The following is a 57,671-nucleotide window of genomic DNA, read 5'->3' on the forward strand; positions in this document are numbered from 1 at the left end:
AGCTTTAAGCCCAGACGGAACTCTACCTGTAAAACTGAAAAGGATGAGAGACAGTTTGAGTCACTTCATTCTTCCAGATAAAAGAAAGGACCGAACGTTTCCACGTTCAGTCCTCTTTGTCCCAGCCAAATATCCGTTCAGGTTCAAGCAATAATGCTTATCCGAACGGCATTAAGTCTTATGACTAGGCTTTCGTCGTTTCAGGGCTGTGAGTTTTTGTCTTCGATTACGATAATATCGCCACAGATTGAGAAGACTCGCTAGGAATAGTGAAGCTTTTTCACTTAAATATCAAAAGTCAGTAGATAACTCTCAAGCTACCCCAAAAATATCACTCTCGACATACACCTATTCCCTAATGACGACTAGTATAAAAACAGTGATCGTTTATTTGGAATTGTTATGAGGTTATTTTGTACATTGGCTCTTATCTTTTGTTCGTTTGTTGTATCAGCAACCTCGTGGGAAAAAGAGAAAAGCCCAACAAGAAATTCAACCTCATCCATAGGTAGTTACGCTAATGGTTGTCTTGATGGGGCGCAAGCTTTGCCAATTAATGGGCAAGGTTATCAGGTGATCCGCCCTCAGAGAGAGCGCTATTATGGCCACACAGAGTCAATTCAGTTTATTGAAAGGCTAGGTGTAACTACAAGCAAACAACTCAACACAAATCTATTGGTGGGTGATATTTCTCTGCCTCGTGGAGGGCGTTTTTCTTCGGGTCATTCAAGTCACCAGACTGGTTTGGATATTGATATATGGTTAAGGCTCACTGATAAAAAACTTTCAGAGAATGAACTTGCCGTACCTAAGCCATTGAGCGTTGTCGATCTCACTAACTACAAATTGCGTGAATCGAATTGGACCGATGATCATTTTCAAGTGATTCGCTATGCAGCCAAAGATGAAAAAGTGGTGCGTATTTTTGTTCACCCAGTTATTAAGCACACCCTTTGTGAACAAGAAAACTCTGATGCCAATGGGAGAGCTTGGTTAGGTAAAATCAGGCCTTGGTGGGGACATCATTCTCATTTTCATGTTCGTTTAAAATGCCCTAAAGGCAGCTCAAACTGTATAGCTCAAGCAAGCCCTCCTAAAGGTGATGGTTGTGGAGATGAACTTGCAAGTTGGGCTCCAAAGACCATTCCCGTTCCTCCACCTAAAAAAGTCGCTAAAAGTAAGAAAAAAAAGAGAGTTAAAGTGATGCCAAGTCAATGTTTGGCCTTGATATCAAATAAGTAATCCTGTTCATCGAGAATTTTTGCAGTGGTAATGCCACTGGTTTTCTCGACTCTAAAACTGGAGAAATATCACACTTTTGTCTAGAGTTTATAAACACGAGATTAAGAACATCGTTTGATATCAATAAAACCAATAACGATATCAGCAAGGGCGACGATGACGAATTTGACAAGGTTTGGTCAGGGATTGAGTGTTTTTTGGGGTGAAAGATGCGGCTTATACGCAGTATGCGAAATCAGAGTCTGATGCCCGTCGATAGATAATTCAAGGATAAGACTATGACTATGATTTGTGCAAAGGAATTTTCCGAATGGTTAAGACATAGGTTCAACGCTGAAAGCTCGGGTATTTCTATTTCAAGAGCTGATATCAATCAGCTAACAGGCAGACAACGTTTAGACCCTAGCTTCGTAAATGATGTTCACTATGAATTAATGCAGTATGGAATGGCATTTGTGACTGATACCAGTAGAGAAAACTTCTATCTTGTTCCGATAGCTCAATCAATAAACTGGCGAGAACGACTCGAATATCAATTTGAGAAAGAGATGTTCTGTAACATATATCCCATTGAAAAGTCGGGTTAAAAAAAAGGTTCAACTTGATGATTAAGTTGAACCTTTTATCTTTTAGGTCAAGCCTTGAATAATGACAAACTTTTCTAATAATTCGTCGTCAGTTTCAATATGGTTCGGGTCAGTAATGATACATTTTGTAATCGGACATACTGACTGACATGTTGGCTTCTCATAGTGACCTTTACACTCAGTACATAAATCAGGATCGATTTCGAAGATACTGTCCCCCATAGTGATTGCACCATTTGGGCATTCTGGGTCACACATATCGCAGTTTATGCACTTGTCAGTTATTAGTAGAGCCATTTATCTTTCCCAAGTAACCGTTATTTACCTGATGCGTTACGTGTATCTTGGCCTTCGCTCAAGTTACGCATTAGCAAGCCATACTCTAGATCGAGATCTGCTGGCACAGGAATAAATACGAAGTGACCGTTACCTTTTGCGTCGTCTACCGCTTCAGATTTACGGTTTTCCATCACTTCTAGTTTGAAGACAACGTTACCTTTCGGTGTCATCATTTCTAGGCTGTCACCAACTAGGAATTTGTTTTTCACTTCTACTTCAGCTAGGTCGCCACGGCGTTTACCTGTGAATTCACCAACAAACTGTTGAGTATCAGAGATAGAGTAACCGTATTCGTAGTTTTGGTATGAATCGTGAGTGTGACGACGTAGGAAGCCTTCAGTGTAGCCTCGGTGAGCTAGGCTCTCTAGCGTACCCATTAGGCTCTCATCAAATGGCTTACCTGCAACAGCATCATCGATAGCTTTACGGTAAACCTGTGCTGTACGTGCACAGTAGTAGAAAGACTTGGTACGGCCTTCAATCTTCAATGAATGAACACCCATCTTCGTTAGGCGCTCAACGTGTTGGATTGCGCGAAGGTCTTTAGAGTTCATGATGTAAGTACCATGCTCATCTTCAAACGCTGCCATTTTCTCTTCAGGTTTGTGTGATTCAGAAAGTAAAACGACTTCATCAGTTGGTTTACCAAGGCCTAATGTGTTGTCAGGGCGCTCGTCTTGAACTTCAATACCTTGAGTTTCTACTTCTTGAATAGCAACGCCGGTAGGGTTAGCTTCAACGATCTGACCGTTTTCGTCTTCTTTCGCAGCTTCGGTCTTGTATTCCCAACGACAAGCGTTAGTACAAGTACCTTGGTTTGGATCGCGTTTGTTCATGTAGCCAGAAAGTAGGCAACGACCAGAGTAAGCCATGCATAGAGCACCGTGAACAAAGATTTCTAGCTCTGTTTCTGGGCAGTGTTCGCGAATCTCTTCGATCTCTTCAAGAGATAGCTCACGAGATAGGATCACACGCTCAACGCCTTGAGTTGACCAGAACTTAACGGTCGCCCAGTTTACTGCATTTGCTTGAACTGAAAGGTGTATTGGCATTTCAGGGAATGCTTCACGTACCATCATGATAAGACCTGGATCTGACATGATAAGTGCGTCTGGGCCCATCTCAACAACTGGCTTAAGGTCGCGGATAAATGTTTTTAATTTAGAGTTGTGTGGCTGAATGTTACATACAACATATAACTTTTTGCCTTGAGCATGAGCTTCATCGATACCGATTTGTAGGTTTTCGTGATTGAACTCGTTGTTACGAACACGAAGGCTGTAACGTGGCTGGCCTGCGTATACTGCATCTGCGCCATAGGCGAATGCGTAACGCATGTTTTTAAGGCTTCCTGCCGGTGATAATAGTTCAGGTACAAATGGTTTTTGTGTAGTCATTGCTTCGTTCTCTAATCTGATCTCAAGTCAGGTTGATACCACCAAGTGATATCAAAGGGGCGCAAATTTTACGCTAAAATGAGTTTGGTTGATAGCCCTAAAGATAACAATGGTATTGTGAAGAGTGTTGTTAGGTGTTGATAAGCGGGGTGGAGAAGAAAACAAGCTCAGATATCGTCGATGCCTGAGCTTCAAATCGGAACAATTAAGCGTTAGGTTGAGTTAACCCGCCTAATGATTCGAATAGGTTTGGTAGGAAAACACTGAACTCACCACAAAGTAGAGAGAAGTCTGCATCAAAACGTGCAGCTTGATCTTCACGAGGAATATCGTCGTTCTCATCTTTTAGTTCATCACTGAATTTTAGACGCTTGATGCTGCCATCTTCAGCAAGAATGAACTCAATGCGATCTTGCCAGTTGATCAGAAGTTTAGTCACAACTTTATTGGCTTCGATGTGGTTCTTAATCTCATCAGCTTCTAGTTCTTGTTTCTTAACTCGAATAATACCGCCGTCTTCTTGGATTGATTTAAGCTCAGCTTCATCAAGCATGGTGATGCCTTTAGGCGTATCACCTGACTTAACCCATTCCGTTAACGTTGTTTCAATCGCTTGCTCTGGAATAGCTGGCACTACTGGCAAGCTACCCATTGTTTTACGTAGTAATGCTAGTACGTCTTCTGCTTTTTTGTAGCTGCTAGCATCAACAACAATAAAGCCTTCTTTCGGCATGATCAGCGCGTAAGTGAAGTTACTGCGGCTGAAAGCACGAGGAAGAAGATCGATGATGATGTCTTCTTTTAGGCTGTCTTTCTCTTTCTTTTTCAAAGGAGTACCAGACTCTGCCTCAAGCGTTTCTACTTTTGCATTCAATGAATCTTTGATCACTGAAGCTGGAAGCATTTTCTCTTCTTTCTTTGCACAGATGAGAATGCGGTTTTCTGATACGTGCGTCATCATATCGCCGTGTCTACCCATCGCGTTTACCCAACCAAACTTCTGTTTGTCTTGGCTGCCACAAGGGGTAAAACGGAACTCTTCAAGTTGTTTCTCTAGCTGATCTGCGTTGAAGTCTATATCACGATTAAAGCGATAGACGAGGCAATTCTTAAACCACATAAATATTTCTCATACCTTTATCTGAAGACGCTCATCATAGGAGATTTCGATCCATTTGTCTTATACCTGCAATAAAAATTAAAAGTGAAATGTTTGAGACAGTTATATGAAAATTTGTTTTCAAAGGTCACAAAAGTGTCATAATTAAACCAGATAATGCAATGCGTTGATTAAATACTAAGGCTATTCAATTATGTCGAGAAGGATTCTGGTCGTTGAAGATGAAGCACCTATTCGTGAGATGCTGTGTTTTGTACTTGAACAAAAAGGCTACCAAGCAGTAGAGGCTGAAGATTACGATACAGCGGTAAACAAGCTATGTGAACCTTTCCCAGATCTAGTATTACTAGATTGGATGCTACCTGGTGGTAGCGGGATAAACTTTATCAAGCACATGAAGCGTGAAGAGTTAACTCGCAACATCCCAGTGGTGATGCTGACGGCTCGTGGCGAAGAAGAAGATAAGGTGCGTGGTTTAGAAGTGGGCGCTGATGATTACATCACCAAGCCATTTTCACCAAAAGAGCTCGTTGCTCGCCTGAAAGCGGTTATCCGCCGTGTAACGCCTACTGCACTAGAAGATGTGATTGATGTACAAGGCCTTAAGCTAGACCCTGTATCTCACCGCGTTACCGCAAGTGAAGGTCCAGTTGATATGGGCCCAACCGAATTCAAAATGCTGCATTTTTTTATGACTCACCAAGAGCGAGTATACAGTCGAGAGCAACTGCTCAATAACGTTTGGGGTACCAACGTTTACGTTGAAGATCGTACGGTTGATGTTCATATTCGACGTTTACGCAAAGCACTTGAATCTGCTGGTCATGACAAATTAATTCAAACGGTTCGCGGCGCAGGCTACCGTTTTTCTACAAAGGCTTAACGTGGCTTCACTGCCCAGTTTATGGAGTCCTGAATGGTTGAGAAGTTAACCTGGAAAAAGCTGGCTTGGGAGCTGGCTTTTTTTTACGCACCTTGGATTATAGTCGGATGGATATTCGGTTATTTACCTTGGTTATTGCTGGCTGCAACAGTATTACAGTTAGCATGGCATCTACACTATCAAATGCGTTTGTCTGCTTGGTTGTGGGATGAAAAGCGGTTAACACCCCCTTCAGGTTCTGGAAACTGGGAGTCTCTGTTTAACGGTATCTATCGTATGCAGCAGAGGCAGCGTCGCAAACGCAAAGAATTGACCAACCTTATCCGCCGTTTCCGAAACGGTGCTGAATCCCTTCCCGATGCCGTTGTGGTGTTTCGCGGTGAAGGCAATATTGTTTGGTGTAACAAGCTTGCTCAGTATTTACTGGGTTTTCGCTGGCCAGACGATTCAGGTCAACCGATCTCTAACTTGATCCGCACGCCGGACTTCATCAAGTACCTTAACAAACAAGATTTCTCAGAGCCGTTAGAGATGCCTTCGCCACTTAACGTGGAGCGTATGCTTGAGCTGCGTATCGTACCTTATACTGAAGGTGAGCATTTGATGGTAGTACGTGATGTTACTCAGCTAAAACAGCTAGAAGGCATGCGTCGTAACTTTTTCGCTAACGTTTCTCACGAGCTACGCACTCCAATGACCGTACTTCAGGGCTATCTTGAAATGACGGAAGATCCAGACATGGTCGTTGGACCTATGTGGCCTAAGGCTCATGGTGTGATGACTGAGCAGTTAAATCGTATGAACAGTTTGGTCAATCAGCTTCTTACTCTTTCTAAGATAGAAGCGGCGCCAATGCATGAATTGGATGAAGTGGTGAATGTTCCGGCGATGTTGGAAGTTCTTGAAAAAGAAGCCGCTAGTCTCAGTGGAGAGCGAGAACACAAGCTGGAATTTGATATCGATAAGAGTTTACGCGTATTAGCGGATGAAGATCAGCTGAGAAGTGCAATATCGAATCTGGTTTACAATGCAGTGAAATACACGCCGCCTGGTGCGACCGTAAAGGTTCGTTGGTACCAAACCAGTCAAGGCGCGTGTTTGGATGTGTCAGACACTGGAGACGGTATCGAACCACAACACTTGCATCGACTTACGGAGCGTTTCTATCGTGTTGATAAAGCACGCTCACGCGATACTGGGGGCAGTGGCTTAGGGTTAGCGATTGTTAAACATGCGCTTAGTCACCATGATTCACATTTAGAAATTAAAAGTGAAGTGGGTGTTGGTAGCCGATTCCATTTCACGCTACCTAGCCGATTGACAGTGTCATGAGTTCCTTAATACGCCGGATGCGTTTCCCCATCAGTTCATTATTAGCATTAGCTTTGGTTACCCCTGTTCATGCCGAGCAAAGTGTCGATTCTCTTCCTGATTATTCTAAGGTTCCGGGTATTTCTGGCAGCTTGTTGTCTGTCGGTTCCGATACCTTAGCGGGAATGACAACGTTATGGGTTGAAGAGTTTAAGTCTTACTACCCGAACGTGAATGCTCAAGTTCAGGCTTCTGGTTCATCCACTGCACCTCCTGCATTAACGGAAGGTACTGCTCACCTTGGGCCTATGAGTCGTCCAATGCGCCTACGAGAAGTGGAAGCGTTCGAAAGGGAGCATGGCTATAAGCCGACGGCGCTTCGAGTTGCTATCGATGCGATTGGTCTTTTTGTGCATCGTGATAATCCTATCGAGGGGCTTAATTTTCGCGAAATTGACAGCATATTTTCGGAGACATTGCGCTGTGGCGCGACTAAGCCGCTAAACAATTGGCAAGATTTAGGTATCAGCCAGCCGTGGGCAAAACATAGATTCCAACTGTTCGGTCGTAATTCCGTTTCGGGAACCTACGGCTACTTCAAACAAAACGCATTATGCAGTGGCGACTTCAAGAACCGAGTCAATGAACAGCCAGGCTCAGCGTCGGTTGTACAGTCGGTCGCTTCATCAATCAGCGGGATAGGGTACTCAGGTATTGGTTATCGAGTGGCTGGTGTAAAGTTAATTCCTATTGCGGAGCATGGTTCTGATTACGTAGAGCCTACTCGAGCGAATATTTTAAGCGGAGATTACCCTCTATCGCGCTTTCTCTATGTGTATGTGAATAAACACCCAGATAAACCGCTTTCTCCTGTAGAGAGAGAGTTCCTCACTTTTGTATTCTCGAAGCAAGGGCAAGAACTGGTAGAGAAAGATGGCTATTTAGCGATACCGCCTGAGTTCGCGGAGCAAGAGTTGGCAAAAGTCGGGCTCTGATTGAGGCTAATACAAACTTAGAAAACGAACGTATGAACAGCTTGCTAAGTCGCAGGCTGTTTTTATTTTGACTGGTCGTTATTCTACCTTTAACGACCATCCAGCATTTTGCCAACGTTGTTGTTCTTCTTTGAGTTCATATTCAAGCAGTTGGTTTTGGGCCAACCAATAGCTGTTAGATCCTTTCAATCCCCAGTTATCCTGTTGTTCAATCGTTAGAGTCGTGTCTGGGACTAGTGCTTGATTTCTCTGACGATTGAGTAAGATAGCGAGTCTTAATATGCGAATTAGTAGCGTTATTTGTTGTGGAGAAAATAGAGACAGTTCCGGCAAGTCTTGTCGCTTAATCGCTTTTCTTTGGTGGCGAACCAATGTCGAGATAAGACGTTGTTGCTCAGTATTGAAACCGGGCATTGTCGTGTGCTTAAGCAGATAAGCCGAATGGCGGTGATAGCCTTGGAATGCGATGCTTTGCCCTACCTCATGAAGTAGTGCAGCCCAACCAACTAGATCATACAGCTCATTAGTGACCATAGTCGTTACTTGAGGCTGCACTTGTTTCAGTAATGCAAGGGCGAGTTCTTTGACTCTCTGGCCATGAGCTACGTCAACATGGTATCGAGAGACGAGCGTTTCGGCAGTTCTTGTTCGAACATCAATATCTTTAAACCTATCCTCCATGTCATAAAGAACGCCTTCTCTCAGGGCGCCATCAGAAAAATGTAACTCCTTTATGTCTAGCGTATCCATGGCTGCTGAAAGAATGATGACGCCAGCAGCGAACACCGGCTTTCTCTCATCACTTAAACCTGAAAGGTCTAAGGTTTTGGATGATGAAAACTCACATAAGTGATTTTTCAAATAGGACAGACGTTGCGGCGTAATGAGACCATCGGTAAAGCCTAAACCAATGAGTACCTCTTTTATTGACTTAGTCGTTCCTGATGAGCCAAAGGCGATTTCCCAAGGCGCCTTTGTATATTCTTCAATCAATGGCATCAATAGACGAGTAGCCGCGGTATAAGCATCTGAGAAGTGTTGTGAGGTTAGCTCTCCGTCAGCAAAGAAGTGTTGAGTGAAGCTGACGCATCCCATAGGTAAACTGCGCATAATTAGGGGCGTAAAGCCTTGCCCTGCGACGAGTTCCGTACTCCCTCCACCGATATCAATAACCAATTTAGATTCAGAAGCGGTTTGAGTGTGTTCTACACCGTTATAGATTATTCGAGCTTCTTCTTGACCTGAAATGATCTCTATTGGAAAAGGAAACAGTGGTTTGGCTTGCTCTAAGAAGTCTTGAGCGTTTTTGGCTTTTCTTAGGGTATGAGTCGCAACAACTCTTACATCATCAAGTTCAAAATCCGCTAGTCGTTCTGCGAACACTTTGAGGCACTCCAAGCCTCGCTCGATAGCACTTTCGGATAAGAAGTTAAACTCATCCAACCCATCACCTAATCTCACTTTCTGTTTGTGTCTGCTGACTAATTGCAGGTGTTGTTCGAATACTCGGGCAACCACCATATGAAAACTGTTCGAACCCAAGTCGATAGCGGCAATACATCGAGAATGTTTGTTATCAATTAGCGGCATGATTTCTTCTCTTGTTTGTACTTCTTGCGAGCAAGTTTCTCCATACGTTTAATATAGTGGTAAGTGGAGAGTTGTGACGTCGGGTAATCGAGTGGGTTTGTTGGAGCTTGTATGTAAGGATTGCTCATCGATTGGTCTAGCACTCGAGCTTTGTTGCTGTCATCGAAATGAAACTCGGTGATATCGATAATGGTTTGCTTGATCTTTGGATCTAAAATTGGAGTGGCGACTTCGATGCGGTGATCGAAGTTTCGTGTCATCCAGTCGGCAGAGGAGATATAGACTTTTGGATTACCAGCGTTACCAAAGATCATCACTCTTGGGTGTTCGAGAAAACGATCGACCACACTAACAATCTCAATCTGCTCACTGATATTGGAGACTCCCGGTACGAGAGAGCACATACCACGAATGACCATTCTCACTTTCACATTGGCTTGGCTGGCCTGATAGAGCTTCTCAATGATCTCTCGGTCGACCAAATTGTTGAGTTTTAGAGTGATACTTGCAGGCTTGTTCTCTATCGCGTTTTGTATTTCATTATCTATCAACTGATACAGGCGTTTTCTTGTATTCTTTGGTGACACAATCAGTTGCTTGAACTGTGATTTTTGATAAGGGTTTTCAATATACTTAAAGACTTGTCTCACCTCTTGAGTCAAATCTTCATTTGCAGTGAGCAGAGAAAAATCGGTATACACGCGCGCTGTTACTTCATGAAAGTTACCGGTGCCAATATGAGCGTAATGCGCCGTATGCTTGCCTTCTTTCCGTTTAATGAGCAACAGCTTGGAGTGGATTTTCAAACTTGGGATGCCATGGATGACTTTTATACCGGCTTCTTGAAGTTTCTTGGTCCATTGAATATTGGCTTGCTCATCAAAGCGAGCTTGAAGCTCAACGACGACAGTTACTTTCTTACCATTGTGCGCCGCATCGATGATCGAGCTAAGGAGCTTTGAACCTTCTGCAACACGGTAAACGTTTATTTTTATGGAAGTTACCTTCGGGTCAAAGGAAGCCTGCCTCACGAGTTCAGTAATGTGATTAAAGGTGTGATAAGGGTAATGCAACAAGATGTCACGAGCTTTGATCGCTTCGAAATAGTTTGGGTAATGACTGAAATGCGCGCACTTAATCGCGGGTAGTTGACGATTAACTAAATCACGTCGATTAAGGCGTGGGAACTCAGAGAAGTGTTTGAAGTTATGGTAGCGACCACCCGCAATGACACTGTCATAGTCAGACAGTTTAAGTCTGACTTGTAAGAAATTGAGCATTTCAGCGGGCATTTCTGACTCATAGATAAGGCGTATCGGTAGTGCCGTCAAACGCTGTTCTAAACCCAACGACATAGATTCTAGTAGAGTATTTTCATTGCTCTCTTGAAGGTCATAATCGGCATCACGAGTCATTTTTATAGCAAAGCAACGCACGGAGTCATACTCAAAGAATCCTTTAAGCAAGTCATCTAAACAAAATCGAACTATATTATCTAATAAGATCAAAGTCGTACGCTGTGAACCCGAAGTGTCTGGTAACTTAACAAATCGAGGGAGAGCTTCAGGTGGGATTTCGAGTAAGACATATTGAGAAGATGTCTCTTGCTCAATGTCGATCGCCAAGTAGCTTTGTTCATCTTTGATAATATTGAGTAACTGGCTATCTTCGTTCAAGAGAAACGGAGTTAAATGTGGAAGCACTTTTTTCTTAAAATACTTTTTGATCCACTCACTTTGCTCTTCGCTGATTTGCTGTTCGTTGACCAGAAAAATACGATTGCGCGCCAGTTCCAATAGTAATTCGCTATACAATTCATGGAATTGAGCATCGAGCTTACTTGCTTGGCTCTGCATTTGAGTTAGCAGGGTTTTCTGCGAGTTGGCAGGTAATTGAGGATCTTGAAGTAAGATCTTTCGTTTCACATCAGCAAATCGGACTTTGTAAAACTCATCGAGGTTTTTCGAGTAAATACCTAAAAAACGAACTCTTTCGATTAAGGGTACTGATTTGTCGGCTGCTTCTTGGAGCACTCTTTCGTTGAAGGATAACCAGCTAAGTTCTTTTGTGACATAGTCTTTTTCCATCGAGATGATAATCCTTGAGTGCTGGCTATAGAGCTGGTTACTTTAATTTAGAATGACAAGATTCACAAAATCTATGATCTTACTTTAAGAAATATGGTCAACAAACTTGTTATTAGTTTCAGTTGTTTAACGTAACTTGTAATATAATTGTCATCTAACGTACATATTATGTCAGTAGCTAAAAAAAGGTAGATAAACAGATGGCTTCAGCCCAATTTTCATTGAAAGAGCGCGACAAAAAAAGATGGTTGAAAGATCGTCTCGTCCGTTTTTCGGTGACATGTGGCGCGGTCAGTGTTCTAGCTGCTCTGGTGCTGATCTTTGTTTACTTGGCGATGGTCATTTTACCGGTATTTTCTGATACTGGTTTAGATACTGACCAAGCCGTGAAGACCGTAGCCATAGAAAAGCCTATCGCCTTATCCGTGGATGAATACGGTCAGCATGCGTTTACTATCGAAAAATCCGGTTTGGTGCAGTTTTGGGATTTAGAGTCTCAAAATACACATTCTTACTTTGAGCGTAATGTTTTAGCTAACCCCATCGCTTTTTCTCGAAATACCCCATCTGAAAACTGGTTTGCCTTTGCTGATAGCGCAAGCAACCTTACTTTTTTCTACCCTGAGTATAGTGCGCCTGTGCTGCAAAAGGGCAGTGAAGCCGAACCTAAAATTGAGCAAATCGATCTCCCGGAACCGTTTTTAAATGATGAATCATCAAACGGAACAACAATCGAAAAATTTGCGTTCTCTAAGAATGGACGTGGTATCACGGTTGCCGCTCAGCTAAGCGATCAACGAGTTTTGGTTAAGTGGTACCAGAGTGATCTTACTGGTCAGTATGTTTTTCAGAAGAGTCAATGGCTGTCGGATAAGTTGGGTTTACAGCAACAGTTGTTAGTCACGCCTGATGGCCAAACTTTATATCTTCGAGCACAATCGGATTTAGTTGTATTGAAGTTATCCGATAGCGGCTTCAATGTTCGTGAAGTGATTGATCTTAGCTTAAATGATGCGAAGCACTCGGTGAAAAGTATCGATTTACTGTCTGGAGCTTATTCACTGTTGGTTACGCATGAGGACGGACAGGTTTCTCAGTGGTTCGATGTACTCAAAGATGAAAAGCGTAGCCTGACCCATATTCGCGACTTCCAACTCGCCGAAGAGGTTCAGTTTATTCTGCCAGATACTTATAGAAAGGGTTTTTATAGTTTCTATCAGAATGGCACATTACAAAGCCACTATACGACCAGTGAAAAGCTGTCGCTGTTTGAGCGCGCATTTGATAAGTCACCACAATTAGCGGCTATGTCTGCTAACGAACTGCATTTGGCGACGCTGATTGATGGCACCATCAGCGTGGCTAAAGTTGATAACGAATATCCGCAAATATCATTCTCATCGCTTTGGCAAAAAGTCTGGTACGAAAGCTATCCTGAGCCACAATACGTTTGGCAATCAACGTCGGCGAACGATGACTTTGAAGAAAAATTCAGTTTAGTCCCTATCACATTCGGTACTATCAAAGCCGCTTTGTTTGCGATGATGTTTGCCGTGCCGGTTGCTGTGCTCGGAGCCATTTACACCGCATACTTCATGTCTCCACGAATGCGAAGAGTCGTGAAGCCGTCGATAGAACTGATGGAAGCTCTTCCGACCGTTATCATCGGATTCTTGGCTGGGCTTTGGTTTGCTCCCATTGTTGAAACGCATTTAACGGCCGTCTTCTCGTTAATGGTGCTATTACCACTGAGCACGCTACTGACTGGGCTTGTTTGGTTCTGTTTGCCAAAAATGGTGACGAGCCGTTTTACTAATGGTTGGCATGCTCTGATATTGATCCCGGTATTGGTGATTACTGTGATGGCAGTCTTTGCTGGTGAAAATGGTATGGAAGCCTTGTTGTTTGGTGGTGATATTCGTACCTTCTTGGCTAACTATGGCATCGACTTTGACCAACGGAATGCGCTGGTGGTTGGCTTCGCTATGGGCTTTGCTGTCATCCCGACAATTTTCACGATTGCAGAAGACGCTATTTTCTCTGTGCCAAAACATTTATCCGATGGCTCACTGGCGCTGGGCGCAACAGCGTGGCAGACCCTTATTTATGTGGTGTTATTGACGGCTAGCCCAGGTATCTTTTCAGCGGTCATGATGGGACTAGGGAGAGCCGTTGGCGAAACTATGATTGTCTTGATGGCTACAGGTAACACACCAATTCTTGACTGGAATATTTTGGAAGGGATGAGGACGCTATCCGCAACGATTGCTGTCGAACTACCAGAATCAGAGGTGGGTGGTTCTCACTTCCGCTTGTTGTTCTTAGCGGCACTCTTGCTGTTTATTTTCACGTTCGCGGTGAACTCAGTCGCAGAGTGGGTTAGACAAAGATTGAGAGATAAATATCGTGCGCTGTAGTTTTAAAGGTTCACCTCAATGTGTCTCAATGGCTTTTCGTTGCGTGACTAGCGTGACTAGCGTGATTAGCGTGACTAGCGTATCTCACGAACTTGGCTCTTTCTTGGGTTCAGCACGTCAGAGCAAGGTCGTTCATGATGAATAAACTGAAGTCATTATTGTCTTGGATTAAATCAGGCTCTCCGTGGATCTGGCTTACGGGCGGGGCGGTGAGCATCAGTATGCTTTCGGTTCTTGGCCTAATGCTGTTGATTGGCTGGAAGGGCTTGACTTATTTTTGGCCTGCTCCTTTGTACCAATGGCAAGTGGATTCTAAAGATGCATCGTTAGTTGTCGGCCTCGACGAAACGGTAGTAAAGCAAGATGTATTGATTGGCCAGTTATATGAACGAAAATACATCCCGATAGAGCAAGTCCCACAAGTACACGACCTCTTGTCGACTCAAAACCTGTCGACTGGGCTAATTCAGCGCTTAAGTATCAAAGTTGCCAACAGGGAGATTTATCCAGCGGACTTTGTTTCCATTTTGGATGTGAACTTACGTGAACCAACCACCCCACCTGACTGGGCTGTGATTGAGCGAAGTCGAGGTGGTTATTTCTTTGGTAAACCAGTGGGTTTTATAACCGCTTCTGGCACCTTTGATTCGAACATAGACCAAAAGCTCGAGCAAGGCTTGGCGTTCGCTGATACGTTACGTAAAGAAACGTCGCGTGTAGTGAACCAAGAAATCCGCAATATCAGCTGGCAATTGGAAAATTTGCGCTTAGAAAAACGTAAGCTTGAACTCAATGAGTCAGTGAGCGATGAATACCTTAAAACCTATACTCAAACTAAACTGGAATTAAATCGCCAGTTGGCTGAAGCCGAAGTAAAGCTTGAGCATCTTAGAACACAGCTCAATGTCGAAAGCTTGTTGGTAGAAGATATGACAGGAGAGCAGGTTGAAATTTCGCTCAGTCATATTTTGGATTATTGGTACCCGAATAATATGTCTTATCTTGAAAAGGTTGGACATTGGGGAAAACAAGTTTGGAAGTTCTTGTCGGAGAACCCACGAGACTCAAACTCTGAAGGCGGTGTGTTTCCTACGATTTTTGGCACGGTACTGTTGGTTATTCTTATGTCGATTGTAGTGATGCCTCTTGGTGTGGTTGCTGCGATATATCTTCATGAATATGCAAAAAACAACGCATTAACACGTTTGATTCGTATTGCCGTAATTAACTTAGCGGGTGTACCGTCGATTGTGTATGGTGTATTTGGCTTAGGATTCTTTGTGTATACCATAGGTGGCTCAATCGATTCTTTGTTTTACGCAGAACGATTACCCGCTCCGACATTTGGTACGCCGGGCCTATTATGGTCCGCACTCACCTTAGCGGTATTAACATTACCCGTTGTTATTGTAACAACGGAAGAGGGCTTAACGCGTATCCCTAGCTCCGTGAGGCACGGTTCATTAGCGCTTGGTGCTACTCAATTTGAGACGCTTTGGCGCATTGTTTTACCGATGGCAAGCCCTGCGATTATCACCGGTTTGATTTTGGCAATCGCGAGAGCTGCGGGGGAGGTTGCCCCATTAATGCTGGTGGGTGTGGTGAAACTCGCATCAAGCTTGCCTGTGGATGGTCAGTTCCCATACCTGCATTTAGACAGAAAGTTCATGCATTTAGGTTTTCATATCTATGATGTTGGGTTTCAAACCTCTAATATCGAAGCGGCACGACCTTTAGTGTATGCGACTTCATTTTTACTGGTTACTGTGATTGTTGGATTGAATTTAACAGCCATCAATATCCGTAATAACTTGCGTGAAAAATACCGAACCTTAGGACAAGATTAGATGTTCTCGATTAATGAAACCTTGGGTTACCAAGCACCACTTGATGTTCACAATTTGAAGGATGAGCAAATTGCTATCTCGATTGAAGGGCTGAATCTTTATTATAAAGAGAGCCAAGCACTTGATGATATTTCAATGCAAATCCCTAAGGGACAGGTGACCGCGTTTATTGGCCCATCAGGGTGTGGTAAGTCGACTCTACTGCGCTGCATTAATCGCATGAACGATCTTGTTGAAGGTTGTAAGGTTTCCGGAAAAGTGAAGCTTCATGGCAAGAACGTCTATCACCCTAAGGTGGATGTCGCGACCTTACGACGCCGAGTCGGCATGGTGTTTCAACGTCCGAACCCTTTTCCTAAATCTATCTATGAGAATGTGGTTTATGGATTGAGGTTGCAAGGTGTGAGCAACAGCCGAGATCTTGATGATGCAGTTGAGCGCTCTCTGCGCGCCGCTGCGCTATGGGATGAAGTGAAAGATCGTTTGCATGAGAACGCCTTTGGGTTATCGGGTGGTCAACAGCAGCGTTTAGTCATCGCTCGTGCGGTGGCAATTGAGCCGGAAGTACTTTTGCTGGATGAGCCAACATCAGCACTCGATCCGATTTCTACTCTGACGGTTGAAGAGTTGATCAACGATCTCAAAACGCAATACACAGTGGTGATTGTTACCCACAACATGCAACAAGCCGCGCGTGTAAGTGACCATACTGCCTTTATTCATATGGGAAAATTGATCGAGTACTCAGATACTGACTCAATTTTTACGTCTCCATTGAAAAACCAGACGGAAGACTACATTACTGGTAGATATGGCTAACCTCTACAAAGGTGTCATCTAGAGCTAAGTCACTCTACAAAAATGGCTTTCTTCATTTCTTTCAAGGAGCAAGTATGCATTTCGGTCGCCACATTTCAGGGCAATTCAATGTCGAGTTAGAATCGATCCGTACTCATGTATTGACCATGGGCGGGTTAGTGGAGCAGCAACTCTCGTTTGCAATGCAGGCGCTTCATAAAGACGATGTTGAATTGGCCAAAAAAGTGATTCGTGATGACCATAAAGTGAATGCGATGGAAGTGTCGATTGATGAGGCGTGTACTCGTATTATTGCGAAGCGTCAGCCGACTGCCAAAGATCTGCGTTTGATTATGGCGATCATCAAAACCATTACTGATCTAGAACGTATTGGCGATGTGGCCTCTAAAATCGCACAGGGTGCGATTGAGATCCCTTCGACCAAAGAACAAAAGTTTCACGTCTCGTTAGAACCATTGTGTCGTCAGGCTATCACTATGCTGCATCAAGTATTAGATGCTTTTGCTCGTATGGATGTCGATGCGGCGGCGGAAGTACATAAACTTGACGATAAGCTGGATGCGGAATATGAAGCTGTGATTCGTCAGTTGATGACGTACATGATGGAGGATCCTAAGAACATCCCCAATATCCTGCAAGTGATGTGGTCAGCTCGTGCGATTGAGCGAGTGGGAGATCGTTGCCAAAATATCTGTGAATATATTATTTACTTTGTGAAGGGTAAAGATGTACGCCACCTTGGTGATCAAAGCCTAGATGACGCACTGAAGTAGGTATTAACTTTAGAATCGAATAATTGCACCAAGGTTAAGGTTGATTGTTGTGTCGTAAGGCACGAAGGTCTTATTGTGATCAAAAATATTCATATCCACACCTGCACGTAGCCCAAGTATTGGTGTTGCTTGGTAAACGTAGGCTCCACCAAGACTTAATCCATGTGCTGTCTTCTCTTCAATTTCGCCGTTGCGCGTCTTTGTTCCGTCATAACTCGCTACACCAATCTCCGCCTGAAAGCCGTGGTTCTGGTTGCTTCCAAACATATTTTGAATACCAACGCGGTATGCATCGACAGTCTCATCGTATCGATCGCTGTCATACCATAGGTGAGAATAGCTCAGGTAAACCGCACCTAGATTCGCCACATCAGTAATGCCTGCTTGTATTCCAAAGCCATGATAAGAACCAATCTTTAGTTCAGGAGATAAGTGAAGACCATTTGAAAGTGCAGAGGTTGAGAATAAAGCTGAAGCTAAAAGCAGTGTTTTAAATTTCATGGTACCACCGAGGTAATTTTGCGCTCTCCTTAGCATTAGGTCGATCCATGCGTGAACCCAGTGAAATCACTGGCTAACGGTGATCATTATATGGGCTTTGAAAGAGCAGGCTAATTCGCATTGGTTATCTCTGTGATAATGCTTGCTTATCAGCAGGGGTGATCATTACACGTGATCTTTGGGTCTTACGTAGCCTTACAAAACGAGCTTGATAGAAGTGTCTAAACATAAGCTGATGTTCTGTAATGTATTTGTTTAAGGCACATGAGAAAAATAACGATAGTATCGATATAGCTCATTGATGCTCGCTATATTCTTACTTATCTTTAATTTATTCTTCTACTGAATTTTTCCCTTACATTTATTTTTAGGTAGATATCAGTATGAAGAAGTTTCTTTTCGTTGTGACTCCTCTTTTCGCGTTAACTGCGTGCGGCAGCGTTGCCATCATGGACAAATCAGATGCGGTTAATCAGCAGCCAGAACTCATGGTTAAAACTGATGGTGATTTTTGGGGGTTAGGACAAGAAGGGACGTTTGATATTGCAGGTATGTACCAAGGTAAATATAGCCGAGATTCATCAGGTTCAACATGGTTTGAGACTGTTTCATTCAAAGAGGGTGAGCTGGCTGCTGAAATCACTAGAGTCGATAATGGCCAAGTGTGGAACTTAGTCTGTTCTGGCGGTGGCACTTCAGTTAACTACATGGGTGTTGATTTTGGTGGCAATAAACCTTACCGCTGTTCTGTATCTCAAAGCAATGAGAATATAGGAGAGTTCGTTTTAGAGCCTCAATCTGGGATTATCAGTGTTAGCTTAGAAAAGAAAGAAGCTGGCTACATCCGAGTTGGGGCGAATAAATATGACGTAGAAACTGTCCATTCAAGTAAAGACCTTTTAATGTCGGTAGAAAAACCACTAGGGTATAGCTTTAAACACGCTTCGCAAGAAGTAGCGGCTGCACAGACAAATGGAATGATAACGCTACAGATGTTACCTGAACTTAATGACGCTGAAAAAGACACATTAGTTATCGGTACTATTGCTAGCGCACTGAGCTGGCGTCCGGAAGAGTAAAATACAATATATAACTTTTAATCGAACTTACTTTTGTACTTGTTCTGATAAAACTTGCTCTATGAGTTTTGAAAGCCAATTTGTTAAAGGTGAGTTTCGATTTTTAATGTGTATATAACTATAGACCGGAGTTTTCAGCGTTTTTCCGTCCACTGAGACATCTATCCCGCGTAATGTCGGATAGTTTTCTACTGGGAAAAGGTTGGAATGGGGCATGTACATATCAGTATGTTGAATGACATCGATTATAGCCATGACCAATTCGCTGCGAAAACCGATACGATGCTCGATGGAAAGGTCGGTTAGAATCTGAGACGCTAAGCTAAAATTGTCATTCCAACCTGGTGTTACTAAAGATGCGATTTCGTACCCTGCCATGTCATTTGGAGTCACGGTGTCTTGCTTTAAAGGGTGATCTTTCCTAACAAATATACGTCCTGTTAATTCAATGAGCTGCCTTGTATAGACTTCTTTACTTGTCTTTTCCCCTAAATAGCTTACTCCCATCAAAACCTCATCTTTTTGTATATCTGAGACAGACGAGTTTGACCATGGAACAAGCTTTAGTTTAGCGTTTGGTGCTTGCGCTTTTATATCTTTAAAAAGTGAGCCAGACAGACAAGAAAGCACCACTGGAGATAGGGCTATTTTCAACGTGTAATCGATCTCTTTCGGATCAAAAGTGTTTGATGTATTAACCGCGATAGATAGACCGTCCATGAACGGCTTGATTTGATTGGTGAGCTGCTCTGAAAATGCCGTAGGTTGTAAGCCTCCATGAACCTTTGCGAAAAGATCATCGTTGAAGTGGTGTCTTAGCTTTTGTAGGGCTTGGCTAACCGCTGGCTGAGAAACGAATAAACGTTCCGCAGCCTTTCTGGTGTTTTTTTCTTGATAAACAATCAGAAATGTTCGTAACAGGTTTAAATCAAGAGAGCTGAATAGGTCTTTAGCCATATCTATCCATGAAAATTTTCTGTGCTATTCACTCTAATATACGCCAGTCCGCTAGATTCGTCAGCGTGGTTCTCTGGATTTGTGTTAGTGACGATTACCCTAAGCGGTGAGGGCAGCTCTCACATTGGATATCTTATTCGCATCAGTTACTGGTATCTGATAATCATCAACATCATTACTGCCCATTTGAGCGCTTGAATTGCTTTCCATTAGACTCGGTCTTGTCGATTTACCTGAAAGGTGAAGTGCAGGTACTTGGGTGGTGCTTTGAATCATTTTGGCATTCGTTGCGTTGACGCCAGCACCAGCCATGATATCGATTCTGCCATCGGCTTGTTTGACCATATCTGCGAGCACATTGATGCCTTGCTCTGCATTAATAGCAAGTCCTGACGTCAGGATTCTTTCACATCCAAGCTCAATAATCTGCTCTAACGGTACTTTATAATCCTGAAGTTGGTCGATTGCACGGTGGAAGGTGATTGCTAGTTTGAGTTGGTGAGCCTTGCTTGAGAGAATTTGCATTGCAGACATATCAATCTCACCATCAGGTGTTAGTACACCCAGAACGACGCCATTCAACCCTGCTCTCGCACAAGCTTCAATATCTTCCAGCATACAGAGTATATCGTCATAATCGAATATGAAGTCACCTTGTCTCGGTCGTATCATGGCATAAACTGGTACGGACGAAATTTTTGCCGCTTGCTTCATCATTCCGAAGCTTGGAGTTAACCCGCCAAGTGCTAATGAAGAGCAAAGCTCAATTCGATTCGCGCCACCAGATAGTGCGTTATATAGAGATTCTAAGTTATCGATACAGACTTCAATTTCGGTGTTCATCGTATTTATCCGTTCAAAAAGATACGGACGAAATCATAACAACCTAGATACGGATATGAATAGGTGGTAGCAGAGGAAAATAGGGGTAAAGTTTGTTCTTGTAACTGCCTCTATTAAATGTTGCAGAGACGGTTTAGGTAGATAATTGTCGTCGGAGAGAGATGAAAAAAGCCCGAAGCGTTAACTTCGGGCTTTTAATAGGACTTTACTTCTTAACTGATTGGCGGTGCGCTTTGCGCTATTAGCTTATGCTTTATTTCTCTTTATAGAGAGTCTTCCAACCATTAACCCGCGTTGAGTTCGGGCTTAAGAGGTAATTACTTGCTTAGGTCGTCAGCGTGCTCAGATAGGAATGCAGCAACACCTTGTGGAGATGCGTCCATACCTGATTTACCTTCTTCCCATTGTGCAGGACATACTTCACCGTTCTTCTCGTGGAAGTTTAGTGCGTCTACCATGCGTAGCATTTCGTCGATGTTACGACCTAGTGGAAGATCGTTAACTACTTGGTGACGTACAAGGCCGTCTGCGTCGATTAGGAAAGAACCACGGAAAGCAACGCCTGCTTCTGGGTGCTCAACATCGTATGCTTTGCAGATTTCGTGCTTAACGTCAGCAATTAGAGGGTATTTAACTTGACCGATACCGCCATCAGCGATAGCAGTGTTACGCCATGCGTTGTGAGAGAATTGAGAATCGATAGAAACACCGATTACTTCAACGCCTTTAGCTTGGAAATCTTCTAGACGGTTGTCGAAAGCGATTAGCTCTGAAGGACAAACGAAAGTGAAGTCTAGTGGGTAGAAGAAAACTACCGCTTTCTTACCTTTAGTGAATTCTGCGAAGTTGAAGTTATCAACGATCTCACCGTTACCTAGAACAGCTGCTGCAGTAAAGTCAGGGGCTTGACGACCTACTAGTACCATTTGGAATCTCCTAAAAAATTAGTTGGCCCAACACATCTTTGTTTGGGCTCCGTTTCTACGGGACAAACTATAGTACAATCGGTACTATAGAAAAAAGCGAATTAAATAGATTAAGTTAATCGAAAAAAGCGATAAGCTTATTCTTTGTCCGTTCCTTAGGTCAAATGACCTTCACTTAAGTTATCCTACTCATATTACAAAGTAATTTTATGAATAAATGGCCAAGTCTTAAGCAACTTCACTATCTTGTTACTCTTCACGAAACTCGCCACTTTAGCGACGCTGCGGATCGCTGCTTCGTGAGTCAATCGACACTAAGTAAAGGCATTCAAAACCTGGAAGAACTCATTGGTTGTCCTCTCTATGAGAAGAAAGATAAGAAGAGCCCATTGGTTTTCACTCAAGCGGGTGAGCTGGTGGTTAAGCATGGTCGAGAGTTATTGGCGAAAGGGCAAGACTTGGTTGAGCTCGGAAATCTATGTAATGGAGACGCGATGCAAGGGCAGTTGCGAGTAGGGTGTATTCCAACTATTGCTCCATTCCTATTGTGCGATTTGGTACAAGAAGCGAACCAACGTTTTCCACAGTTGAACTTGTTGTTACGGGAAGACACGACCATTAACCTATTGGCTGCGTTGCGTCATGGTGAGTTGGATGTACTGATTCTGGCTTTGCCTGTCGATATCGACAACATGGAGAGCAAAGTTGTTGGGCAAGACCCTTTCAGAATGGTAATCAGCCGCAATCAAGCCGATGGTATTCGTGTTCCGATTAAATATGATGACCTGCCAGACGAATCTGTATTCTTGTTGGAGAACGAGCACTGCTTAACCGAGCACGCGGTATCAGCTTGTAAGCTAACCGACAAAGAGAAGATAAACCCGTTCACCGCCACAAGCCTACATACGTTGGTACAAATGGTGGCAAATGGTTTAGGAACCACCTTTATTCCACAAATGGCGATCGATCATGGTTTGTTGCAAAATCAGAATTTAGTGGTGATTGACCCTCCCGGTCAACAAGCTTATCGCGATATAGGCCTTGTATGGCGACCAAGCTCGTCACGTCTTGAAACCTTTCATCAGTTAGCTGATGTAGTCTCAGAATTGCTTTAAAAAACTAGAAAGTAAAATTCAAAAGAAAAAGAGCAGCTATTTGGCTGCTCTTTTTGTTTGTTTATTTGAGAAGAAAAACAAACAAATAGTGGCGTTAGAAGCTTATTTATCTATTTTACTATAACGTTAGATTTTGAAAAAACTCAGCAAGTCTTTTTGCTTAACAGCTAATGAAGAGAGTTCTTCACTTGCCTGTTTGCTCTGCTCAATTCCTGAAACATTTTGATGAACAATATCAAAGGTCAGAGAAACATTTTGTGAAATATCTTGTGTTACGCCAGATTGTTCTTCAGACGCTGTGGCTACTTGTGTGTTCATATCAGATATTAGTTGTACTGAGTCAGTGATAGAAGCGAATGCAGCACGAAGCTGTTCGCTATACTGTCTAGATTCTTCTGCTAACGAAAGATTGGATTGCATAAATTGGTTCGCATCTTTCGCTTGAGCCTGAAGGCGAGATATTATTTCTTGAATATCGACCGTTGATTGTTGTGTTTTAGCGGCAAGAGAACGAACTTCATCTGCTACCACCGCAAAGCCTCGGCCTTGCTCTCCCGCTCGAGCGGCTTCAATGGCTGCATTTAACGCAAGTAAGTTAGTTTGCTCAGAAATTGAATTGATCACTTCAATAACACTACCGATCTCTACCGAGTACTCTTGCAATTGATTAACGATGTTTGATGTTTCTTCGATCGAGTCTTCAACTTTTCGAGATATATCATCTGATGCATCGAGGGAAACACTGCCATCTTTGACATTTGTCGTTGCCCCAGTTGCAGCGCTCTCTGCGCTAGCTGCATTCTGGCTAACCTCACTCGCAGTACTAGAAAGTTCATTGATGGCTGTCGCGATTTGTTCCATTTGACTCAGTTCTTGTTGAGCATTTCCTTCTGTTTGGCTCATTACCGCGGTTAGCTCAACGGAGGCTGCTGAAACATTGTCTGAAATCTGGTGGAAACCATCGATGATTCGACGTAGTTCTTGGCGCATTTCTAAAATGTTTGCGTATATACCGGTCTCTTTACCCGTAATTGGAATCTGCTTTGAAAGATCACCAGCGGCGACTTCGGCAACAATTGTTTGGATGTCACTTGGCTCTCCTCCAACGACTTTCCATACACTGCGGTAAATCGAAACGGCAATGCTAAGAGAAGCAGCGACAACGAGAATTGAAAGAACGCCAAGCACAAATTGCGCGTTAGAGAATCGCTCGACCATATTAGGTCCGACAGAGTCTTGCTCTGACTTTGTTGATAGCTTTATCTCTTCAATTGTTTTTGCTGCATTAACACCAGCAAGATCAAGAGTCCCTGAAATGATGTCATTTCGCGTGTTTATAGTGTCAACGATCTTTGAAAATGTGTTGCGGTAAATTTTGAAGGCACTAGTGAAATCGTTTAAGTAGTTGATTTGTTCCATCGACATGAGTTGAGATTCGATTGTTTCTGCAAGTAGTGCGGCAGAGGCAAACTCTTTTTCAGCACGCTGAGCATCTTCTGTTTTATTGCTCGTCAGAAATTTAGAAGCGTACAATCTTGATAGCAATACATGCTGCTGAAGCTGTCCTGAACTGACAGCAACTTCTAAATCTTCTTCAGCTGAAGCTTGGGTCATTAGGTTGGTCACTGCCTCACGCATATTGACCCCTGATGGGTCTAAGGCCTCTTGAACTAGGTTGTTTCGAGTATTGACAAGTTGAACAACCTTGTTAAAGCCTTGGTTATATTGATCAAGCTGCTTCTTTATCGTTAGGAATTCATTTTTGTGTAGATCGTCAAGATGAGAGTCTAATATTTCATCTATCAATTGATTTGATGCGGTGATACGTCTATTCAGTTCAGAAGCATGTGACGGAATAGGGTTCTTAATATATTTAAGTGCAGATAAACGAGCTTCCAGTATATTGGCTTGGATTCGACCTGTTGAGACACTTGTTATTGCAAGAGAGCGGTAGGTGTTAAACCCATCACTCGATTGATAAAAGCGTAATGAAGCAACGACTGAAATAACCAAAATTAGCGCGAGAATCACGCCAAAACCTAAGGACAGCAATTTCTTTAAACTCATAAATATCATTCCTAGTAAGGCAGCTTGTTTTTATTCTTAACAAATTCTTACATGATTCTAACGATAAATATATCAATAAATAGTATGTATCCACTATATTTTGATGTCTAAGAGTGATGGATAAATAGGTTGTTGATATTATTGGGTTTTGTAACTTGCCTCTCGGCTTTTCATAAAAATAGATGAGATTTTAGACGTGTCAGAATTTAGATATGTTAAGAGCCTCAGGTTCAAAGGCTCTAAGGATTATCGTGAGTAATACAAACGGACTAACTTTCGACCTCTTCCGGTTCCGCTTCTTCTTGTAGCTCTAGCAGGTTAATGGCTATCGTAACGAAATCGCTGTCTGTAATGATGCCCACGAGTTCGTGGTTCTCTACGACAGGTAAACAGCCCACTTTGTGTTTCTGCATATAAACAGCAGACTCTTTTAGTCCTGCGCGCGGCTCTACAGACATAACACTCTTGTGCATGATGTCATTGAGTGGTGTTGCAAGAGTATAGGATTGAGCTTGTGGGATGTTTTGTAGGCTAGATTCTTGAGCGGCAAGAACGTCTCGCTGTGTGACGACGCCAAGTAGTTGTCTGTCGGCATCAACAACCGGAATATGGCGGATATCAAGCGCTTCCATCATGTGCTTTGCATCGGCCAGTGAGTGTGAGCGCAATAGGGTATGAGGGTTGCGAGTCATCATATCTTCAACCTTGATCATACAGACCTCCTTCTTTTTTATTTGTTGCTATTACTATAGTTTTTTATCCAAAAAATAACTGAGATCTAACGCATTTTTGGGTGAGTTTCATGCAACTAATTTTGGCTTTTTTATGAGGGCGAGTGGTCGTATTATTTTACGACTCTTTACAATAATCCAATGCTGTAAACCTTGCTATTGCGGCTCGTGTGCCTATACTAGCCCACTGCGAAATTTTTAGTCATGTTTACGATGTGTTTCTGGTAACGATTTACTTACCGAAACGATTGTTCGGCAACTTCGACTTAATATTCGTCAACGGCATAAATATCATCAACTAAGACAAGACTCGACACATGCAAGTTTCAGATTTTCACTTTGACCTACCAGATGAACTCATTGCTCGCTACCCTCAAGAGGAGCGCACAGCAAGCCGCCTACTTAAATTAGATGGCAACAATGGCAACCTAGCTGATGGTTCGTTTAAAGACGTTTTAGACTTGGTTGAGCCAGGCGATCTTGTTGTTTTTAATAACACTCGCGTGATTCCTGCTCGTGTATTCGGTCGCAAGGCATCAGGCGGTAAGCTTGAAGTGTTGGTTGAACGTATGCTGGATGAGAAAAGCATTCTTGCGCATGTTCGTTGTTCTAAATCACCGAAACCGGGTACCAAATTGTTCCTTGGTGAGAACGATGAGTATGAAGCTGAAATGGTGGCACGTCATGATGCGTTATTTGAAATCCATTTCACATCCGATCAAAGCGTTTTAGAGATTCTTAACAGTGTTGGTCACATGCCACTGCCTCCTTACATCGATCGTCCAGATGAAGACGCCGATAAAGAGCGCTACCAAACTGTCTATAATGAAAAGCCGGGTGCGGTTGCTGCGCCAACAGCAGGCCTTCACTTTGATGATAAGCTAATGGCTGACATGAAAGAAAAAGGTGTTGAGTTTGCTTACGTGACACTTCACGTTGGTGCTGGTACGTTCCAGCCAGTAAAAGTCGATAATATCAATGACCACCACATGCATGCTGAGTACGTTGAAGTACCGCAAGAAGTGGTGGATGCCGTAGCTGCTGCAAAAGCACGTGGCGGGCGTATTATTGCCGTTGGTACAACCTCTGTGCGTTCACTAGAAAGTGCGGCTCAAGATGCATTGAAAAATGGCACTGAGTTAGTTCCTTTCTTTGGTGACACAGAAATCTTCATCTTCCCTGGTTATGAATATCAGCTGGTGGATTGCTTGATTACCAACTTCCACTTACCAGAATCAACGCTGATTATGTTGGTGAGTGCATTTGCTGGCTACGACAATGTGATGGGCGCATACGATCACGCAGTGAAGAGCGAATACCGTTTCTTCAGCTACGGTGATGCGATGTTCATCAATAAGAAAACGAGCTAATTTTAGCTGGTTATAAACGATATAAGCAGAATTTACGGGTGCTAGCAGTAAGCTAGGAGTCGGGCAGGGTGTCTGTCTAATCTCTCGCAAGGAATACGCGACCGCTCCTCATAGAACCCACTAGACTGAACTTTTGTTTGGCCTAAGGTTCTGAATTAACAGTCAGATTGTTTCTCTGGCATATTGGAGGCTTCGTGAAATTAAAATACGAACTTAAAAAAACTAATAGCGGCGCACGTCGTGGTCAACTTCAGTTTGAACGCGGTACCGTTGAAACCCCAGCATTCATGCCTGTAGGTACTTACGGTACGGTTAAAGGCATGACACCTGAAGAAGTAAAAGACACAGGTGCTGAAATCCTATTAGGTAATACATTCCACCTATGGCTACGTCCTGGTCAAGAAATCATGAAACTGCACGGTGATTTGCACGATTTCATGAACTGGAAAGGTCCTATCTTGACTGATTCAGGTGGCTTCCAAGTATTCAGCCTAGGTGCAACGCGTAAAATCTCTGAAGAGGGTGTTCATTTCCGTAACCCTGTAAACGGTGACAAGATTTTCATGGACGCTGAGAAGTCGATGGAAATCCAAAAGGATCTAGGTTCAGACATTGTAATGATCTTTGACGAATGTACGCCTTATCCTGCAACGCACAAAGAAGCTAAAGACTCAATGGAGATGTCTCTTCGTTGGGCTCAGCGTTCACGTGATCATTTTGATAAGCAAGAAAACCCGAACTCACTGTTCGGTATTGTACAAGGTGGCGTATACGAAGACCTTCGTGATGTATCCGTTAAAGGCCTAACAGAAATTGGCTTTGACGGTTACGCAGTAGGTGGTCTAGCAGTAGGTGAACCAAAAGAAGATATGCACCGCATTCTTGAGCACACATGTCCTCAACTGCCTGAAGATAAGCCTCGTTACCTAATGGGTGTAGGCAAACCTGAAGACTTGGTTGAAGGTGTTCGTCGCGGTATCGATATGTTTGACTGTGTTATGCCAACGCGAAATGCACGTAATGGTCACCTGTTTGTAACGGAAGGTGTGATCAAGATCCGTAATGCGAAGCATAAAACCGATACAACACCACTAGATTCAGATTGTGACTGTTACACTTGTAAGAACTACAGCAAGTCGTACTTACACCATTTGGATCGTTGTAACGAAATCCTAGGTGCTCGACTGAACACGATTCACAACCTGCGTTTCTACCAACGAGTAATGTCAGACATTCGTCAGTCTATCGATGAAGATCGCTTTGAAGAGTTCGTTGCAGAGTTCTACGCAAGAATGGGGCGTGAAGTGCCACCACTAGGTAAAGAATCTTAGTATTTCTTTTTTGCGAGCCCTATCTCTCTTCCGAGTGATGGGGCTTGAAAATAAAGGGATACGACCCAATTAGACAAACAATTACGAAAATATAATAGAGGATGTTTTAAATGTTTATTTCTCAAGCTCACGCAGCAGCAGAAGGTGCACCAGCAGGCGGCGGTTTCGAAATGCTTATCATGCTAGGTATGTTCGCTGTGATCTTCTACTTCATGATCTACCGTCCACAAGCTAAGCGTGTTAAAGAGCACAAGAGCCTTATGTCTTCTATGGGCAAAGGCGATGAAGTTCTTACAAGCGGCGGCCTAATCGGCAAGATCACTAAGATTGCTGAAGACAGCGACTACGTTGCTATCGAACTGAACGCAAACAACGAAGTCGTTATCAAGAAGGACTTCGTTACAGCAGTGCTACCAAAAGGTACTCTGAAATCACTATAAACAGCTAGAGGATCCTCGCTGTGCTAAACCGTTATCCGTTATGGAAGTATTTGATGGTGATGTTTGCCATCGCTATCGCTGCGTTGTACGCACTTCCAAATATATACGGTGAAGATCCGGCAGTTCAAGTTACAGGGGCGCGTGGCGCCTCTGTAGATCTGTCTACGCTGGATGCTGTCACCAATGCTCTTGAAGCAGAAAACCTTTCTACTAAATCCGTTGCTCTCGAAAACGGTTCCATTCTTGTTCGATTTAACGATACAGATACGCAAATCAGTGCCCGTGATATCATCACAGAAGCACTCGGTGATGACGTTATCGTAGCTTTAAATCTAGCGGCTTCAACTCCTGATTGGCTTGAATCTATTGGTGCGGCACCAATGAAGCTGGGTCTTGATCTACGTGGTGGTGTTCACTTCTTAATGGAAGTGGATATGGACGCTGCGATGCAAAAACTGGTTGGCCAACAAGAAGAAGCGTTCCGCAGTGAACTTCGTGAAGAGAAAATCCGCTACCGTGCTATTCGCCCATCGGGTAAAGATGCGGTTGAAGTGATTCTGCGTAACGAAGAGCAGCTTGCTGAAGCGAAATCGCTTCTGCAATCTAAGCACCAAGATATGACGTTCGTAGATTCAGAATCTAACGGTCGTTTCTCTTTGATTGCTAACTTCACTGAAACTCGTCTTCAAGAAATCCGCAATTATGCGGTAGAGCAAAACATTACTATTCTACGTAACCGTGTTAACGAACTTGGTGTTGCTGAGCCTTTGGTTCAACGTCAAGGTGCTAGCCGTATCGTAGTGGAATTGCCAGGTGTTCAAGACACGGCTCGTGCTAAAGAAATTTTAGGCGCAACCGCGACTCTTGAATTCCGTGAAGTGGACAGCAGTGCCGATTTGGCCGCTGCAGCTTCTGGCCGTGCTCCTGCTGGTAGTGAAATTAAGCAAGACCGTGATGGTCGTCCTGTAGTACTTAAGAAACGCGTTATCTTAGGCGGTTCTAGCATTACAGATGCAAGCTCAAGTGTTGATGAATATGGTCGCCCACAAGTTAACATCTCGCTAGACAGCGAAGGTGGTAGCAAGATGTCTACATTCTCTCGTCAAAATATCGGTAAGCTAATGGCAACCGTATTTGCAGAGTATAAAGACAGCGGTCGTAAAACACCTGAAGGCCGAGTGATCCTAAGTAAGCACGAAGAAGTGATTAACCAAGCGACGATTCAATCTGCGCTTGGCCGTAACTTCCGTATTACAGGTATCGACTCAACGGCTGAAGCTCATAACTTGGCACTTCTACTACGTGCAGGTGCATTGATTGCGCCTATCTCGATTGTAGAAGAACGTACGATTGGTCCATCTATGGGTCAACAAAACATCGATATGGGTATCATGGCGATGGTTTGGGGTATGGCTGCAGTAATGCTGTTTACACTGCTTTACTACCGTACTTTCGGTTTGATTGCGAACGTCGCTCTGATGGCTAACTTAGTGTTGATTATTGGTGTGATGTCGATGATTCCTGGCGCGACAATGACGCTACCAGGCATTGCCGGTATCGTATTGACGGTCGGTATGGCAGTCGATGCCAACGTTCTTATCTTTGAGCGTATACGTGAAGAACTTCGAGATGGACGCAGTCCACAACAAGCGATTCACCAAGGTTATGCAAACGCATTTAGTACAATCGCCGATGCCAACATCACCACACTACTAACAGCAATCATTCTATTTGCTGTCGGGACAGGTGCGATTAAAGGCTTCGCGGTAACGTTATCAATCGGTATCTTGACTTCAATGTTTACAGCTATTATCGGAACACGTTGTATCGTGAACCTGATGTATGGCGGCAAACGCGTTAAGAAACTGTCGATCTAAGGCTAGGAATTAATATGTTTCAGATTCTAAAAGCAGACAAAATGATCGACTTCATGCGTTGGTCAAAGGTTGCCTTTTTATTCTCAATCTTGATGATTGGTACTGCTATCTTCACCCTAACAACGAAATCGTTGAATTGGGGTCTAGATTTTACCGGCGGTACTCTGATTGAAGTGGGCTTTGAGGAGCCAGCAAACCTACCTGACATTCGAAGCGCACTAGAAGCTGAAGGCTTTGGTGATGCTACGGTTCAGAACTTTGGTTCTGCGCGTGAGGTAATGGTTCGTCTACGTCCACGTGATGGTGTTGCGGGCGAAACGCTTGGTAACCAAATCCTGTCTGCAATTAAAGATGGTACTGGTGAGCAAGTTGAGATGCGTCGTATCGAGTTCGTTGGTCCAAACGTGGGCGATGAACTAACAGAAGCTGGTGGTCTTGCGATCTTAGTTTCTCTGATCTGTATCTTGATCTACGTATCCGTACGATTTGAATGGCGATTAGCTGCAGGTGCTGTATTAGCCCTAGCGCACGACGTTATCATCACACTAGGTGTGTTCTCTCTAATGCAAATTGAGGTCGACCTTACTATCGTGGCAGCCTTGCTAACGGTAGTCGGTTACTCCCTCAACGATACCATAGTGGTATTTGACCGTATTCGTGAGAACTTCCGTAAGATGCGTAAAGGCGAGGCACCTGAAGTGCTGAACAGCTCAATCACACAAACATTGAGCCGTACATTGATCACTTCTGGTACAACGTTATTCGTAGTTATCGCACTGTTCGTTCAGGGCGGTGCTATGATTCACGGCTTTGCGACTGCACTTCTACTGGGTATTACCGTTGGTACTTACTCTTCTATCTACGTTGCATCTGCACTAGCTATGAAGTTGGGTATTACGCGTGAACACCTAATGCCACCACAAGTGGACAAAGAAGGTGAAGAGTTTGACGAAATGCCTTAGGCCGCGGCTTAACAACTTTCGCTAAACCAAAAAAACCGCTGGGCAACTAGCGGTTTTTTTATGTCTGTATATTGTGGGTTAGCTTTTGTATCCGACTGAACATTGCCGTATTTACCAATACCAACACCAATACCAAGTGCCAAAGTAGCTAAGTCACTATCTAGTGGCGATCTAAATACAGCTTACAGAGCAGTGATTTGTGCTCACTGTAACTAACCGACATTTTGGTCGTATCTCGTATCGCGGATACAAAAAAGCCTCGCAATAGCGAGGCTTTGAAAATCTTCTGCTCTTAACTAAAGAGCATCAACGCAAGGTCTGAATTACTTCAGCATACCTTCGTTAGAGTTCTCACGAACGTGCTTAAGAATAGACTTAACACCACGTGCGCTTGAAGCAACAACATTACCAGAGGTCATGTAATCAGTGCCGCCAGCAAAGTCAGTCATGATAGCACCCGCTTCACGAGCGATTAGATCGCCAGCTGCTAGATCCCATGGCTTAAGGCCTAGTTCTAGGTAACCGTCAACACGGCCAGCCGCTAGGTAACATAGGTCAAGAGCTGGAGAACCAGTACGACGGAAATCAGCACAATCAACGAATAGACCAGAAATGATCTTCATGAAAGATTCAGAGTGTTGTTTTTGCTTGAATGGGAAACCAGTCGCTAGAACAGTACCTTGAAGGTCTTTTAGTTGAGTAACACGCATACGAGCGTTGTTAAGTTGAGCGCCAGCGCCACGTTGAGCTGTGAATAGCTCGTTTAGCATTGGGTCATAAACACAAGCAACTTCTGTACGACCGTTCATGCGAACAGCGATAGATACAGAGAAGTGAGGGAAACCTTTTACAAAGTTGTTGGTGCCATCTAGTGGGTCAACGATCCATTGTACGTCAGAATCTTTACCTTCAGTTAGGCCTGACTCTTCAGAAATAATGCTGTGCTCTGGGTAAGATGATTTGATTGTCTCAATGATCATGTACTCAGCTTCTTGAGCAATGTTAGTAACGTAATCGTTGTTACCTTTTAGAGACGATTCGATCTTATCAGTTGTTTCTAGAGATTTAGCAATATGGTTGCCAGCTTTACGCGCAGCGCGTATCGCAATGTTTAGCATTGGATGCATATGGTTTTTCCCACAAGATGTTAAAGAACAGTTTAAAGCGGCGGCGAGTATACCAAAGTTTCCCCAAAAGGGAAGTGGTTATTTTTTGAACTCTTGATTTCACATTCCGAGAAGGGTCTGACCATTTTACTTAGCTATGTGTTAATATCTCGCGATTATTTTTAAAGTGGTGTCATATAGCATGTTAGACAATGTAAAAGTCGTTCTGGTTGGTACGTCTCATTCGGGAAATATCGGATCAGCAGCTCGCGCAATGAAAGTGATGGGTTTGAGTCAGTTAGTTCTTGTAGACCCTCAATGTGAAGTTGACGAGCAGACCTTAGCACTGGCTGCGGGTGCAGGTGACATCGCAGAAAACGCGACCATCGTTTCTACATTAGACGAAGCCGTAAAAGACTGTGGTTTAGTGGTTGGTTCGAGTGCACGTTCACGTACGCTTGAATGGCCAATGCTTGAGCCTCGTGAGTGTGGACAAAAGTTTGCGATTGAAGGCCAAAAGCACCCAGTCGCATTAGTGTTCGGCCGTGAACGTACTGGCTTGACTAACGATGAGCTTCAGAAGTGCCACTTCCATGTATGTATCCCAGCTAACCCTGAATACAGCTCGCTAAACCTAGCAATGGCAGTGCAGACTCTGAGCTACGAAGTGCGTGTAGCTCACCTTGATATGGTGGCGAGCCAGTACCAGCCGCAGCAACAAGATGAGTACCCTCGTCACGAAGAACTAGAAATGTTCTATGAGCACCTTGAAAAAGTGATCATTGATACCCAATTTATCTCTAAGGATAAGCCGGGTCAGGTGATGAATAAGCTACGTCGTTTGTTCAGTCGAGCTCGTCCAGAGTTGCAAGAGATCAACACTCTACGCGGCATTTTGACTTCAATTGAGAAGAGCAAAAGCGACAAATAAAGCCCGCGCAAACAATAAGGGTGAATACCTGACTAAAATAGTCAACTAAATACTTGACCAATTTAGTCGGGTATGGGAAGATTCCAACCACATAAACAATGTGGATACGGTGTGATATGAAACTTACATCTAAAGGAAGATATGCGGTAACAGCTATGCTAGATGTAGCACTGCATTCGCAAAAAAGCCCAGTTCCTCTGGCTGATATTTCAGAGCGACAAGGCATCTCGTTATCTTACTTAGAACAGCTATTTTCTAAGTTACGTAAAGCTGGCTTAGTTGCTAGTGTTCGTGGTCCTGGCGGTGGTTACCGTTTAGGTGCTGAAGCGAGCGACATCGCTGTCGGAACTGTAATTGCTGCAGTAGACGAATCAGTTGATGCAACTAAGTGTCACGGTCGAGCAGATTGCCAAGGTGGCAGTCGTTGTTTAACTCACACTTTATGGCGTGATTTAAGCTCCCGAATCAGCAGCTTCTTAAACGACATTACGCTCGGTGAGCTAATGAAAGATAACGAAGTTTTAGAGATTTCTGATCGTCAAGATATCGATCTTGCGGTTAATAATGGTTTTGCACATAAAAATACGAGCACTACAACGATTAGTGCAGCACCTCACGGTGTTAATGCCCGCTCTTAGCGGTCAGTTTTTACATTGGAGTAGAAAATGAAACTGCCTATTTACTTTGACTATTCAGCTACATGCCCAGTCGATCCACGTGTTGCTGAAAAAATGGTTCAGTGCATGACGATGGACGGTAACTTCGGTAACCCTGCATCTCGTTCACACCGTTACGGCTGGCAGGCAGAAGAATCAGTAGATAATGCTCGTGAGCAAATTGCCGATCTACTAAATGCAGACCCACGTGAGATTGTTTTTACGTCAGGTGCTACAGAGTCAGATAACCTTGCTATCAAAGGTGCAGCGCACTTTTACGAGAAGAAAGGTAAGCACGTAATCACGTGCAAAACAGAACACAAAGCGGTTCTTGATCCATGTCGCCAACTAGAGCGTGAAGGTTTTGAGGTTACATACCTTGAGCCAGAAGCTAACGGCATCATCGATCTAGACAAGCTACAAGCTGCAATGCGTGAAGATACTGTTCTAGTTTCTATCATGCACGTAAACAACGAGATTGGTGTAATCCAAGATATCTCTGCAATCGGCGAATTATGTCGTGCACGTAAGATCATCTTCCACGTTGATGCGGCGCAGTCTGCGGGTAAAATCCCACTAGACGTAAAAGAGATGAAAGTAGACCTTATCTCTATGTCTGCACACAAAGCATACGGCCCTAAAGGCATCGGCGCTTTGTACGTTCGTCGTAAGCCACGTATTCGCCTTGAAGCGCAAATGCACGGTGGCGGTCATGAACGTGGTTTCCGTTCTGGTACGCTTGCTACTCACCAAATCGTGGGTATGGGCGAAGCTTTTGCCATCGCTAAACAAGACATGCAGAAAGATTACGATCACGCACTAGCACTTCGTGAGCGCCTATTGAAAGGTGTTCAAGATCTAGAAGCGGTAACCGTAAACGGCGACCTAGACCAACGTGTACCACACAACCTAAACGTGAGCTTCGCTTTCGTTGAAGGTGAGTCTCTGCTTATGTCTCTAAAAGACCTAGCAGTATCATCAGGTTCTGCATGTACATCAGCAAGCCTAGAGCCTTCATACGTTCTACGTGCTCTTGGTCTGAACGATGAACTGGCACACAGCTCAGTACGTTTCTCATTCGGCCGTTTCACAACGGAAGAAGAAATCGACTACGCGATTGCACAAATTCGTGTAGCGGTAAACAAATTACGCGACATGTCTCCTCTATGGGATATGTATAAAGAAGGGATTGATTTGAACACTGTTGAGTGGGCTCATCACTAATCTCACGGAAATAGAGGATTCGAGGTAACTATCATGGCATATAGCGAAAAAGTAATTGATCACTACGAAAACCCACGTAACGTAGGTTCGTTTGATAAAGAAGACCCAAGTGTAGGTAGCGGCATGGTTGGCGCACCAGCTTGTGGTGACGTAATGAAACTGCAAATCAAGGTAACGCCAGAAGGCATTATCGAAGATGCAAAATTCAAAACTTACGGTTGCGGTAGCGCAATCGCTTCTAGCTCACTAGTAACAGAGTGGGTTAAAGGTAAAAGTATTGATGAAGCAGCGGCTATCAAAAACTCTGAAATCGCAGAAGAACTAGAGTTGCCACCAGTGAAAGTTCACTGTTCAATTCTTGCTGAAGATGCAATCAAAGCAGCAGTTGCGGATTACAAAAAGAAGCGTTAATTGTTTCATTAAGTAATCACAAAAAATAAGCAATATTTGGGAGCATCCTTTGTGCTCCCCCTGAGTTCTCAATTTATATAAAACACAAGGTTGTAGTATGGCCATCACCATGACAGATACGGCAGCAAGCCGAGTTCAAGCTTTCCTAGATAACCGAGGTAAAGGTATCGGGTTGCGCTTAGCGGTAAAAACTACTGGCTGTTCGGGTATGGCGTATGTACTGGAATTCGTTGACGAGCTTAACGAAGAAGACGAAGTGTTTGAGCATTCAGGTGTTAAGGTCATCATTGATCCAAAGAGCCTAGTTTACCTAGACGGTACCGAGCTTGATTACGTGAAAGAAGGCCTAAACGAAGGTTTTGAATTCAACAACCCTAACGCGAAAGGCGAATGTGGTTGTGGTGAGAGCTTCAACGTATAAACGCCTCAATCGTTAAGCGTTTATAGTGAGCGAAGAATAAAATTAGGCTCTGATTGAAGAGCCTAAACTTAGGACCACCGTTACATGAATCATTTCGAATTATTTGGGCTACCACTTCAGTTTCAACTGGATGGTAGCCTTCTTTCTTCTCAGTTTAGAGATCTGCAACGCCAATTCCACCCTGATAAATTTGCCACTGCTTCTGAGCGTGATCGCCTATTAGCCGTGCAAAAAGCAGCGCAAATCAATGATGCGTATCAGGTATTGAAGAATCCAATCAGCCGAGCTGAATACCTGTTAGTGCAACATGGTGAGGATATTCGTGGTGAGCAGCAGACCCTGCAAGATCCTATGTTCCTGATGGAGCAAATGGAATTGCGTGAAGAGCTTGAAGACATCGCCGACAGTTCTGAACCTGAAGATGCTTTGTTTGCATTTGAAGGAAAGGTTAGCAAAATGTATAAACAACAATTAAGCGCTATCCAACAAGAACTCGACAGTGAGGCTTGGTTAGAAGCTGCAGACCGAGTAAGAAAGCTTAAGTTTATTGCAAAATTAAAGAATGAAATCGAGTTAGTTGAAGATCGTCTGATCGGCTAGTTCGTATAACAAGGACACATCCATGGCACTACTTCAGATTGCAGAACCAGGGCAAAGCGCCGCTCCTCACCAGCACAAGCTTGCTGTGGGTATTGATTTAGGTACAACAAACTCATTGGTTGCGGCAGTGCGCAGTGGTGAGGCGAGCACACTGGTTGATCAACAAGGTCGCAGTATTCTTCCTTCCGTTGTTCACTATACGTCAGAGTCGTACACGACTGGTGATGAAGCTCGTGCAAATGCACAGACTGATCCTAAAAATACCATTATCTCAGTTAAGCGACTAATCGGTCGTTCACTGTCAGATATTCAACAGCGATACCCATCTCTGCCATATCAATTTGAAGAAAGTGATAATGGTTTGCCTGTGATTCGCACAGAGCAAGGTAACAAGAACCCAATTCAAGTATCTGCAGACATTCTGCGAGCGCTAGGTCAACGTGCTGAGTCAACACTCGGTGGTGAGCTATCTGGTGCTGTTATTACCGTTCCTGCTTACTTTGATGATGCACAGCGTGCTGGTACGAAAGACGCGGCGCAACTTGCTGGTCTTCACGTGTTACGTCTTCTTAATGAACCGACTGCCGCTGCGATTGCTTACGGCCTGGATTCAGGTAAAGAAGGAGTAATTGCTGTTTATGACTTAGGTGGTGGTACATTTGATATCTCTATCCTACGCCTATCGAAAGGCGTCTTCGAAGTTTTAGCAACAGGTGGTGACTCTGCATTAGGTGGCGACGACTTTGACCATTTAGTTGCGGATCATTTCCAAGAACAAATGGGCTTATCAGAGCTAACAGCAGAGCAGAATCGTATTCTTCTAGACGCCGCAACAGAAGCGAAGATTGGCTTATCTGAAGCGGAAAGCGTTGATGTTGACGTACTAGGTTGGTCTGGTTCATTAACTCGTGAAGAGTTTGAAGAGATCATCAAACCGCTGGTTAAGAAAACACTGCTTTCATGCCGTCGTGCACTAAAAGATGCGGAAGTTGATGCAGATGAAGTTCTAGAAGTTGTGATGGTCGGCGGTTCAACTCGCACATTACTTGTACGTGAAATGGTCGGCGACTTCTTTGGTCGTCTGCCACTAACCAGCATTAACCCTGATGAAGTGGTTGCGATTGGTGCATCGATTCAAGCGGATATCCTAGTGGGTAATAAGCCTGACTCTGAAATGCTACTACTGGACGTTATCCCTCTGTCTCTTGGTATCGAAACCATGGGCGGCTTGGTCGAAAAGATCATTCCTCGTAACACCACGATCCCTGTTGCTCGCGCACAAGAATTTACCACGTTCAAAGACGGTCAAACTGCAATGACAGTACACACCGTGCAAGGCGAACGTGAGATGGTTGACGACTGTCGTTCACTGGCTAGATTTGCTCTGAAAGGCATCCCGCCGATGACTGCAGGTGCTGCTCATATTCGTGTTACTTACCAAGTGGATGCTGATGGCCTGCTATCGGTTACCGCAATGGAGAAGAGCACTGGCGTTCAAGCTGAAATCCAAGTTAAGCCTTCTTACGGTCTAAGCGACAACGAAGTGGCTAGCATGCTGAAAGATTCGATGACGTTTGCAAAAGAAGACATGCAAGCGCGTGCTCTTGCTGAGCAACGCGTAGAAGCGGATCGCGTTATCGAAGGCCTTATCGCTGCAATGCAAGCCGACGGTGACGAGCTACTTGATGAGCAAGGCAAACAACAACTTGTTCAAGCGATTGAAGCACTGATTGAAGTGCGTAATGGCGACAACGCTGATGCCATTGAACTAGAAATTAAGAATACCGACAAAGCGAGCCAAGACTTTGCTTCTCGTCGTATGGATAAATCAATTCGTGCTGCACTGTCAGGTCAGTCAGTCGATAATATTTAATAGTTAGAGAATAGATAAACATGCCAAAGATTATTGTTTTACCTCACGAAGATCTATGTCCAGAAGGCGCTGTTTTAGAAGCAAAAACTGGTGAGACGGTTCTTGATGTTGCATTGAAGGCCGGTATTGGTATTGAACACGCATGTGAGAAGTCGTGTGCATGTACTACATGTCACGTCGTGATTCGTGAAGGTTTCGACTCTTTAGAAGAGAGTGATGACCTAGAAGACGACATGCTAGATAAAGCATGGGGTTTAGAGATGGAATCTCGCCTTGGTTGCCAAGCTAAAGTAGCTGATTCGGATCTTGTTGTAGAGATTCCAAAGTACACGTTGAACCTGGCTTCTGAAGACCACTAAGAACCTGTTTTCAGTCATGGCTAATATAGTGATGACTGAGAGAGCTATTGCTTAGACAAACATACTAAGAAAACTGGCCTAGAATATAGATTATAAAGGTGACCAAGCGTCGCTGATAAATATAAGGAAGTGTTATGAGCTTGAAGTGGATTGATTCGCGAGACATCGCAATTGAGCTATGTGATTTGTACCCTGATACTGATCCTAAAACGGTACGTTTTACCGATCTGCATCAATGGGTGCTAGACCTTGAAGAGTTCGACGACGAGCCTAACCACTCGAATGAGAAAATCTTAGAGGCTATTATTTTGTGCTGGATGGATGAGATGGATTAATCCTCTTGTCTAATGATTTGGTCGCGGGTTGGTATCAGTCCAATATAAAACGCAGCCAAGTTAACAATTCTTACTAAAAAAAGCGGACCTTATGGTCCGTTTTTTTATCAAAATGACATTTTCCTCCTACATAATGCTAACATCAGTGCGCTAATAAAAAATAATCAGAATCACACACTCAAAGTGGTTCATGACAAGGAGAAATCATGTCTACACAGATGTCAGTATTTTTAAGTCAAGAAGCTGCCCAGCCTCAGTGGGGAGCAAGAGCTATTTTATCGTTCTCAGAAGCGGGAGCGACAATTCACATTGGTGAAGGCCACGATCTAGGCGCAGTTCAACGTGCGGGTCGTACGCTTGACGGACAAGGTATCGCATTCGTTTCACTTCGTGGTGAAGGTTGGGATCTAGAAAGTGTTTGGGCTTTCTACCAAGGCTACCGTGGACCAAAGAAAAAGAATGCATTGGAATGGGATGCACTTTCAGAAGCCGATCAAACAGAGCTTGAAGCTCGTATTCGCGCAACTGAGTGGACGCGTGACATTATCAATAAAACCGCTGAAGAAGTGGCACCTCGTCAACTTGCGACAATGGCTGCAGAATACATCAAGTCAGTGGCACCAGCGGGCACTGTTAAAGCGAAGATCGTTAAAGACAAAGATCTACTAACAGAAGGTTGGGAAGGCATCTACGCGGTCGGCCGCGGCTCTGAGCGTACATCAGCAATGCTGCAACTGGACTTCAACCCAACTGGCGACGAAAACGCACCTGTATTTGCTTGTTTAGTCGGTAAAGGTATTACGTTCGATTCGGGCGGTTACAGCATCAAACCAGGCCAATTCATGACAGCAATGAAAGCTGACATGGGTGGTGCAGCAACGATTACGGGTGGTTTAGGTCTTGCGATTGAACGTGGTCTGAACAAGCGCATCAAGCTTATCTTATGTTGTGCAGAGAACATGATCTCTGGTCGCGCATTGAAGCTTGGCGACATCATTACCTACAAAAACGGTAAAACAGTTGAGATCATGAACACCGATGCGGAAGGTCGCTTAGTGCTGGCTGATGGCCTGATGTACGCAAGTGCACAAAGCCCTGAGCTGATCATCGACTGTGCAACGCTAACAGGCGCGGCTAAAAACGCACTGGGTAACGACTACCACGCACTATTAAGCTTCGATGATGAGTTGTCTCACCAAGCGCTAACGGCGGCAAATCAAGAGAAAGAAGGCTTATGGCCACTGCCTCTTGCTGATTTCCACCGTGGTATGTTGCCTTCAAACTTTGCTGATCTTTCAAACATCAGCTCTGGTGATTACACACCGGGTGCAAGTACCGCTGCTGCGTTCCTTTCTTACTTTGTAGATGACTACAAAAAAGGTTGGATTCACATGGATTGCGCGGGTACTTACCGTAAGTCATCTAGTGATAAGTGGGCTGCAGGCGCGACCGGTATGGGTGTTCGTACACTGGCTCGTCTTCTTATCGATCAAGCAAAATAATAATAAGAGTGAGCGGTATTTCGATACCGCTTATTCATAAACTCAGATCGAATGATCTTAGTAATTTCAGTATTTAATAACAAAAAATGAAGTGAAGGAATCCCTATGGCTCTAGAAAGAACGTTCTCAATTGTTAAGCCGGATGCAGTTAAGCGTAACCTTGTTGGTGAAATCTACCACCGTATCGAAAAAGCAGGCCTAGAAATTATTGCTGCTAAAATGGTTCGTCTTACTGAAGAGCAAGCGAGTGGCTTCTACGCTGAACACGAAGGCAAAGAGTTCTTCCCTGCTCTTAAAGAGTTTATGACTTCTGGTCCTATCATGGTTCAAGTGCTTGAAGGCGAAAACGCTATCGCTCGTTACCGTGAACTTATGGGCAAAACAAACCCAGAAGAAGCGGCATGCGGTACTATCCGTGCTGACTACGCAATCAGCATGCGTTACAACTCAGTTCACGGCAGCGACAGTCCTGAGTCTGCAGCTCGCGAAATCGAATTCTTCTTCCCAGAATCTGAAATTTGCCCACGCCCAGCTCAATAATCGGCACAGCAAATTATTCTAAAGGCTTCACTTCGGTGAGGCCTTTTTTGTAAGTGGATTTTACGCTCTCGATAATCAATTTGGCCGTCATTCCCGAAAGCGACGAAGGAGTGTAATCGGGAATCTTTTGTTTAAATTGGGTAATCTCAGGCTAATAAACACAACTGTTCAAATTTTAATCGCTTAAGTTTGAATGTCTTAATAAACACAGGGTTTTACAATGCTTGTTGAAGTTGCGTAAAGCCTGTACAATTCGCGCCCTTAATTATTGTTCCGTCATTGAGAGGCATCATGACCACAGCTAAAGTCAATCTACTCGATTTTGATCGTAAAGGTCTTCGTAAATTTTTCACAGAAGAACTGAATGAGAAAGCGTTTCGAGCAGAGCAAGTGATGAAGTGGATTTATCACTTCGGTGTCGATGACTTCGAACAAATGAACAACATCAACAAAAAGTTACGTGAGAAACTTCAACGTCGCTGTGAGATTGTGGCACCTGTTGTTTCTGAAGCTCAACACTCTTCAGATGGCACAATTAAATGGGCGATGAGCGTTGGCGACCAAGACGTTGAAACGGTATACATCCCAGATGGTGACCGTGCGACGCTGTGTGTCTCTTCACAGGTTGGTTGTGCACTTGAATGTAAGTTCTGTTCTACAGCTCAACAAGGCTTCAACCGTAACCTAAAAGTTTCAGAGATTGTTGGCCAAATCTGGCGTGCATCTCGCGAAATCGGCCTAGAAAAAGAAACCGGTCGTCGTCCAATTACTAACGTTGTAATGATGGGTATGGGCGAGCCTCTATTGAACATGAAGAACCTAATGCCATCATTGGAGCTGATGCTTGATGATCTAGGTTTCTCACTGTCTAAGCGTCGTGTAACAGTATCAACATCTGGTGTTGTTTCTGGTCTTGATCAGATGACAGATAACATCGATGTCGCTCTGGCGATTTCTCTACACGCACCAAACGATGCACTACGTAGCCAAATCATGCCAATCAACGACCGTTGGGATATCCAAGACTTCCTAGCATCGGTTCGTCGCTACATTGCATCTTCAAATGCTAACCGCGGCAAAGTAACGGTTGAGTACGTCCTGTTGGATCATGTGAATGATGATATGGACCACGCTCGTGAACTTGCTGAGCTAATGAAAGATACGCCTTGTAAGATCAACTTGATTCCATTTAACCCTTATCCGGGTTCGCCTTATAAGAAGCCAAGCAACTCTCGTATTGATCGCTTCCAAAAAACGCTGATGGAATACAACTACACAGTTACGGTTCGTAAAACTCGTGGTGATGATATTGATGCCGCATGTGGTCAGCTGGTTGGTGATGTTATTGATAGAACCAAGCGTACTAAAATGCTGAAAGCCGCCTCTGAAGCTAACTTGATCGCAGGTGATGTGATTCAAGTAAAAGCGGTTTAAATACCATTTAGATCTAAACAAGCCAGAAGGATTCCTTCTGGCTTGTTGCTTTTCTGGAAGGTGAATTTCCAATAATTGGATTTTTTCCCCACGCTTTCTTACATTTTTCGTCAAATTTTGGACAAAACCATGAGCTGACGGTAAATTTTGTTTAAAGTGTTTTTGCCTTGCAATGGCATTAGCTTATGATTAACTCATCTTAAATTAATTTAAGTGCTCGCTTGTTACCCGATAATCATCAATGTGTCTATTTAGGTTGGCTACTTGATAAACTAGCTTCCTGAGAAGGTCATCCATAGTCAATGGGTGATGTTCGTCTTTAAGGGTTGATGATTTAGATAACAGGAAAAATTCCACATAAAGTGGGTTGTTAGATTGAGCTTAAACGACAATAAAAATGCTCTCATCAACCTGCGATAATACTTTAGAAGTTCACTCTCTATGAACACAGAACACGAAACACAAACAAAAGAAACTGTCGCTCCAGAAATCGAAGCGGGAACGCTGCTTAAAAATAAACGAGAATCTCTTGGTTTAACACAAAAGCAGATTTCTGATCGTTTAAAGCTGCGCGTTACGCTGATCCAACAAATTGAAGAAAACCAATTCGAGTCAGATCAAGTTGCCACCTTTATGCGTGGCTACATTCGTTCATACGCGAAATACGTCAATCTTGACGAAAAGGTCGTATTGAGCGCACTCCATCATGCTGGTGACGCTCAACATCAAGAACAAGAAATGTTGAGCTTTTCTCGTAAGACTAAAACCGAGAAGCACAACAGCCGTATTATGATCCTTACTTGGAGCATTTTTGCGGTAATTGCGGGTATCTCCTCACTGTGGTGGTGGCAGAACCAACAACAAGACACCCTATCTCAATCTTTAGCTAATACTGAAAGCTCAGAAGAGCTAGCTGTAGAAGAATCACTTGCCCCTGAATTCACCTCTTTAGAAGTGATTGAAGCTGAACAAAATGAAGAGGGTACTTCTGTAGTTGAAGATACTGATGACCTTGCTGCGATAAGCGATGCGGAAGATTCTGTTACTTTAACTGACGAAACTACTGCACAGCAAGCAACAGAGACAGAACCAACTGCTGAAGTTGCTGTTAATACTGAAATTGCTGTTAATGCAGAAGCTGTTGAAGCAAGCACTGCGCCTGAAGCTGTGATTAACGAGTTAGTGATGCAGTTCTCTGCTGATTGCTGGATCCAAGTGAAAGATGCTTCGGGCAAAACCTTGTCGACTGGCATCAAAAAAGCAGGCCAGTCGTTAAATCTATCAGGAACTGCGCCATATAAAGTGATTCTAGGTGCGCCAGAGGGCGTATCGATGACATTTGCAAGTGAACCTGTCGACCTTTCTGGGTATACTTCAGGCAAAGTAGCTAGAATAACCTTACCTTAGAGTTAATATGCAACACGAATCTCCTATTATTCGTCGCAAATCAACCCGTATTTATGTGGGTGATGTGCCGATCGGTGATGGTGCACCAATTGCTGTGCAATCCATGACCAACACAAGAACAACAGATGTAGCCGCGACCGTTGCTCAAATTAGAGCTCTGGAAAAAGTTGGCGCTGATATCGTTCGCGTATCTGTACCGACTATGGATGCAGCTGAAGCCTTTAAGCTAATCAAGCAGCAGGTCTCTGTTCCTTTGGTTGCTGATATTCACTTCGACTACCGTATCGCACTTAAAGTGGCTGAATACGGCGTTGACTGTCTGCGTATCAACCCAGGTAACATCGGTAACGAAAGCCGCATTCGCTCTGTTGTGGATTGTGCTCGTGATATGAATATCCCGATTCGTATTGGTGTTAACGGTGGTTCTCTTGAAAAAGAGATCCAAGAGAAATACACAGAGCCTACAGCAGAAGCGCTTGTTGAATCTGCAATGCGTCACGTAGACATCCTAGACCGTTTGAACTTTGATCAATTTAAAGTCAGCGTTAAGGCGTCTGATGTATTCCTAGCCGTCGGTTCTTACCGTTTGCTTGCTAAGCAGATTGATCAACCTCTTCACCTTGGCATTACCGAAGCGGGTGGTGCGCGTGCAGGTTCTGTGAAGTCAGCGGTAGGTTTAGGCATGCTTCTCTCTGAAGGTATCGGCGATACGCTGCGTATTTCGCTCGCGGCTGATCCTGTTGAAGAGATCAAAGTTGGCTTTGATATTCTTAAATCTTTGCGCATTCGCTCGCGTGGCATCAACTTCATTGCGTGCCCGAGCTGTTCTCGTCAAGAGTTCGATGTTATTAACACCGTTAATGCCCTTGAAGAGCGCCTAGAAGACGTGATTACTCCAATGGATGTATCTATCATCGGTTGTGTGGTTAACGGCCCTGGTGAAGCTGAAGTGTCTCACTTAGGTCTAGCTGGTAGTGCACGTAAGAGTGCTTTTTACGAAGACGGTAAGCGTCAGAAAGAGCGCTTCGATAACGATGACCTTGTCGACAAACTTGAAGCTAAGATTCGTGCAAAAGCATCAGTGCTTGATAAAGCAAATCGCATTGATGTAGAAAACTTAGAAGATTAATACAACGCGATGGGGTGTGATTGTCTATTCGCACTGATACCTGGTCGTGAGAAATTACGGAATAAATACTGTGGCTAAAAATATCCAAGCAATTCGAGGCATGAACGACTGCCTTCCAACTCAATCACCACTGTGGCAGAAAGTAGAAAGCGCAGTTAAAAGTGTGGTGAGCGCATACGGTTACAACGAAGTACGTATGCCTATCGTTGAAGAAACAAACCTATTTAGCCGTGCGGTTGGTGAAGAGACAGACGTTGTTTCTAAAGAGATGTACACCTTTGATGACCGCAATGGTGACAGTCTAACGCTGCGTCCAGAAGGCACAGCAGGTTGTGTACGTTCATGTATTCAAAATAGCCTTATTAACCGTGATGAACAGCGCCTATGGTACATGGGCCCAATGTTCCGTCACGAGCGTCCTCAAAAAGGTCGTTACCGTCAATTCCACCAATGTGGTGTTGAAGTGTTTGGCCTAGACGGCCCAGATGTTGACGCTGAACTTATTATGATGACAGCACGTCTATGGCGTGAACTAGGTATCGATAAACACGTTCGTCTTGAATTGAACTCAATCGGTTCTCAAGAAGATCGCGTAAGCTACCGTACTGCGTTAGTGGCTTTCCTTGAGCAACACATTGATGTGCTAGATGAAGACTGCAAACGTCGCATGCACACTAACCCTCTACGTGTTCTGGATACTAAGAACCCGGATGTTCAAGCTATCTTAGGTGACGCACCTCGACTATCTGAATATCTAGGTGAAGAATCGAAGCAACATTTTGCTGGTTTGTGTGAACTTCTTGACGCTGTTGGTATCGAATACCAAGTTAACGAGCGTCTAGTACGCGGCCTAGATTACTACAACCGCACCGTATTTGAGTGGATCACAGACAGCCTTGGTGCCCAAGGTACAGTATGTGGTGGTGGCCGTTACGATGGTCTTGTTGAACAACTCGGCGGCAAAGCAACCAATGCTGTTGGCTTCGCTATGGGTCTAGAGCGTCTAGTCCTTATGATGGAAACGCTAGAACTTACAGAAGTTCGTCGTAGTGTTGACGTATACATGGTTGCTGCTGGCGAAGGTACAATGATCGCGGGCATGCAGTTAGCGAATCAATTACGCGATAACGTTGAAGGCGTACGTGTGATGAACCACTTCGGTGGTGGTAACTTCAAGAAGCAATTCAAACGTGCTGACAAAGTAGGTGCTGTTGTGGCGTTGGTACTTGGTGAGAACGAAGTTGCTGACAATACAGTTGTGCTAAAAGATTTGGTTGGCGGCGAGCAACAAACCGTGTCTCAAACGGAAGTTGCAGAAAAAGTTGCTGCGTTAATCTAAGCCATTGAGCAAACGCTCATCATGAATATCAACGTCAGCACTATGCTGGCGTTTAAAGAATTAAAGAGGACAGGAAGTGGAACTTTACGATAGCGAAGAGCAACAAGTTGAAGCCATTAAAGATTGGTGGAAAGAGAATGGCAAAGCCGTAATCTTTGGTGCGGTTATTGGTTTAGGTGGCCTATTTGGTTGGCGCTATTACCAAGATTCAGTCGTTGAAGCGCGTGAAGCCGCTTCAGAAAGCTACACCTCTGCAATCTCAGCTCTAGATGCTAAAGGCGTTGATGCTCAATCTGATATTCAAGCTTTCATCGACGCAAACAAAGACGCTGAATATTCAGTACTTGCTGCTATGCAATTAGCAAAAGCGCAAGTTCAAGCGGGTGACCTTACAGCTGCACTAGAACAACTTGAGTGGGCAAAATCGGCAACTAAGGACGCGGCATTAGCGCCACTACTGACTTACCGTGTTGCTCGTATCAAAGCTGAGCAAGGTGAATTTGACGCAGCATTGACTGATCTTGAAGCGATGACTGACGAATCTTGGAAAGGCCGTGTTGCTGAACTGCGTGGTGATATCTCACTTCGTAAAGGCGACACAGATGCAGCTTACAGTGCATACTCTGAAGCTCAACAAGCTGCTGATGCGAGCCAAACGCTTCAAATCAAACTTGACGACCTAGCTAAATAAGGCGCTTTGAATGAAGAAGATGTTTCCAAAAGCGGCGTTGTGTGCGATTGCTCTTGGCCTGCTAGCGGGCTGTGCAAGTGAAGAAGACACCGTAATCATGGCACCAGTACCAACGGTAAACAGCGAGTTTACTCCTAGCCAGGAATGGTCTACGTCGGTTGGTGATGGTGTTGGTCACTACTTTTCAAAACTAACGCCGGAATTGGCTTACGACAAAGTATTTGTTGCAAGCCGTGAAGGTATGGTTAAAGCGCTTGACCCTGAAACAGGTAAAGAGCTTTGGAAAGTCGATCTTGAGAAAGAAGTACTGGCTCGTTTATCGGGTGGCTTAACGGCAGCTTACGGTAAGGTATTTGTTGGTTCTGAAAATGGCGAAGTGATCGCGCTGGATGAATCAACCGGTGAAGAGCTGTGGCGTGTATCAGTGAATGGTGAGGTGCTTGCATCCCCTGCAACTGAAAGCAACATGGTTATTGTTCATACCAGTCGTGGCATGTTGACCGCGTTAGATCAAGAAAGCGGTGAGCAAAAATGGACCATCAGTACCGAAGTACCAAGCCTAACACTTCGTGGCGATAGCTCGCCTGTTACTGTTTCAGGTGGTGTATTCTGGGGTACGGCAAATGGTCGTTTAGCCGCAGCTATCGTTGATCGTGGTCAGCTTATTTGGCAACAGCCAGTAGGCACGCCAAAAGGTGCAACGGAAATCGATCGTTTAGTTGATGTGGATGCATCACCGGTTGTTCTTGGTGGCACCCTGTATACCGTAGGTATCAATGGTCAGCTGATTGCTATCGATCTTCGTTCTGGTAAGCCAATTTGGAAGCGTAACTACTCGTCAGCGATTGATTTAGCGAGTGATGGTAGCCGTTTGTTCGTTGTTACCGACAAAGACCATGTGGTTGCGGTTGATGCGCGTAGTGGTACTGAACTTTGGAGCACTCCATTGTTAGAAAACCGCTTACTGACAGCACCTGCTATTATTAATGGTTATGTAGTTGTGGGTGATACAGAAGGTTATCTGCACTGGTTAGATCGTTCATCGGGTGAGTTTGTTGCTCAACAGCTCGTCGATGGTAGCGGCTTTGCGGTTGCGCCAATTGAAATGCCTGAAGGCTACTTAGTGACGACTCGCAATGGCGATGTAAAGAAACTAACGATTAGCCAATAAAAGCGTGATACAATTCACAGTCGGCTCCTGGTTGGTAACAGCTAGGAGCCGTTTTGTTGTTATAAATTAATAAACCGTGTGGTTATAGGTAAGAGTTTAAACTTGCGATCAAGTGCTTACCTATAACTACATTTAGAGAAGAAATTGTAGAGGTTGTTATGGTACCTGTTGTTGCTCTAGTAGGGCGTCCGAACGTAGGTAAATCTACGTTATTTAACCGATTGACTCGAACTCGTGATGCATTGGTTGCGGATTTCCCTGGCTTAACGCGTGACCGTAAATACGGCCATGCTCATTTTAGCGAGCATGACTTTATTGTTATCGACACTGGTGGTATCGACGGTACCGAAGAAGGTGTTGAAACTAAAATGGCTGAACAGTCGCTAGCGGCGATTGATGAAGCTGATGTCGTTCTATTTATGGTAGATGGTCGTGCGGGTCTAACACCTTCAGACGTAGCTATTGCTAAGCACCTTCGTCAACTAGAAAAGCCTTCAATGCTAGTAGTAAACAAGGTTGATGGTATCGACCCTGATGCTGCAAGTGCTGATTTCTGGCAACTAGGCGTAGAAGACATGTACCAAATCGCTGCAGCGCACGGTCGTGGTGTAACAGCGTTGATTGATCTTGCTCTAAACCCATTCGCTGAAGCGTTAAAAGCTGAGAATGGTGAAGTAAGCGATTTAACTGAATTTGAAGACGAAGAAGAAGAGCAAGTTGATTTCACTGAAGAAGAAGCGGAAGAAGAATTCAAGCGCCTTCAAGATCAACCGATTAAGCTAGCGATCATTGGTCGTCCTAACGTAGGCAAATCAACACTAACTAACCGTATTCTTGGTGAAGAACGTGTTGTTGTTTACGATATGCCAGGTACAACTCGTGACTCTATCTACATTCCGATGCAGCGTGATGAGCGTGAATACGTTCTGATTGATACTGCGGGTGTTCGTCGCCGTAAAAATATCAATGAAACAGTTGAGAAGTTCTCAGTGGTTAAAACACTGAAAGCGATTGAAGATGCTAACGTCGTATTACTGCTTATCGATGCTCGCGAGAACATCTCAGATCAAGATCTAAGCTTGTTAGGCTTTGCGTTGAATGCAGGTCGTTCAATTGTTATTGCCGTAAACAAGTGGGATGGCCTAGATAACGACGTTAAAGATCGTGTTAAGAAAGAACTAGACCGTCGTTTAGGTTTCGTTGATTTCGCACGTATTCACTTTATCTCTGCACTTCACGGTACTGGTGTTGGTCACTTGTTTGAGTCTGTTCAAGAAGCTTATAAGTCAGCAACGACTCGTGTTGGTACTTCTGTACTTACTCGTATCATGAAGATGGCGACTGATGATCACCAACCACCTATGGTTCGTGGTCGTCGTGTTAAATTGAAATACGCGCACGCTGGTGGCTACAACCCACCGATTATCGTTATCCACGGTAACCAAGTACGTAACTTGCCAGATTCATACAAACGATTCTTGATGAACTACTACCGTCGTTCACTAGAAATTATGGGTACACCTATTCGCATTCAATTCCAGAACAGCGAGAACCCATTTGAAGCTAAGACTAACAAGCTGACAATTTCTCAAGAACGTAAACGTAAACGTATGATGAGCATGGTTAAAGGTCGCAAGTAAACCTTTCCAATAGATTTGATACCCGAGCCTGTCTCGGGTATTTTTTTAAGTAAAATTCACGTTATCTGATAATCGCGTCTTTGATTCCGTTATCAGCTAGCGACTTAGACTAGATTCCAAAAGAAGAATGATATGACCACTAGCGATTTGATTACACCAGCGTCAGCAATCACACCAACCATGACTCAATTTTGTCATCAAACTTGGCTGCTAAATGCAAAAGCAGTGTACGTTGAAAGTGACGACAGCAAAACTTACTTGATCACTGACGTGACACCTTTCCACCCTGTGAGTCATATTTGGCCCGATCACCCAGCAGACCGAGGTTTTGTCAGCGTAGGTGGCGAACAGTATATTGTTGAAGATTGCCTTGTTGGTGCAATAGAGCAATCTACTGGAAATCTTTATATTGAAGCAGATATCCCTGTTAAGCGTGATACGGAAGGGTGGGCGTTTGTGGTTGTCCACCAACTACCTGTATCAGCTTCTATTATTAAAATTGGCGATGAAGTTGAGTTGTCGGTTGATAAAGAGCACCAAGCCAGTTTGAGCCGCGGTCATAGTGCCGGACATATTGCCTTCTTAGCCTTGAATAAAGTATTGGCTGAGAGTTACTGGCGTAAAGATGCGGATAGAAAAGATCCACTCGGCAGCTATGACTTCAATAGCTACGCACAGGTGACTAGCTTTGTGACTCCAGAGTTGTGTACCGATAAGTATCGTTTAGGTAAAACATTGAAGAAACGCGGTCTGAACGTTGCTGACATGCTAACGAACCTTGATGGCATTGAGGCCAATATTAACCAGATGATTGCAGGCTGGCTTGCTGAATCGACTCTTGTAACGATGAGACTAGAAGGTGAGTCGTTAACAGACTCTCGCTACTGGGAATGGCAACTAGATGACGAGACTTTAGTGTCTATTCCGTGTGGTGGTACTCACATCGACAATACTTCAGAACTTAAGGCATTGTCGGTTAAGTTAACCCAATTAGATGACCAACATATCGAAATGCAGACGTGTGTCTCTCGATGATCTCAATTAAAGATCGAAAATAGATTGTTCTGCATTGTTGGTTTTATTTGTTTGTTTCTAGTCATATATTCCATTGTAAATTGAAATGCAGCATATGTAACTTATGCTTTCGGTGTGTGGTGATATAAATATTCTTTTTGGGGTAGATCGCTGATCAAAGTAGATAAAGCAAAAGATCAACCTATGATCTTCGGTGGTGTGTTGTGGTAATTTAGTGTGTTAATATTGACCAGTATATAGGCTTGCATAAGAACAAGCTGTTCCCACCATATAATTGAAAGCTTTAGTGAATGAAACAACAATTTTTATTAGAAGGTCACCGAGCAGTAAACAGTTTGCTTCGAAAGCTTGCCCTTGGGTTGGATCGCAAAGAATTAAATCGCAAGATCATTCAACTCACCGAGCAGATTTTTGGTCAAAGGATGGCCTCTATCCTATTGCTAAACCCCGAATCGAATACATTACATTTAGAATATGCTCCAAACTTGCCTGATTTTTATAACCAGCAGATAGAAGGGGTGGGGGTTGGTGCCGGAATTGGTTCTTGTGGCGAAGCGGCGGCACTTAAGAAAGCTGTCATGGTCTCCAATATTAATGCACACCCGAATTGGATTCCTTTCTTAGCCTTAATCAATCAGGCCAATCTTCATGCATGTTGGTCAGTGCCAATCATCTCTTCACATGGTCACGTATTAGGTACCTTCGCAATTTACAGTCAGTACATCTCTGAACCTCATGAGTTTGAACTTGAGATCTTAGAGTTATTGGCTTCTCTGTATTCAGTCGCGCTTGAGAAGTATGAGTTAGAGAATCAACTCAACTTTTTTGCCAATCGGGACTCCCTAACACACAGTTTGAATCGCCGAGCATTGCTGAGAGAAGCCGAGCAGGTGTTAACTAACCGGTGTTTTACTGAAAAAGTGATGGCATGCCTGTTTGTTGATGTCGATAAATTTAAGTCAATAAACGATACGTTTGGCCACAGCTTTGGTGATGATGTGTTGTTAGCCGTTGCAAAAGTGCTTGATGAGGCAACGACTGCCTGTGCCAAGATAGGGCGCTATGGGGGCGATGAGTTTGTCGTGTTCTCTTGCTTTGATGATCAAGAAAGTGTGCTGAACTTTTATCGAAGCTTAGAAAGAACCTTGGAACAAGCGCTCTATATCGATGGCACTCAGTTTTCTGTCAGCGTTGGACTTTCTTATGATAAAGATCCTGAGTCATTGGAAGGCTTGATCGCACAAGCTGATAAGAACATGTACCAAATCAAGCAAGCTAAGTCTTAGCAGTAGTAGATTGTAAAAAAAGTAGTGAGTTAGGAAATGCTAATGAGTGAAAATATCTGCCCTAAGTGCCAATCAGAGCTAGGTTGGGATGGAAAGTATCACTGTGAAAGTTGTCAGGCACACTTTACTAAGGTTGGGTTTTGTCCTGAGTGCAGCAGCCAACTTGAGAAGCTTCAAGCCTGTGGTGCAGCGAGCTATTTTTGTAATGGTGAGTGTAATGAGCTTAAATCTAAATCGAGAGTAAAGTTCGAATTCCAACCAGCGGAATAGCCTTAAATTATTTGGTTTGAACGACAATCGGTGATGTTATACCAAAGACTCAATACCAAAGTGTTGGGTCTTTTTTGTATCTAATGAACCTAGAACTCGCTCTTAGCGAACTTTGTTGTCACTTTCGATTCAATCACACCGTCTTCAATTTGGGTGGTGATCACTTCACCGACTTCGATATCGTTAACGGATGATACAGTTTTACTCGATGCTGAATGGGTGATGCTGTAGCCACGTTTTAGGGTTGCTAATGGACTTACTGTTTCTAACTTCTCGGCAGCCATGGCTAGTTGGTGGCGAGTAGTTAGTAATGTCTTGTCCATTGCATCCAATAGCTTTTGCTCTGAACGTTGTAGATGCAGTTTCTGTTCACCAAGGCGTTTCACTGGCGAGTTCAGCTGAAGTTGGTGCTGCTTACGTTCAACACGCTGCGCATGCTGCTTTAGGTATTGAGTCATACCACGACGCAAACGCATGTCTAAGTCATCAAGCTGCTGACTCTGCTTTTGCAGTTGGTAGCTCGGGTGTTGTTTCTCTAAGCGGTATTTCAACGTCTGAGTTGATTGCGCTTGTTTGATTAACACATGACGAATCGCACTCACTAAACGAGCACGTTTAGACGCATAAGCTTGCTCTTTATGACTGTTGTCACGGCTAACTAATTCAGCGGCTGCTGATGGCGTTGGAGCACGCATATCTGCGACGAAATCCGCGATAGTGACATCGATTTCATGCCCAACGGCACTGATAATCGGGATCTGGCTTGCTGCAATGGTGCGAGCTACGATCTCATTATTAAAGCACCATAGATCTTCCAAAGAACCGCCGCCTCGGCCAACGATCAATACATCACACTCATTGCGTTCATTGGCACGCCCAATTGCTTGAGCAATTTGAATCGCCGCTTCTTCGCCCTGAACCATGGTTGGGTAAACCACAACAGGCAATGAAGGATCGCGTCTTTTCAGTATATCGAGAATATCGAAGAGGGCTGCGCCTGTTTTAGAGGTGATAACACCGACGCATTTAGGATGTTCTGGAAGAATTTGTTTACTGGACTGAGCAAATAAACCTTCCGCCGCCAAGTTCATCTTAAGTTTTTCAAACTCTTGCTGAAGCTTGCCGTCACCTTCTGGCTGCATGCTTTCGATGATCAGTTGATAGTCACCGCGTGGCTCATAAAGAGATAGGCGCGCTTTAACTAGCACTTGATTACCGTTCTGAGGCTTAAAAGTCACACGACGGTTATTGCCACGAAACATAGCGCACTTAACTTGAGCGCGAGAGTCTTTAAGCGTGAGGTACCAGTGACCAGAGACAGGTGCAGAGAAATTTGAGATTTCACCAACGAGCCAGACTATTCCCATTTCGTTTTCTAATAGGAGACGAACCTCTGAATTGAGGCGAGAAACAGTAAAGATGTTTGGATTGGTCATAGAAGCGCTATCTATCCTTGAAGGAAGGTCTTTCTCTTGGAATCTCACTGGGCGTGAGTATGGAAGATAGCGGCAATATAATACATAGCAAGGGGGTAAATGCAAATTAAAAGTATAAAAATGTGTAGCCAAGCGATTTCGTTGGCCGTATAATCCGTCCGCAATATCTAATCCAAATGCAGTTTGATTTTCCTTAATTGGCTGCCCTCATTAGGCGAAACGATGAGATTGGATTGTTTCTTTTTACTCCTATTATTGTGAGATATTGCAAATGCTAAGAATTGCCAAAGAAGCGCTGACATTCGACGACGTACTGCTAGTGCCAGCACACTCCACCGTTCTCCCTAATACAGCTGATCTTCGCACTCAGTTGACGAAGAATATTTCCCTAAACATCCCAATGATCTCTGCATCGATGGATACTGTGACAGAAGCTCGCCTAGCGATTGCACTGGCACAAGAAGGCGGAATAGGCTTCATTCACAAGAACATGTCTATTGAACAACAAGCTGAAATGGTTCGCCAGGTTAAAATTTACGAAGCAGGTGTAGTTTCTCACCCTGTTACTGTAAACCCTGACGCGACAATCGCTGATGTTGTAGCTCTTACTCAAAAACACGGTTTTGCCGGTTTCCCTGTTGTTACTGAAACAAACGAACTTGTTGGTATTATTACTGGCCGTGATGTTCGCTTTGTGACTGACCTTTCTAAGAAAGTTGACGTAGTAATGACGCCTAAAGCTCGCCTTGCTTCTGTTAAAGAAGGTGCAACTCGTGAAGAAGTTCAAGAGAAAATGCACGAAGCGCGTGTTGAAAAAGTTCTTGTTGTAAATGATGACTTCCAACTTACGGGAATGATCACTGCAAAAGATTTCCACAAAGCAGAACGTAAACCAAACGCTTGTAAAGATGAGCGCGGCAGCCTACGTGTAGGTGCAGCTGTTGGTGCTGGTGCTGGTAACGAAGAGCGCGTTGCTGCTCTAGTTGAAGCTGGCGTAGACGTTCTACTTATCGACTCTTCACACGGTCACTCTGAAGGCGTACTTAACCGTATCCGCGAAACTCGCGCTGCATACCCTGATCTACAAATCATCGGTGGTAACGTAGCAACTGGCGCTGGCGCTCGTGCTCTTATCGAAGCGGGTGTTAGTGCGGTTAAAGTAGGTATCGGCCCGGGTTCAATCTGTACGACTCGTATCGTTACTGGTGTTGGTGTTCCTCAAGTAACAGCAATCGCAGACGCGGCTGAAGTAGCTAACGAATACGGTATTCCAGTAATCGCAGATGGCGGCATTCGCTTCTCTGGCGATATCTGTAAAGCTATCGTTGCTGGCGCATCTTGTGTGATGGTTGGTTCAATGTTCGCAGGTACTGAAGAAGCACCGGGTGAAGTTATCCTTTACAACGGTCGTTCTTACAAGTCTTACCGTGGTATGGGTTCTCTTGGCGCTATGTCTCAAGGTTCTTCTGACCGTTACTTCCAATCTGACAACGCTGCAGACAAGCTTGTTCCAGAAGGTATTGAAGGTCGTATCGCATACAAAGGTCGTCTAAAAGAGATCGTTCACCAACAGATGGGCGGTCTACGTTCAAGCATGGGCCTAACGGGTTCTGCAACTGTTGAAGACATGCGTACTAAAGCTGAGTTTGTTCGTATCTCTGGTGCGGGCATGAAAGAATCTCACGTACACGATGTTCAAATCACGAAAGAAGCACCTAACTACCGTTTAGGTTAATAATACGTCCAAACGTTTGAATAATGTGCTGATTTAGTCGGCACATTATTTTATCTACCGCCTGTTTTGCAGAAAGTCTGATTTTCTCAAAACACGAGGTTACAGATAACCAACGAAAACGTTTGCTTTATTTCTTGAAGAGTTAATCAGAGGTGAGTAAACTCGCCTCCGTTTTATCACATAGCCAATAAGACTGCTTACAATGACTAAAAATATTCATGACCAACGTATTCTAATTCTGGACTTCGGTTCTCAATACACACAGCTAGTAGCTCGTCGTATTCGTGAGATCGGTGTTTACTGTGAACTTTGGAGCTGGGACGTAGAAGAAGCGGATATTCGTGAATTCAATCCAGACGGCATCATCCTATCTGGTGGCCCTGAAAGTGTAACGGAAGATAATTCTCCACGTGCACCTCAGTATGTATTTGATTCAGGTGTTCCTGTCTTCGGTATCTGCTACGGCATGCAAACGATGGCTGAGCAACTTGGCGGTAAAGTAGCAACGTCTACTGAGCGCGAGTTCGGCTACGCTGCTGTACAAGTGACGGGTGAATCTGCGCTTTTCGCTGACCTTGAGACAACTCAAGACGTTTGGATGAGCCACGGTGACAAAGTGGTTGAAATCCCTGCTGATTTCACAAAAATCGCAGAGACAGATACTTGCCCATACGCTGCAATGGCAAACGAAGAGAAGAAATACTACGGCGTTCAATTCCACCCAGAAGTAACGCACACTAAAAACGGCCTAAAAATGCTTGAGAACTTCGTTCTTAACGCGTGTGGTTGTGAAGGTCTGTGGACTTCAGCATCTATCATTGAAGATGCAGTTGCACGTATTAAAGAGCAAGTAGGTGACGACGAAGTTATCCTTGGTCTTTCTGGTGGTGTTGATTCATCAGTCGTAGCAATGCTTGCTCACCGCGCTATCGGCGACAAACTAACATGTGTATTTGTAGATAACGGCCTTCTTCGTTTAAACGAAGGTGAGCAGGTTATGGAGATGTTTGGTGACCAATTCGGCCTAAACATCATTAAAGTTGATGCGGAAGATCGTTTCCTTGACGCTCTGGAAGGCGAAGCTGAACCAGAAGCGAAGCGTAAGATCATCGGTCACGTATTCGTAGATATCTTCGACGAAGAGTCTAAGAAACTGAAGAATGCTAAATGGCTTGCTCAGGGTACTATCTACCCAGACGTAATCGAGTCTGCAGCATCTAAGACAGGTAAAGCACACGTAATCAAATCTCACCACAACGTTGGTGGTCTTCCTGATGATATGGAAATGGGCCTTGTTGAGCCTCTACGTGAGCTGTTTAAAGATGAAGTACGTAAGATCGGTCTAGAGCTTGGTCTTCCATACAACATGCTTTATCGCCACCCATTCCCAGGTCCTGGTCTAGGTGTTCGTGTACTTGGCGAAGTGAAGAAAGAGTACTGTGATTTACTGCGTCGTGCTGATGCTATCTTCATTGAAGAGCTTCACGCTGCTGATCTTTACCACAAAGTATCTCAAGCATTCACGGTATTCCTA

General features: G+C 44.0%; 52 protein-coding genes and 1 pseudogene (1 of these 53 running past the window's edge). 40 read left to right on the forward strand and 13 right to left on the reverse strand.

Annotation, left to right across the window (positions count from 1 at the left end):
• The 3 genes and pseudogenes from AB4180_RS11770 to AB4180_RS11780 all read left to right on the forward strand — a co-directional run.
• A pseudogene (locus AB4180_RS11770) lies at positions 1-154 on the forward strand (IS4 family transposase); the annotation flags it as partial.
• 248 nt (positions 155-402) lie between these two features.
• On the forward strand, positions 403-1,242 hold the full coding sequence (mepA, locus tag AB4180_RS11775) for a penicillin-insensitive murein endopeptidase (protein WP_102249545.1): 840 nt from the start codon (positions 403-405) through the stop codon (positions 1,240-1,242).
• Positions 1,243-1,520: 278 nt separating this feature from the next.
• Positions 1,521-1,829, forward strand: a complete 309-nt coding sequence (locus AB4180_RS11780; RefSeq protein WP_009848260.1) for a hypothetical protein — start codon at positions 1,521-1,523, stop codon at positions 1,827-1,829.
• Between the two features lie 42 nt (positions 1,830-1,871).
• On the opposite strand, the gene AB4180_RS11785 is transcribed toward AB4180_RS11780, so the two are convergent.
• The 3 genes from AB4180_RS11785 to rdgC all read right to left on the reverse strand — a co-directional run bounded on the left by AB4180_RS11785 (position 1,872) and on the right by rdgC (position 4,685).
• Complete coding sequence (locus AB4180_RS11785) at positions 1,872-2,126, reverse strand: YfhL family 4Fe-4S dicluster ferredoxin (protein ID WP_004735061.1); 255 nt, start codon at positions 2,124-2,126, stop codon at positions 1,872-1,874.
• Positions 2,127-2,146: 20 nt separating this feature from the next.
• Positions 2,147-3,565, reverse strand: coding sequence for a tRNA 5-hydroxyuridine modification protein YegQ (yegQ, locus tag AB4180_RS11790; RefSeq protein WP_012603295.1), 1,419 nt, complete (start codon positions 3,563-3,565; stop codon positions 2,147-2,149).
• Between the two features lie 205 nt (positions 3,566-3,770).
• On the reverse strand, positions 3,771-4,685 hold the full coding sequence (rdgC, locus tag AB4180_RS11795; protein ID WP_017101081.1) for a recombination-associated protein RdgC: 915 nt from the start codon (positions 4,683-4,685) through the stop codon (positions 3,771-3,773).
• 193 nt (positions 4,686-4,878) lie between these two features.
• Here rdgC and phoB point away from each other — a divergent pair, with 193 nt between their 5' ends.
• From phoB to AB4180_RS11810, 3 genes are read left to right on the forward strand one after another with little or no spacing between them, the layout of a single operon-like run.
• Complete coding sequence (gene phoB / locus AB4180_RS11800) at positions 4,879-5,568, forward strand: phosphate regulon transcriptional regulator PhoB (protein WP_004735064.1); 690 nt, start codon at positions 4,879-4,881, stop codon at positions 5,566-5,568.
• Positions 5,569-5,601: 33 nt separating this feature from the next.
• Positions 5,602-6,900 carry a phosphate regulon sensor histidine kinase PhoR gene (gene phoR / locus AB4180_RS11805; RefSeq protein WP_017101080.1) on the forward strand — a complete coding sequence of 433 codons (1,299 nt, stop codon included), beginning with the start codon at positions 5,602-5,604 and terminating at the stop codon, positions 6,898-6,900.
• Between the two features lie 17 nt (positions 6,901-6,917).
• A complete protein-coding gene (locus AB4180_RS11810; RefSeq protein ID WP_029223961.1) occupies positions 6,918-7,874 on the forward strand; it encodes a PstS family phosphate ABC transporter substrate-binding protein in 957 nt (318 codons plus the stop codon).
• Positions 7,875-7,952: 78 nt separating this feature from the next.
• Here the strand turns inward: AB4180_RS11810 and ppx are convergent, their stop codons facing one another.
• Both ppx and ppk1 read right to left on the reverse strand, forming a co-directional pair.
• Positions 7,953-9,464, reverse strand: a complete 1,512-nt coding sequence (gene ppx, locus AB4180_RS11815; RefSeq protein WP_102249546.1) for an exopolyphosphatase — start codon at positions 9,462-9,464, stop codon at positions 7,953-7,955.
• The gene (gene ppk1, locus AB4180_RS11820) at positions 9,455-11,551 is read right to left on the reverse strand and encodes a polyphosphate kinase 1 (RefSeq protein WP_102249547.1); all 2,097 of its coding nucleotides are present in this window, start codon (positions 11,549-11,551) and stop codon (positions 9,455-9,457) included. The genes ppx and ppk1 overlap by 10 nt, the downstream gene beginning before the upstream one ends.
• A gap of 200 nt (positions 11,552-11,751) precedes the next feature.
• Between ppk1 and AB4180_RS11825 the strand changes: the two genes are divergently transcribed.
• The 4 genes from AB4180_RS11825 (at position 11,752) to phoU (ending at position 17,407) form a co-directional block, all read left to right on the forward strand.
• A complete protein-coding gene (locus tag AB4180_RS11825) occupies positions 11,752-13,968 on the forward strand; it encodes an ABC transporter permease subunit (protein WP_102249548.1) in 2,217 nt (738 codons plus the stop codon).
• Positions 13,969-14,105: 137 nt separating this feature from the next.
• Positions 14,106-15,815: a phosphate ABC transporter permease PstA gene (gene pstA, locus AB4180_RS11830; RefSeq protein ID WP_102249549.1), complete on the forward strand. Its 1,710-nt coding sequence runs from the start codon at positions 14,106-14,108 to the stop codon at positions 15,813-15,815.
• Positions 15,816-16,634 (forward strand): phosphate ABC transporter ATP-binding protein PstB, encoded by an 819-nt coding sequence (gene pstB, locus AB4180_RS11835; RefSeq protein WP_102249550.1) that lies wholly within the window; start codon positions 15,816-15,818, stop codon positions 16,632-16,634.
• Between the two features lie 74 nt (positions 16,635-16,708).
• Positions 16,709-17,407 carry a phosphate signaling complex protein PhoU gene (phoU, locus tag AB4180_RS11840; protein WP_009848270.1) on the forward strand — a complete coding sequence of 233 codons (699 nt, stop codon included), beginning with the start codon at positions 16,709-16,711 and terminating at the stop codon, positions 17,405-17,407.
• Positions 17,408-17,416: 9 nt separating this feature from the next.
• On the opposite strand, the gene AB4180_RS11845 is transcribed toward phoU, so the two are convergent.
• On the reverse strand, positions 17,417-17,908 hold the full coding sequence (locus AB4180_RS11845; RefSeq protein ID WP_029222943.1) for a hypothetical protein: 492 nt from the start codon (positions 17,906-17,908) through the stop codon (positions 17,417-17,419).
• Between the two features lie 383 nt (positions 17,909-18,291).
• Here AB4180_RS11845 and AB4180_RS11850 point away from each other — a divergent pair, with 383 nt between their 5' ends.
• On the forward strand, positions 18,292-18,987 hold the full coding sequence (locus tag AB4180_RS11850) for a hypothetical protein (RefSeq protein ID WP_102249551.1): 696 nt from the start codon (positions 18,292-18,294) through the stop codon (positions 18,985-18,987).
• A 27-nt stretch (positions 18,988-19,014) separates the two neighbouring features.
• Here AB4180_RS11850 and AB4180_RS11855 read toward each other — a convergent pair whose 3' ends face one another.
• The 3 genes from AB4180_RS11855 to AB4180_RS11865 form a co-directional block, all read right to left on the reverse strand.
• Complete coding sequence (locus AB4180_RS11855) at positions 19,015-19,944, reverse strand: LysR family transcriptional regulator (protein ID WP_102249552.1); 930 nt, start codon at positions 19,942-19,944, stop codon at positions 19,015-19,017.
• A 99-nt stretch (positions 19,945-20,043) separates the two neighbouring features.
• Positions 20,044-20,787, reverse strand: coding sequence for a copper homeostasis protein CutC (locus AB4180_RS11860; protein WP_102249553.1), 744 nt, complete (start codon positions 20,785-20,787; stop codon positions 20,044-20,046).
• A gap of 317 nt (positions 20,788-21,104) precedes the next feature.
• Positions 21,105-21,713, reverse strand: coding sequence for a peroxiredoxin C (locus tag AB4180_RS11865; RefSeq protein WP_009848275.1), 609 nt, complete (start codon positions 21,711-21,713; stop codon positions 21,105-21,107).
• Positions 21,714-21,922: 209 nt separating this feature from the next.
• Between AB4180_RS11865 and AB4180_RS11870 the strand changes: the two genes are divergently transcribed.
• On the forward strand, positions 21,923-22,828 hold the full coding sequence (locus AB4180_RS11870) for a hydrogen peroxide-inducible genes activator (RefSeq protein WP_102249554.1): 906 nt from the start codon (positions 21,923-21,925) through the stop codon (positions 22,826-22,828).
• Between the two features lie 126 nt (positions 22,829-22,954).
• Here AB4180_RS11870 and AB4180_RS11875 read toward each other — a convergent pair whose 3' ends face one another.
• Both AB4180_RS11875 and AB4180_RS11880 read right to left on the reverse strand, forming a co-directional pair.
• Complete coding sequence (locus AB4180_RS11875; protein ID WP_102249555.1) at positions 22,955-24,895, reverse strand: methyl-accepting chemotaxis protein; 1,941 nt, start codon at positions 24,893-24,895, stop codon at positions 22,955-22,957.
• Between the two features lie 269 nt (positions 24,896-25,164).
• Positions 25,165-25,608, reverse strand: a complete 444-nt coding sequence (locus tag AB4180_RS11880; RefSeq protein ID WP_009848278.1) for a CBS domain-containing protein — start codon at positions 25,606-25,608, stop codon at positions 25,165-25,167.
• 335 nt (positions 25,609-25,943) lie between these two features.
• Here AB4180_RS11880 and queA point away from each other — a divergent pair, with 335 nt between their 5' ends.
• The 5 genes from queA (at position 25,944) to secF (ending at position 31,606) form a co-directional block, all read left to right on the forward strand.
• The gene (gene queA / locus AB4180_RS11885; RefSeq protein ID WP_017099581.1) at positions 25,944-26,996 is read left to right on the forward strand and encodes a tRNA preQ1(34) S-adenosylmethionine ribosyltransferase-isomerase QueA; all 1,053 of its coding nucleotides are present in this window, start codon (positions 25,944-25,946) and stop codon (positions 26,994-26,996) included.
• A gap of 194 nt (positions 26,997-27,190) precedes the next feature.
• Entirely contained in the window at positions 27,191-28,327 is a 1,137-nt protein-coding gene (gene tgt / locus AB4180_RS11890) for a tRNA guanosine(34) transglycosylase Tgt (protein ID WP_102249556.1), read from the forward strand.
• Between the two features lie 110 nt (positions 28,328-28,437).
• The gene (gene yajC, locus AB4180_RS11895; RefSeq protein ID WP_009848281.1) at positions 28,438-28,767 is read left to right on the forward strand and encodes a preprotein translocase subunit YajC; all 330 of its coding nucleotides are present in this window, start codon (positions 28,438-28,440) and stop codon (positions 28,765-28,767) included.
• 20 nt (positions 28,768-28,787) lie between these two features.
• Complete coding sequence (gene secD, locus AB4180_RS11900) at positions 28,788-30,644, forward strand: protein translocase subunit SecD (RefSeq protein WP_009848282.1); 1,857 nt, start codon at positions 28,788-28,790, stop codon at positions 30,642-30,644.
• A 14-nt stretch (positions 30,645-30,658) separates the two neighbouring features.
• Positions 30,659-31,606, forward strand: a complete 948-nt coding sequence (gene secF, locus AB4180_RS11905; RefSeq protein WP_012603308.1) for a protein translocase subunit SecF — start codon at positions 30,659-30,661, stop codon at positions 31,604-31,606.
• A gap of 323 nt (positions 31,607-31,929) precedes the next feature.
• Here the strand turns inward: secF and suhB are convergent, their stop codons facing one another.
• A complete protein-coding gene (gene suhB, locus AB4180_RS11910; RefSeq protein ID WP_009848284.1) occupies positions 31,930-32,733 on the reverse strand; it encodes an inositol-1-monophosphatase in 804 nt (267 codons plus the stop codon).
• A 181-nt stretch (positions 32,734-32,914) separates the two neighbouring features.
• On the opposite strand from suhB, the gene trmJ reads away from it, so the two are divergent.
• The 21 genes from trmJ (at position 32,915) to AB4180_RS12015 (ending at position 52,966) form a co-directional block, all read left to right on the forward strand.
• Positions 32,915-33,643, forward strand: a complete 729-nt coding sequence (gene trmJ, locus AB4180_RS11915; protein ID WP_019822102.1) for a tRNA (cytosine(32)/uridine(32)-2'-O)-methyltransferase TrmJ — start codon at positions 32,915-32,917, stop codon at positions 33,641-33,643.
• A gap of 116 nt (positions 33,644-33,759) precedes the next feature.
• Positions 33,760-34,281 (forward strand): Fe-S cluster assembly transcriptional regulator IscR, encoded by a 522-nt coding sequence (iscR, locus tag AB4180_RS11920; RefSeq protein ID WP_010440512.1) that lies wholly within the window; start codon positions 33,760-33,762, stop codon positions 34,279-34,281.
• A 27-nt stretch (positions 34,282-34,308) separates the two neighbouring features.
• Positions 34,309-35,523 carry an IscS subfamily cysteine desulfurase gene (locus AB4180_RS11925; protein WP_048613459.1) on the forward strand — a complete coding sequence of 405 codons (1,215 nt, stop codon included), beginning with the start codon at positions 34,309-34,311 and terminating at the stop codon, positions 35,521-35,523.
• 33 nt (positions 35,524-35,556) lie between these two features.
• Positions 35,557-35,934 carry a Fe-S cluster assembly scaffold IscU gene (gene iscU, locus AB4180_RS11930; RefSeq protein ID WP_004740340.1) on the forward strand — a complete coding sequence of 126 codons (378 nt, stop codon included), beginning with the start codon at positions 35,557-35,559 and terminating at the stop codon, positions 35,932-35,934.
• Between the two features lie 97 nt (positions 35,935-36,031).
• A complete protein-coding gene (iscA, locus tag AB4180_RS11935) occupies positions 36,032-36,355 on the forward strand; it encodes an iron-sulfur cluster assembly protein IscA (RefSeq protein WP_010440519.1) in 324 nt (107 codons plus the stop codon).
• A gap of 84 nt (positions 36,356-36,439) precedes the next feature.
• Positions 36,440-36,955, forward strand: coding sequence for a co-chaperone HscB (hscB, locus tag AB4180_RS11940; protein ID WP_019822106.1), 516 nt, complete (start codon positions 36,440-36,442; stop codon positions 36,953-36,955).
• A 22-nt stretch (positions 36,956-36,977) separates the two neighbouring features.
• Positions 36,978-38,828, forward strand: a complete 1,851-nt coding sequence (gene hscA, locus AB4180_RS11945; RefSeq protein ID WP_102249557.1) for a Fe-S protein assembly chaperone HscA — start codon at positions 36,978-36,980, stop codon at positions 38,826-38,828.
• 20 nt (positions 38,829-38,848) lie between these two features.
• On the forward strand, positions 38,849-39,187 hold the full coding sequence (gene fdx, locus AB4180_RS11950) for an ISC system 2Fe-2S type ferredoxin (RefSeq protein ID WP_102249558.1): 339 nt from the start codon (positions 38,849-38,851) through the stop codon (positions 39,185-39,187).
• Positions 39,188-39,321: 134 nt separating this feature from the next.
• Positions 39,322-39,522: a Fe-S cluster assembly protein IscX gene (iscX, locus tag AB4180_RS11955; protein ID WP_004740335.1), complete on the forward strand. Its 201-nt coding sequence runs from the start codon at positions 39,322-39,324 to the stop codon at positions 39,520-39,522.
• Positions 39,523-39,728: 206 nt separating this feature from the next.
• The gene (pepB, locus tag AB4180_RS11960; RefSeq protein WP_102249559.1) at positions 39,729-41,024 is read left to right on the forward strand and encodes an aminopeptidase PepB; all 1,296 of its coding nucleotides are present in this window, start codon (positions 39,729-39,731) and stop codon (positions 41,022-41,024) included.
• Between the two features lie 105 nt (positions 41,025-41,129).
• Complete coding sequence (ndk, locus tag AB4180_RS11965; protein WP_016797173.1) at positions 41,130-41,564, forward strand: nucleoside-diphosphate kinase; 435 nt, start codon at positions 41,130-41,132, stop codon at positions 41,562-41,564.
• A gap of 291 nt (positions 41,565-41,855) precedes the next feature.
• Positions 41,856-42,998 (forward strand): bifunctional tRNA (adenosine(37)-C2)-methyltransferase TrmG/ribosomal RNA large subunit methyltransferase RlmN, encoded by a 1,143-nt coding sequence (locus AB4180_RS11970; protein WP_102249560.1) that lies wholly within the window; start codon positions 41,856-41,858, stop codon positions 42,996-42,998.
• A gap of 441 nt (positions 42,999-43,439) precedes the next feature.
• Positions 43,440-44,405 (forward strand): cytoskeleton protein RodZ, encoded by a 966-nt coding sequence (gene rodZ / locus AB4180_RS11975; RefSeq protein WP_102249561.1) that lies wholly within the window; start codon positions 43,440-43,442, stop codon positions 44,403-44,405.
• 7 nt (positions 44,406-44,412) lie between these two features.
• The gene (ispG, locus tag AB4180_RS11980) at positions 44,413-45,534 is read left to right on the forward strand and encodes a flavodoxin-dependent (E)-4-hydroxy-3-methylbut-2-enyl-diphosphate synthase (RefSeq protein WP_009848294.1); all 1,122 of its coding nucleotides are present in this window, start codon (positions 44,413-44,415) and stop codon (positions 45,532-45,534) included.
• A 70-nt stretch (positions 45,535-45,604) separates the two neighbouring features.
• Positions 45,605-46,873, forward strand: a complete 1,269-nt coding sequence (gene hisS, locus AB4180_RS11985) for a histidine--tRNA ligase (protein ID WP_009848295.1) — start codon at positions 45,605-45,607, stop codon at positions 46,871-46,873.
• Positions 46,874-46,949: 76 nt separating this feature from the next.
• Positions 46,950-47,564 carry a YfgM family protein gene (locus AB4180_RS11990; protein WP_065678454.1) on the forward strand — a complete coding sequence of 205 codons (615 nt, stop codon included), beginning with the start codon at positions 46,950-46,952 and terminating at the stop codon, positions 47,562-47,564.
• Positions 47,565-47,574: 10 nt separating this feature from the next.
• Positions 47,575-48,735, forward strand: a complete 1,161-nt coding sequence (bamB, locus tag AB4180_RS11995) for an outer membrane protein assembly factor BamB (RefSeq protein WP_102249562.1) — start codon at positions 47,575-47,577, stop codon at positions 48,733-48,735.
• Between the two features lie 158 nt (positions 48,736-48,893).
• Positions 48,894-50,375 (forward strand): ribosome biogenesis GTPase Der, encoded by a 1,482-nt coding sequence (gene der / locus AB4180_RS12000; RefSeq protein ID WP_010440555.1) that lies wholly within the window; start codon positions 48,894-48,896, stop codon positions 50,373-50,375.
• A gap of 132 nt (positions 50,376-50,507) precedes the next feature.
• Positions 50,508-51,410, forward strand: a complete 903-nt coding sequence (locus AB4180_RS12005) for a metal-dependent hydrolase (RefSeq protein ID WP_102249563.1) — start codon at positions 50,508-50,510, stop codon at positions 51,408-51,410.
• A gap of 290 nt (positions 51,411-51,700) precedes the next feature.
• On the forward strand, positions 51,701-52,696 hold the full coding sequence (locus tag AB4180_RS12010; RefSeq protein ID WP_102249564.1) for a sensor domain-containing diguanylate cyclase: 996 nt from the start codon (positions 51,701-51,703) through the stop codon (positions 52,694-52,696).
• 42 nt (positions 52,697-52,738) lie between these two features.
• Positions 52,739-52,966 carry a zinc ribbon domain-containing protein gene (locus tag AB4180_RS12015; RefSeq protein ID WP_017099592.1) on the forward strand — a complete coding sequence of 76 codons (228 nt, stop codon included), beginning with the start codon at positions 52,739-52,741 and terminating at the stop codon, positions 52,964-52,966.
• A gap of 89 nt (positions 52,967-53,055) precedes the next feature.
• Here the strand turns inward: AB4180_RS12015 and xseA are convergent, their stop codons facing one another.
• Positions 53,056-54,402, reverse strand: coding sequence for an exodeoxyribonuclease VII large subunit (gene xseA, locus AB4180_RS12020; protein ID WP_102249565.1), 1,347 nt, complete (start codon positions 54,400-54,402; stop codon positions 53,056-53,058).
• 271 nt (positions 54,403-54,673) lie between these two features.
• Between xseA and guaB the strand changes: the two genes are divergently transcribed.
• The gene (guaB, locus tag AB4180_RS12025; RefSeq protein ID WP_010440594.1) at positions 54,674-56,137 is read left to right on the forward strand and encodes an IMP dehydrogenase; all 1,464 of its coding nucleotides are present in this window, start codon (positions 54,674-54,676) and stop codon (positions 56,135-56,137) included.
• Between the two features lie 202 nt (positions 56,138-56,339).
• On the forward strand, positions 56,340-57,671 hold the 5' portion of the coding sequence (gene guaA, locus AB4180_RS12030) for a glutamine-hydrolyzing GMP synthase (RefSeq protein ID WP_017098065.1). Its footprint extends 222 nt past the window's final position; the window shows 1,332 of its 1,554 coding nt (coding positions 1-1,332); it begins with the start codon at positions 56,340-56,342; its stop codon lies beyond the right edge, outside the window.

The sequence above is a fragment of the Vibrio sp. 10N.286.49.C3 genome (assembly GCF_041469545.1).
Lineage (GTDB): Bacteria > Pseudomonadota > Gammaproteobacteria > Enterobacterales > Vibrionaceae > Vibrio > Vibrio tasmaniensis_A.

Excerpts from the sequence above, each read along its gene's own strand:
- AB4180_RS11810 (WP_029223961.1), top strand. The coding sequence starts at position 6,918 with ATGCGTTTCCCCATCAGTTCATTATTAGCATTAGCTTTGGTTACCCCT.
- ispG (WP_009848294.1), top strand. The coding sequence starts at position 44,413 with ATGCAACACGAATCTCCTATTATTCGTCGCAAATCAACCCGTATTTAT.
- mepA (WP_102249545.1), top strand. The coding sequence starts at position 403 with ATGAGGTTATTTTGTACATTGGCTCTTATCTTTTGTTCGTTTGTTGTA.
- AB4180_RS11845 (WP_029222943.1), bottom strand. The coding sequence starts at position 17,908 with ATGAAATTTAAAACACTGCTTTTAGCTTCAGCTTTATTCTCAACCTCT.
- AB4180_RS11880 (WP_009848278.1), bottom strand. The coding sequence starts at position 25,608 with ATGATCAAGGTTGAAGATATGATGACTCGCAACCCTCATACCCTATTG.
- pstB (WP_102249550.1), top strand. The coding sequence starts at position 15,816 with ATGTTCTCGATTAATGAAACCTTGGGTTACCAAGCACCACTTGATGTT.
- der (WP_010440555.1), top strand. The coding sequence starts at position 48,894 with ATGGTACCTGTTGTTGCTCTAGTAGGGCGTCCGAACGTAGGTAAATCT.
- pstA (WP_102249549.1), top strand. The coding sequence starts at position 14,106 with ATGAATAAACTGAAGTCATTATTGTCTTGGATTAAATCAGGCTCTCCG.
- phoU (WP_009848270.1), top strand. The coding sequence starts at position 16,709 with ATGCATTTCGGTCGCCACATTTCAGGGCAATTCAATGTCGAGTTAGAA.
- phoR (WP_017101080.1), top strand. The coding sequence starts at position 5,602 with ATGGTTGAGAAGTTAACCTGGAAAAAGCTGGCTTGGGAGCTGGCTTTT.
- iscX (WP_004740335.1), top strand. The coding sequence starts at position 39,322 with ATGAGCTTGAAGTGGATTGATTCGCGAGACATCGCAATTGAGCTATGT.
- rodZ (WP_102249561.1), top strand. The coding sequence starts at position 43,440 with ATGAACACAGAACACGAAACACAAACAAAAGAAACTGTCGCTCCAGAA.
- AB4180_RS11855 (WP_102249552.1), bottom strand. The coding sequence starts at position 19,944 with ATGGCTAAAGACCTATTCAGCTCTCTTGATTTAAACCTGTTACGAACA.
- AB4180_RS11925 (WP_048613459.1), top strand. The coding sequence starts at position 34,309 with ATGAAACTGCCTATTTACTTTGACTATTCAGCTACATGCCCAGTCGAT.
- suhB (WP_009848284.1), bottom strand. The coding sequence starts at position 32,733 with ATGCATCCAATGCTAAACATTGCGATACGCGCTGCGCGTAAAGCTGGC.
- AB4180_RS11780 (WP_009848260.1), top strand. The coding sequence starts at position 1,521 with ATGACTATGATTTGTGCAAAGGAATTTTCCGAATGGTTAAGACATAGG.
- rdgC (WP_017101081.1), bottom strand. The coding sequence starts at position 4,685 with ATGTGGTTTAAGAATTGCCTCGTCTATCGCTTTAATCGTGATATAGAC.
- AB4180_RS11865 (WP_009848275.1), bottom strand. The coding sequence starts at position 21,713 with ATGGTACTAGTAGGTCGTCAAGCCCCTGACTTTACTGCAGCAGCTGTT.
- AB4180_RS11785 (WP_004735061.1), bottom strand. The coding sequence starts at position 2,126 with ATGGCTCTACTAATAACTGACAAGTGCATAAACTGCGATATGTGTGAC.
- phoB (WP_004735064.1), top strand. The coding sequence starts at position 4,879 with ATGTCGAGAAGGATTCTGGTCGTTGAAGATGAAGCACCTATTCGTGAG.
- pepB (WP_102249559.1), top strand. The coding sequence starts at position 39,729 with ATGTCTACACAGATGTCAGTATTTTTAAGTCAAGAAGCTGCCCAGCCT.
- guaB (WP_010440594.1), top strand. The coding sequence starts at position 54,674 with ATGCTAAGAATTGCCAAAGAAGCGCTGACATTCGACGACGTACTGCTA.
- hscA (WP_102249557.1), top strand. The coding sequence starts at position 36,978 with ATGGCACTACTTCAGATTGCAGAACCAGGGCAAAGCGCCGCTCCTCAC.
- AB4180_RS12015 (WP_017099592.1), top strand. The coding sequence starts at position 52,739 with ATGAGTGAAAATATCTGCCCTAAGTGCCAATCAGAGCTAGGTTGGGAT.
- yegQ (WP_012603295.1), bottom strand. The coding sequence starts at position 3,565 with ATGACTACACAAAAACCATTTGTACCTGAACTATTATCACCGGCAGGA.
- ppk1 (WP_102249547.1), bottom strand. The coding sequence starts at position 11,551 with ATGGAAAAAGACTATGTCACAAAAGAACTTAGCTGGTTATCCTTCAAC.
- AB4180_RS11850 (WP_102249551.1), top strand. The coding sequence starts at position 18,292 with ATGAAGAAGTTTCTTTTCGTTGTGACTCCTCTTTTCGCGTTAACTGCG.
- hscB (WP_019822106.1), top strand. The coding sequence starts at position 36,440 with ATGAATCATTTCGAATTATTTGGGCTACCACTTCAGTTTCAACTGGAT.
- AB4180_RS12010 (WP_102249564.1), top strand. The coding sequence starts at position 51,701 with ATGAAACAACAATTTTTATTAGAAGGTCACCGAGCAGTAAACAGTTTG.
- AB4180_RS12005 (WP_102249563.1), top strand. The coding sequence starts at position 50,508 with ATGACCACTAGCGATTTGATTACACCAGCGTCAGCAATCACACCAACC.
- iscA (WP_010440519.1), top strand. The coding sequence starts at position 36,032 with ATGGCCATCACCATGACAGATACGGCAGCAAGCCGAGTTCAAGCTTTC.
- fdx (WP_102249558.1), top strand. The coding sequence starts at position 38,849 with ATGCCAAAGATTATTGTTTTACCTCACGAAGATCTATGTCCAGAAGGC.
- queA (WP_017099581.1), top strand. The coding sequence starts at position 25,944 with ATGCAAGTTTCAGATTTTCACTTTGACCTACCAGATGAACTCATTGCT.
- ppx (WP_102249546.1), bottom strand. The coding sequence starts at position 9,464 with ATGCCGCTAATTGATAACAAACATTCTCGATGTATTGCCGCTATCGAC.
- AB4180_RS11860 (WP_102249553.1), bottom strand. The coding sequence starts at position 20,787 with ATGAACACCGAAATTGAAGTCTGTATCGATAACTTAGAATCTCTATAT.
- ndk (WP_016797173.1), top strand. The coding sequence starts at position 41,130 with ATGGCTCTAGAAAGAACGTTCTCAATTGTTAAGCCGGATGCAGTTAAG.
- xseA (WP_102249565.1), bottom strand. The coding sequence starts at position 54,402 with ATGACCAATCCAAACATCTTTACTGTTTCTCGCCTCAATTCAGAGGTT.
- AB4180_RS11970 (WP_102249560.1), top strand. The coding sequence starts at position 41,856 with ATGACCACAGCTAAAGTCAATCTACTCGATTTTGATCGTAAAGGTCTT.
- iscU (WP_004740340.1), top strand. The coding sequence starts at position 35,557 with ATGGCATATAGCGAAAAAGTAATTGATCACTACGAAAACCCACGTAAC.
- AB4180_RS11825 (WP_102249548.1), top strand. The coding sequence starts at position 11,752 with ATGGCTTCAGCCCAATTTTCATTGAAAGAGCGCGACAAAAAAAGATGG.
- AB4180_RS11875 (WP_102249555.1), bottom strand. The coding sequence starts at position 24,895 with ATGAGTTTAAAGAAATTGCTGTCCTTAGGTTTTGGCGTGATTCTCGCG.
- AB4180_RS11870 (WP_102249554.1), top strand. The coding sequence starts at position 21,923 with ATGAATAAATGGCCAAGTCTTAAGCAACTTCACTATCTTGTTACTCTT.
- iscR (WP_010440512.1), top strand. The coding sequence starts at position 33,760 with ATGAAACTTACATCTAAAGGAAGATATGCGGTAACAGCTATGCTAGAT.
- bamB (WP_102249562.1), top strand. The coding sequence starts at position 47,575 with ATGAAGAAGATGTTTCCAAAAGCGGCGTTGTGTGCGATTGCTCTTGGC.
- secF (WP_012603308.1), top strand. The coding sequence starts at position 30,659 with ATGTTTCAGATTCTAAAAGCAGACAAAATGATCGACTTCATGCGTTGG.
- trmJ (WP_019822102.1), top strand. The coding sequence starts at position 32,915 with ATGTTAGACAATGTAAAAGTCGTTCTGGTTGGTACGTCTCATTCGGGA.
- yajC (WP_009848281.1), top strand. The coding sequence starts at position 28,438 with ATGTTTATTTCTCAAGCTCACGCAGCAGCAGAAGGTGCACCAGCAGGC.